33 protein-coding genes and 2 pseudogenes are annotated in these 45,747 nt (G+C 61.2%); 24 read left to right on the forward strand and 11 right to left on the reverse strand.

Annotated elements, in window-relative coordinates; translation table 11 throughout:
* The 9 genes and pseudogenes from PMN64_RS19320 to PMN64_RS19360 all read left to right on the forward strand — a co-directional run.
* Window positions 1–709, forward strand: a pseudogene (locus PMN64_RS19320) (hypothetical protein); the annotation flags it as partial.
* Window positions 710–1,086: 377 nt separating this feature from the next.
* Window positions 1,087–1,167 (forward strand): annotated as a pseudogene (locus PMN64_RS19325) (tripartite tricarboxylate transporter TctB family protein); the annotation flags it as partial.
* Between the two features lie 478 nt (window positions 1,168–1,645).
* Window positions 1,646–3,199 (forward strand): lipopolysaccharide biosynthesis protein, encoded by a 1,554-nt coding sequence (locus PMN64_RS19330; protein ID WP_411781768.1) that lies wholly within the window; start codon window positions 1,646–1,648, stop codon window positions 3,197–3,199.
* 2 nt (window positions 3,200–3,201) lie between these two features.
* Entirely contained in the window at window positions 3,202–5,040 is a 1,839-nt protein-coding gene (asnB, locus tag PMN64_RS19335; protein ID WP_411781769.1) for an asparagine synthase (glutamine-hydrolyzing), read from the forward strand.
* A 144-nt stretch (window positions 5,041–5,184) separates the two neighbouring features.
* The gene (locus PMN64_RS19340; protein ID WP_411781770.1) at window positions 5,185–6,132 is read left to right on the forward strand and encodes a glycosyltransferase; all 948 of its coding nucleotides are present in this window, start codon (window positions 5,185–5,187) and stop codon (window positions 6,130–6,132) included.
* Window positions 6,133–6,140: 8 nt separating this feature from the next.
* On the forward strand, window positions 6,141–6,995 hold the full coding sequence (locus PMN64_RS19345; protein ID WP_411781771.1) for a methyltransferase domain-containing protein: 855 nt from the start codon (window positions 6,141–6,143) through the stop codon (window positions 6,993–6,995).
* On the forward strand, window positions 6,992–7,555 hold the full coding sequence (locus PMN64_RS19350) for an acyltransferase (protein ID WP_016847963.1): 564 nt from the start codon (window positions 6,992–6,994) through the stop codon (window positions 7,553–7,555). The genes PMN64_RS19345 and PMN64_RS19350 overlap by 4 nt, the downstream gene beginning before the upstream one ends.
* 18 nt (window positions 7,556–7,573) lie before the next feature.
* The gene (locus PMN64_RS19355; RefSeq protein WP_028338362.1) at window positions 7,574–8,503 is read left to right on the forward strand and encodes an NAD-dependent epimerase/dehydratase family protein; all 930 of its coding nucleotides are present in this window, start codon (window positions 7,574–7,576) and stop codon (window positions 8,501–8,503) included.
* Window positions 8,500–9,660: a glycosyltransferase family 4 protein gene (locus PMN64_RS19360; RefSeq protein WP_411781772.1), complete on the forward strand. Its 1,161-nt coding sequence runs from the start codon at window positions 8,500–8,502 to the stop codon at window positions 9,658–9,660. The genes PMN64_RS19355 and PMN64_RS19360 overlap by 4 nt, the downstream gene beginning before the upstream one ends.
* A gap of 1,907 nt (window positions 9,661–11,567) precedes the next feature.
* Here the strand turns inward: PMN64_RS19360 and PMN64_RS19365 are convergent.
* A complete protein-coding gene (locus tag PMN64_RS19365; RefSeq protein ID WP_225644410.1) occupies window positions 11,568–12,899 on the reverse strand; it encodes a hypothetical protein in 1,332 nt (443 codons plus the stop codon).
* A 704-nt stretch (window positions 12,900–13,603) separates the two neighbouring features.
* Window positions 13,604–14,788, reverse strand: coding sequence for a glycosyltransferase family 4 protein (locus PMN64_RS19370; RefSeq protein ID WP_411781773.1), 1,185 nt, complete (start codon window positions 14,786–14,788; stop codon window positions 13,604–13,606).
* A 712-nt stretch (window positions 14,789–15,500) separates the two neighbouring features.
* Between PMN64_RS19370 and PMN64_RS19375 the strand changes: the two genes are divergently transcribed.
* The 9 genes from PMN64_RS19375 (at window position 15,501) to PMN64_RS19415 (ending at window position 27,299) form a co-directional block, all read left to right on the forward strand.
* Window positions 15,501–16,142: a winged helix-turn-helix transcriptional regulator gene (locus PMN64_RS19375; RefSeq protein WP_411781774.1), complete on the forward strand. Its 642-nt coding sequence runs from the start codon at window positions 15,501–15,503 to the stop codon at window positions 16,140–16,142.
* A gap of 84 nt (window positions 16,143–16,226) precedes the next feature.
* Window positions 16,227–18,170, forward strand: coding sequence for an asparagine synthase (glutamine-hydrolyzing) (asnB, locus tag PMN64_RS19380; RefSeq protein WP_411781775.1), 1,944 nt, complete (start codon window positions 16,227–16,229; stop codon window positions 18,168–18,170).
* The gene (locus tag PMN64_RS19385; RefSeq protein WP_028338356.1) at window positions 18,167–18,967 is read left to right on the forward strand and encodes an ABC transporter permease; all 801 of its coding nucleotides are present in this window, start codon (window positions 18,167–18,169) and stop codon (window positions 18,965–18,967) included. Before asnB (PMN64_RS19380) ends, PMN64_RS19385 begins: the two co-directional genes overlap by 4 nt.
* The gene (locus tag PMN64_RS19390; protein WP_411781776.1) at window positions 18,964–20,307 is read left to right on the forward strand and encodes an ABC transporter ATP-binding protein; all 1,344 of its coding nucleotides are present in this window, start codon (window positions 18,964–18,966) and stop codon (window positions 20,305–20,307) included. Before PMN64_RS19385 ends, PMN64_RS19390 begins: the two co-directional genes overlap by 4 nt.
* An 8-nt stretch (window positions 20,308–20,315) precedes the next feature.
* Window positions 20,316–21,179 (forward strand): TylF/MycF/NovP-related O-methyltransferase, encoded by an 864-nt coding sequence (locus PMN64_RS19395; protein ID WP_229158729.1) that lies wholly within the window; start codon window positions 20,316–20,318, stop codon window positions 21,177–21,179.
* A gap of 43 nt (window positions 21,180–21,222) precedes the next feature.
* A complete protein-coding gene (locus tag PMN64_RS19400; RefSeq protein ID WP_411781777.1) occupies window positions 21,223–23,388 on the forward strand; it encodes a methyltransferase domain-containing protein in 2,166 nt (721 codons plus the stop codon).
* A gap of 122 nt (window positions 23,389–23,510) precedes the next feature.
* Entirely contained in the window at window positions 23,511–25,184 is a 1,674-nt protein-coding gene (locus PMN64_RS19405) for a glycosyltransferase (RefSeq protein WP_411781778.1), read from the forward strand.
* Window positions 25,185–25,206: 22 nt separating this feature from the next.
* Window positions 25,207–26,016, forward strand: coding sequence for a class I SAM-dependent methyltransferase (locus tag PMN64_RS19410; protein WP_016847978.1), 810 nt, complete (start codon window positions 25,207–25,209; stop codon window positions 26,014–26,016).
* Between the two features lie 107 nt (window positions 26,017–26,123).
* Complete coding sequence (locus PMN64_RS19415) at window positions 26,124–27,299, forward strand: glycosyltransferase (RefSeq protein ID WP_253607799.1); 1,176 nt, start codon at window positions 26,124–26,126, stop codon at window positions 27,297–27,299.
* A gap of 1 nt (window position 27,300) precedes the next feature.
* On the opposite strand, the gene asnB (PMN64_RS19420) is transcribed toward PMN64_RS19415, so the two are convergent.
* Entirely contained in the window at window positions 27,301–29,235 is a 1,935-nt protein-coding gene (gene asnB / locus PMN64_RS19420) for an asparagine synthase (glutamine-hydrolyzing) (RefSeq protein WP_253607800.1), read from the reverse strand.
* Window positions 29,236–29,677: 442 nt separating this feature from the next.
* On the opposite strand from asnB (PMN64_RS19420), the gene PMN64_RS19425 reads away from it, so the two are divergent.
* The 5 genes from PMN64_RS19425 to PMN64_RS19445 all read left to right on the forward strand — a co-directional run bounded on the left by PMN64_RS19425 (window position 29,678) and on the right by PMN64_RS19445 (window position 34,873).
* Window positions 29,678–30,967 carry a nucleotide sugar dehydrogenase gene (locus tag PMN64_RS19425; RefSeq protein WP_028338351.1) on the forward strand — a complete coding sequence of 430 codons (1,290 nt, stop codon included), beginning with the start codon at window positions 29,678–29,680 and terminating at the stop codon, window positions 30,965–30,967.
* Between the two features lie 19 nt (window positions 30,968–30,986).
* Window positions 30,987–32,003 (forward strand): NAD-dependent epimerase, encoded by a 1,017-nt coding sequence (locus tag PMN64_RS19430; RefSeq protein ID WP_028338350.1) that lies wholly within the window; start codon window positions 30,987–30,989, stop codon window positions 32,001–32,003.
* A 228-nt stretch (window positions 32,004–32,231) separates the two neighbouring features.
* Complete coding sequence (locus tag PMN64_RS19435) at window positions 32,232–33,293, forward strand: Gfo/Idh/MocA family protein (RefSeq protein ID WP_229158739.1); 1,062 nt, start codon at window positions 32,232–32,234, stop codon at window positions 33,291–33,293.
* Window positions 33,290–33,757: an acyltransferase gene (locus PMN64_RS19440; protein WP_411781779.1), complete on the forward strand. Its 468-nt coding sequence runs from the start codon at window positions 33,290–33,292 to the stop codon at window positions 33,755–33,757. The genes PMN64_RS19435 and PMN64_RS19440 overlap by 4 nt, the downstream gene beginning before the upstream one ends.
* Window positions 33,758–33,775: 18 nt before the next feature.
* The gene (locus tag PMN64_RS19445; RefSeq protein ID WP_411781780.1) at window positions 33,776–34,873 is read left to right on the forward strand and encodes a DegT/DnrJ/EryC1/StrS family aminotransferase; all 1,098 of its coding nucleotides are present in this window, start codon (window positions 33,776–33,778) and stop codon (window positions 34,871–34,873) included.
* Window positions 34,874–34,908: 35 nt separating this feature from the next.
* Here the strand turns inward: PMN64_RS19445 and PMN64_RS19450 are convergent, their stop codons facing one another.
* Both PMN64_RS19450 and PMN64_RS19455 read right to left on the reverse strand, forming a co-directional pair.
* Window positions 34,909–35,439, reverse strand: coding sequence for an HAD family hydrolase (locus PMN64_RS19450; protein WP_411781781.1), 531 nt, complete (start codon window positions 35,437–35,439; stop codon window positions 34,909–34,911).
* Window positions 35,440–35,543: 104 nt separating this feature from the next.
* Window positions 35,544–36,767 carry a phenylacetate--CoA ligase family protein gene (locus tag PMN64_RS19455; protein WP_411781782.1) on the reverse strand — a complete coding sequence of 408 codons (1,224 nt, stop codon included), beginning with the start codon at window positions 36,765–36,767 and terminating at the stop codon, window positions 35,544–35,546.
* 95 nt (window positions 36,768–36,862) lie between these two features.
* Between PMN64_RS19455 and PMN64_RS19460 the strand changes: the two genes are divergently transcribed.
* The gene (locus PMN64_RS19460) at window positions 36,863–38,014 is read left to right on the forward strand and encodes an AGE family epimerase/isomerase (RefSeq protein ID WP_411781783.1); all 1,152 of its coding nucleotides are present in this window, start codon (window positions 36,863–36,865) and stop codon (window positions 38,012–38,014) included.
* A 64-nt stretch (window positions 38,015–38,078) separates the two neighbouring features.
* Here PMN64_RS19460 and PMN64_RS19465 read toward each other — a convergent pair whose 3' ends face one another.
* The 6 genes from PMN64_RS19465 to PMN64_RS19490 form a co-directional block, all read right to left on the reverse strand.
* Window positions 38,079–38,918, reverse strand: coding sequence for an ABC transporter ATP-binding protein (locus tag PMN64_RS19465; RefSeq protein WP_411781784.1), 840 nt, complete (start codon window positions 38,916–38,918; stop codon window positions 38,079–38,081).
* Between the two features lie 130 nt (window positions 38,919–39,048).
* A complete protein-coding gene (locus tag PMN64_RS19470; protein WP_411781785.1) occupies window positions 39,049–40,332 on the reverse strand; it encodes an ABC transporter substrate-binding protein in 1,284 nt (427 codons plus the stop codon).
* Between the two features lie 60 nt (window positions 40,333–40,392).
* A complete protein-coding gene (locus PMN64_RS19475; RefSeq protein ID WP_411781786.1) occupies window positions 40,393–41,466 on the reverse strand; it encodes a branched-chain amino acid ABC transporter permease in 1,074 nt (357 codons plus the stop codon).
* Window positions 41,467–41,469: 3 nt separating this feature from the next.
* Window positions 41,470–42,363 (reverse strand): branched-chain amino acid ABC transporter permease, encoded by an 894-nt coding sequence (locus PMN64_RS19480; protein ID WP_028343071.1) that lies wholly within the window; start codon window positions 42,361–42,363, stop codon window positions 41,470–41,472.
* A 217-nt stretch (window positions 42,364–42,580) separates the two neighbouring features.
* Window positions 42,581–44,509 carry a long-chain fatty acid--CoA ligase gene (locus PMN64_RS19485; protein ID WP_411781787.1) on the reverse strand — a complete coding sequence of 643 codons (1,929 nt, stop codon included), beginning with the start codon at window positions 44,507–44,509 and terminating at the stop codon, window positions 42,581–42,583.
* Window positions 44,506–45,327: an ABC transporter ATP-binding protein gene (locus PMN64_RS19490; protein WP_411781788.1), complete on the reverse strand. Its 822-nt coding sequence runs from the start codon at window positions 45,325–45,327 to the stop codon at window positions 44,506–44,508. Before PMN64_RS19490 ends, PMN64_RS19485 begins: the two co-directional genes overlap by 4 nt.
* Window positions 45,328–45,747 lie beyond the last annotated feature (420 nt).

A 45,747-nucleotide genomic window follows, 5' to 3' on the forward strand; every position in this document is an offset into this window, starting at 1 on the left:
CGGCATACCTGCGGCGAGCGTAACCGTGGTCGAAGCCGCCGGCTCGACCAAACTGGACCAGATCGGCAGCTACTATTCTCTCGATGCCGTCAGCGGCGGTACGGGCCCATCAGTCAAACATGCCGGGACGCCTTTTGCTGCATCCACTCAGGTCGGAGCCTGGACGCCGACCGGGGCGGAGCAGACGGCAAACGGATATGAAATTGCTTGGAAAGTTTCGGGCGCCGATCGGCATACCGTTTGGAACACGGACAGCAGCGGCAACGCCATCTCGGATACTATTGGTGTGGTGTCCGGAAGTAGCGCCGCGCTGGAACACTTGGAGCCAAATGTCCAACAGCACTTGGATGGCAACGGAGTGATTGGCATTTCCACGCTTATGATTGCTGTAACCGGCCAGACATCGGTGACTCCATGTCCTGCATCGCAAGGGGCCTGGATCGCAGCTAGCAATGATAGTTTCGTATTTCACCGGGACATCGATGGGGGCGGTGTAGTGAATGCCGGAAGCGCGGAAATTGTCGCACCTGATGGATTTTCTTTGGTTACTACCTGTAAACAGCTGATGGAGCTCTTGCACGAAACGCCGAGCGATCAATCCCACGCCATGTCCGAGTTAGGGAGCGATTTTCATGATGCCGTCATGGGGCGGGATACAACCAACGTACGTATGGCCGACCTGAACACGGGCTACTTCATTGTCCATTAGGCCGTGTGGACAGTTGCCTTAGCCAGAGCGGAGCGGTAGCGATCGTTAAGATGGCGAAGTAATGTCGGGCGGTTTTTCGTAGCGCGTTGCGACGCGCCTGAACCGCTGCAGTTTTGAGAAGCAGCGTTCGATCACGTGACGCTCGGCATGGAGAGGCTTGTTGAACGGATGTTTGATTGCCCATGAGGGGGCGCGATGGCTTGTGTGCCTTTTTCGCCGATGGCGGATCGCAACGCATCCGAATCGTAGGTCGCATCGCCGTCAGCACATTGGCTGAGAGCCCCTCGATGAGCGGTTGGGCTTGAGGCGCTTCGCCAGCTTGACCTGCCGTTAGGCCGATGGCCGTTCTGCTGCGCGCGCTCGCGTCAGCGCGCGGCTACGACAATTGGCGTACAGGCGCGTCCTGGGATGCGACCGGGCTCGAACCCGGTCACTTCTCGTTCTATCTCTGCATCATCCGGCAGCCTCTACGGCCTCACGGCGGTCCTTGCGCGGCGGCCGAGAGACCTTCGTCACGCGCGCAGGCCCGCCGCGTGATGACGGTGCTCGAGCTGGCGCACGCAGTGAGCCCGGAACGTGCCTGGGTCAGATCGAGCATGCCGAAGCCCGACAGGGCTCGGGATGTGGCGGAAAGGGCATTTAGATACCTCTTGTTTGAACGGGCGGCTTTGGGTCTGTGCTTATCTGCTTTAGAATTTAGACAGGCCTTTCCAATTGTTGCTTGAACGACAAGCCAGGCCGCAAGCAACCAGCCATGGTTCCGTGGAGATCGGCTCGTGCCTTTGCTGCGGCCCTGGCCTGGTCCCACGGCTCCCCGCCGTCTGCCAACCCTCGACAATCACCGCGCCGGCTGCTAGCCCGTCGTCATGCCGAATGGGTTTTGCCCTTACGGAAGAGGCACTTGAGGCGTATCGGAGCGATGGACCGAAAGCGGGCATGGCGGTGAAAAAGGGTCCATCCCATCTGCTCGGTAACTCGGCATGGAACGCGACCGCCTTCGCGGTTGCGGTGCTGCTGAACCTCGCGATCCTGCCGTTCGTGATTTTCCGGCTCGGTCTCGCCGCGTTCGGCGTTGCGGGTCTGGTGACGGCCTGTGTGGCGCCGGCGCTGATGTTCAGCAATGCGCTCGGCCTTTCGACGGCGCGGGAACTCGCGCAAAGGCTGGAACCGTCCGACTACGACCAGGCGCGGCGATTTTTCGCGACCGCTCTCGCGCTTGCCATCGTCCTTGGCGGCCTGATCGCGGCGTTGCTTGCCTTTGCCGGCGCGCCGCTCGCACGGCTGGGATTCCACCTCGGCGGCCCGGCCGCCGACGACCTCGGGCTCGCCTTCGCATTGGCGGGCGCCGGTTGGCTGTTCCAGTGCCTGTTCGCCGTCTTCCTCTCGCTGTTCACGGCGCGTCAGGACTATCGGCGGATCGCGTCGATCAGCATCACGGGCACGGTGGTGACGACGATGTCGATGCTGCTGCTGATCCCGCACGCACCGCGCGCCTCGACCTTCATCGGCTGTCAGGCCTTGGGCTTCGCAACCAATCTCCTGATGGTCGTCGCCTGGTCGCGACGCGCAATCAGTGACTGGCTGGCACGGCCGGCGCTCGATCGCGGCGCGTTGCGTGCACTGGTGAAGCTTGGCGGCTGGCAGGTCGCGGCGCAAAGCGGCGCGCTGTTCGCAGGCCAGGCGGACCGTTATCTGCTCGGCGCGCTGCTGCAACCGCAATTCGTCGGCTTCTACAGCGTCGCGCAGCGGCTGGAGGAGGCTGTCTATATCGGTGTGCTGAAGATCGGCGAGATCTTGTTCCCGTTCTTCAGCACCCTGCAGAGAGAGGATGACGATCGCAAGGTCGACCTCCTGCTTCGCTCGTCCTGGATTCTCAATGTGCTTGCCGCGAGCGCGCTGGGTGGCCTGATCCCGGTCGCAGGCGCATTGCTGCATCGATGGACCGGCGCCGAGGTCGCCGCCGAGGCCCAGCTAGTGCTGGTGGTGCTTGCGATCAGCGGAATATTGGGGTCCAGCGCCAATGTGTTTGCGTTCTATCTGCTGTCGCAGGGGCGCTCCAGTTCCAACGCGCTGATCTCGCTCGTCACGGGCATCTTCACGCTGGCGACCAGCGCCATTGCGCTGCCGTATTTCGGCTGGCAGGCGGCCGGCTGGAGTTCCTGTGTCGGGATGGTTGCGCAGATGGTGATCACGGTGCTGCTGTTGCGGCGTACCTTCAGGCTTTCGGGGATGTGGTCACGGATGCTGCATTTCGTCCTGATCCCGCTCGGGACGGGGATCGCCGTTGCGCTGGCGCTGCGCTCGCAGCTCGGCCATGTGTCATTCGACCAGGCGCCGTCATGGTGGTATGTGGTGTCGCTGTACGGTATGTCGGCGGCGGCGATCTTTGTTGCCGCCGTTGCCGTGTCGCAACTGGGTCCCTACCGCGCCGTCTGCTGGCGCGATCTCCACGTAATCATTACTCGCTTCTTGCCCTTCAAGGCCGTCTAGACATGTGCGGTATCGCAGGCATCGTCAATCTGCGCGGCGCTCCCGTGGAGCCGGCTGACATCTCGCGGCTCACCAATTTGATCGCGCATCGCGGTCCGTTCGGCGAGGGCACCTGGTTCAATGCCAAGCGAAACGTCGCCTTCGGCCATCGCCGGCTCGCCATCATCGATCCAGGCGAGGGTGGCTATCAGCCGATGGCATCAGGCGACGGCCGCCATGTGATCGTCTACAATGGCGAGATCTACAACTTCCTCGAATTGCGCCGCGAACTCGAGGCGAAGGGCGCAGCCTTTCGCAGCCAGTCCGATACCGAAGTGATCCTCGCCGCCTGGCAGGCGTGGGGCGAGGACATGCTGCTGCGCTTCAACGGCATGTGGGCGCTGGCGATCTACGACACGGCCACGGATGATTTGTTCCTGGCGCGCGATCGCTTCGGCATCAAGCCGATGCTGTATGCGTTTTCATCCGAGCGGTTCGTGTTCGCGTCCGAGCAGCGCGCGCTGGCGCGGAGTGGGCTGGTTGAGACGTCGCTCGATGTCGACGTGGCGCGGCGGCTGTTGCTTGACCCGTTCGGGATCGAAGGCAGCGAGCGGACGCTGTTCGCGCAACTGCGCCGCCTGCAGGGCGGCCACTGCATGTGGTTGCGCCAGGGGCGTGTGCAGGTGCGCCGCTGGTGGCGAACCGTGGACCATCTGCCGGCAATCCCGGACACCGAGACCGCGCGCGTCGAGCGCTTTCGCGACCTGTTTCAGGATTCCGTCGCGCTGCGGATGCGCAGCGACGTTCCGATCGGGACCTGCCTGTCCGGCGGCTTCGATTCGTCCGCGGTGATCTGCGCCATGGCGACCCATGAGAAAGCCGGCATGGGGCCGCGTGACTCGACCGCCTGGCGGCACGCCTTTGTCGCGACCTTTCCCGGCGCCAGCAATGACGAGCGGCCGATGGCGGAGGAAGCGGCCGCGTGGGCCGAGGTGGCACCGAGCTTCCTCGAGATCGGGCGCTCCGACGCGCTCACCGACCTTGACCGCATCCTCGACGACAATGACGACGTCTATATCGGGCTGCCGAGCGCGCCGTGGTTGATCTATCGCGAACTCCGGCGCCAGAACGTCACCGTTTCACTCGACGGCCACGGCGCGGACGAATTGATGGGCGCCTACCTGCAGGAGGGACAGTCGGTCGCATTCCGGATCCGGAACGCAGCAGCCGCGCTCACCTCACGATCGCAGCTGGCGCAACGCGGCATCGACTTCCTGCGCGCGCAGATGATCAGGCGCGAGGGGCACTACTTCCTGCGCGGAGGCGCTACGGCCGCGCCCGCGCCGCTGCCGCTGGTCGCCGAGGATGACGAATTGCCTGATACATGGGGTGCGTTGAACCGGCGCCTCTACCGCATGTTCCATTCGACCACGCTGCCCACCATCCTGCGCAATTTCGACCGGCTCTCGATGGCGCACGGGATCGAGGTCCGCATGCCGTTCATGGACTGGCGGCTGGTCACCTACACGATGGCGCTGCCGGAAACGAGCAAGTCGGCAGACGGCCTGACCAAGGTGGTGGCGCGGCAGGCGATGGCGAATCTGATGCCCGAAAGCATCCGCACCGCGCGCCGCAAGGTAGGCTTCAACTCGCCGATGCCGGAATGGCTGAACGGGCCATTGGCGGGCTGGACAGCAGAGCTGCTCGAGCGGAATGTTCCGGCATTTGCCGAGTTCGTCGACGAAACGCCCCTTCGAAAGGCGGTCGGCCGCTTGACGGCGTCGCAGAGCTGGGATTGGAAGAGTGTCGGCCGGATCTGGCCTTATCTGAACATGAAATGGATGTTGGCAAGGTCCGCGTAACCAATGCGTCTGTTCCAGAATAGCGGTCTCTATCCGTCCTATTTGCCGAGGCTGAACCAGCTCGCGGCAAAGGCGTCAAGTTTCGACGCGCGCCGCGACGTGTTTCTGCACGATCGGTTTGGCGCCGCGCATTTTCTCAAGCCCGTGCTCGACGGCGCAGCTGAAGCCTTCTTCACGAATGGCGACGATGAAGTGCTGCAGCGCCAGTGGGCGCGTGAGCAGGGCATGAAGGAATCGCCGACGCTCGAGGCCATTCTGCTCGCGCAGATCGAGCATCATAGAACCGAGGTGTTCTACAATCTCGATCCGGTGCGCCATCCGAGTGCGTTTGTCGCCAAGCTTCCCGGCTGCGTGAAGAAGACGCTGTGCTGGCGCGCCGCGCCTTCCGGAAATGCTGATCTCACCGCCTATGGCGCGGTGCTTGGAAACTTCCCCTCGATCCTCGAGGCGTGGCGCAGCAAGGGGTGCCGGGCGGAGCTCTTCTTTCCCGCGATCGACCCCGTCATGGAGCAGTACGGCAACGGCGAACGGCCGATCGACGTGGCGTTTGTCGGTGGATATTCGCGGCATCATAGCGCGCGGGGCAGAACCCTCGAACAGGTTGCGGCCCTCGCTGGTGACCGCAACGTCGTGTTCTGCCTCGATGCGTCGCGGCTGACGCGGCTTGCCGAAAGCGCGGTCGGCCGCTTGCTGCCGTTGCACAAGCACCGGCGGCCCGACGCCATCGCGCGCATCGCAAGGCTGCCGCTGTTCGGCCGGGACCTCTACGAGCTGTTCGGATCAGCGAAGATCGTGCTCAACGGCGCAATCGACATGGCCGGCAAGGATCGCGGCAATATGCGCTGCTTCGAGGCGATGGGGTGCGGGGCGCTGCTCGTGTCGGATGCGGGCAACTATCCGGAGGGAATGGATCCAGGGCAGACGATTGTGACCTACGAGGCGGGCAATGACTGCCTCGCCCAGATCGAGAATAGCCTGCGGAACTGGGATGACATGAAGGCCAAAGCCGAGCGGGGGCGGCGAGCGGTGGGAGATTTGTATAGCAAAGAGCGCCAGTGGGTTCTATTTGAAAACCTCTTGGAGCGCATCTAGGAGCAGGCATGCACGTTGACGGTCTCGTTTTCAAAATCAAGGAGATGGCTGACGCGCTTGCATTGCCTGTCTACTTTGCGAGAGGCGGTCGGCCCTGGTCGGTCGGCTATTTTACGCGCAAGAAGAACGCCATTCAGACTGCAATCGACACGGCCGCCGTCCGATCGGGTCGCCCGCTGCCCGAGACATTTGGCATCGGCATCGATGAACGAGTCGTCGAATATCCATGGCTGTTCGACCGGTTGCGCCGCGATGGTGTCCCATTGGGACGAATGCTTGATGCGGGATCGACGCTGAATCACGAATACATTCTCGGCCGCGATCCGTTGCGCAAGGCGGATCTCACGATCATGACGCTGGCACCGGAGAAGCGGTGCTACTGGTATCAGGGCTACTCCTACGTCTTCGGAGATTTTCGCAAGACGAGGTTCGAGGATAGTGCCTTCGACACCATTATCAGCATATCCACGCTGGAGCATGTCGGGCTGGACAACACCATGCTCTACACTGATGATCCGGCCAAATCCGAAACCAACAAGCATGGCTTTGCCGATGCGATGCGTGAGTTTCGACGGATCATGGCTCCCGGCGGACGCTGCCTGATCACGGTGCCATACGGGCGATATGAGAATTTCGAGTGGTTTCAGGTCTTCGACCGGGCGATGATCCAGGCCTTGATCGACGCCTTTGCGCCTTCGTCCCACGAGCTCGAATTCTTCGGCTATGACAGGAGGGGCTGGCGTCGGGCAACGGAGGCCGATGTTGCGAATGCGACTGCATTTGACCCGCATAGCGGACGCGGTCGGCTCGACGACAGGGCGGGCTGTGCGCGTGCTATTGCCTGCATCGAGTTGATCAGATGAATCTCGATTACTGGCTGCAGCGGATACTGGGGCGCGCGACCTGTCGCCTTGGGTCGCATGCCAGGCTGATGCCGACTGCACGCATCCGCAATATTCGCGGTGACAGCGACTGCATCGTCATCGGTTCGAACAGCATTATCCGGGGCGAGCTCTTGACGTTCGCCCATGGCGGGCTGATTGAAATCGGATCATGGTGCTATGTCGGGGAGAATTCGCGGATATGGTCCGCTGGATCGATCCGTATTGGAGACCGGGTGCTGATCGCGCACGACGTCAACGTCTTCGACAATCTGACCCATCCCGTGGACCATGTGGCGCGGCACCGGCAGATTCAGGAGATGTTTACTAGGGGCCATCCGCGTCAACTGGATCTCGATGAGCGCCCTGTCGTGATCGACGACGATGCCTGGATCGGGGCAGGCGTATTCCTGATGCGGGGTGTTCGGATCGGTGCCCGCGCGATTGTGGCGGCCGGTTCGGTCGTCACCGCAGACGTTGCCGAGGACACGGTCGTCGCCGGCAACCCGGCGCGTGTTGTAAGATCAGTCCTTGAAACTTAGTTTGGCTGGGTCAAACGCATGATCGTCTGGATTACAGGCGCAAACGGGTTCATCGGCCGCCATCTCGTGCACGAGTTGGCGGGGGCGGGCCATGCGGTGCATGGCATCGGACACGGAGCGCTTGACGCAACGGAAGCCCGGCGGCTCGGTTTGCGAAGCTGGATCAACGGTGAAATCGATGCGGCCAATCTCGATGCGCTGGCGGCGGCGCACGGGCTGCCGACGCATCTCGTTCATCTCGCCGGCGGATCGTCGGTAGGCATCTCGATCGAGCGGCCGTTCGAGGATTTCTCGCGCACCGTCGCGAGCACCGCGCGGCTGCTGGAATGGCTGCGCGGATCCGCGCGGGACTGCGCCGTGATCGCGGCGTCGAGTGCGGCCGTCTACGGGGCCGATCATTTCGGCCCGATCGCTGAAAGCGCCATCGCAACTCCGGTGTCGCCCTATGGGCAGCACAAGTTCATGATGGAGCAATTGTGCCGGAGCTACGCGCAGTCATTCGGTATCCACTGCACGATCGTGCGGCTGTTCTCTGTCTATGGACCCAATTTGCGTAAACAGCTGCTCTGGGACATCTGCTCGCGGCTGCAGGCCAAGGAGCAGGCGCTCACGCTTGGCGGGACCGGCAACGAGATTCGTGACTGGACCGACGTTCGCGATGTCGCGAGGCTGCTTGTCGGTGTGGCGGAACCGCCGCCGCAGGAGACCTTCCGGGTCATCAATGGCGGTTCGGGCCGCGGGACAAGCGTTGCCGACATCGCAGCCGGCCTCGTCCGCCAGTGGGGCAGCAGCACCGTCGTGCGACACTCCGGCGTAAGCCGGCCCGGTGATCCCGTGAGCCTGTTGGCCGACGATGCAATGCTGCGCCAGATCGGGTTCGATTGGTGCATTCCGCTCGATCAGGGCCTTGCCGATTACGTGGCTTGGTTCAAGGGGCAGGCTTCGTGACGCCGCGCCCATTGCGGTTCGCGTTCAGTCACATTTCGCGACGGCTTTGGGCCGGCGGCTACAATTATCAGCGCAATCTGTTCGCGGCGCTCGCTCAGTTTCTGCCGGGCGAATTCGTTCCGGTCGTTTTTGCCGGGACGGGCGCCGCCGAGAATGAACTCTCGGAGCTTGCCGCAGTACCGGCGGTCGAAGTCGTCCGATCGGAAGCATTCGATGGGCAGCCCGGTTTGGCTGCCGCGCTCGCGCTTGGTCTGGATCGCGCAGCGGCGGCAGCATTTCACTCAGCGCGCGTCGATGTGGTTGTTGAAGCAGCACGCTTCTTCGGCTGGCGGCTGCCTGTCCCGACGGTAGCGTGGATTCCGGATCTGCAACACCGTTCGCTACCTCAACTGTTTCCAACGACGGCGCGCTGGCGCCGCGAGATCGGCTTTCGCGTTCAGATCGCGTCCGGGCGGACCATCATGCTGAGCAGCGAAAGCGCGTTGCGCGATTTCAAGGCCTACTATCCAGGCGCAAGAAACAAGGTCTGCGTCGTTCGCTTCGCGACCCAGCCACCGGCCGCGTTCCTGAACACCGACCCGTCGGACGTAATCGCGGAATATAATCTGCCGGCGAACTATTTCTACCTGCCCAATCAGTTCTATCGCCACAAGAACCACCAGCTCGTCGTCGACGCCTTGACGATCCTGAAGGGGCGGGCGATCGACGTGGTGATCTGTGCATCCGGCAGCAAGGAAGACCGGCGCGAGCCGGGCTACTATGATCTGGTAAACTCCGAGATCCAAAAGCGCGGCCTTGAAGCGCAGTTTCGCCACCTTGGCGTTATCCCGCTGCCGCATGTCTACGCGCTGCTGCGCGCTTCAACAGCCCTGATCAACCCATCGCGCTTCGAGGGCTGGAGCACGACCGTCGAGGAGGCGAAGTCGTTTGGCGTTCCAGTGATCCTGTCGGATATCGACGTGCACCGCGAGCAGACTGCAGGCGCCGCCCGCTATTTCGGCGTCGATGACCCGGTCTCGCTGGCGGATCATCTGATGCAGATTTCGGAGATGAATAGCCCTCCGACGGTACGAAACATTGTCCCGCATCAGGACGACAATGTCCGTGCGTTCGCGCGAAGCTTTTCGGACGCCATCCGGCAAACCGCCGTGAGTTGAAGGCCAGCTTCCTGGGGGCGGCAAGACGTGACCCCACGCTACCTCATAAGCGACCACCATGATCGCCGAGCCGGCCATCGACGCTGCTAAGCTTCGCAATTCAGGAAGATAGCTTGCCCTTCATCGATTGATATTTGAATTGCGCTCGGCAGCAATCCTTGCTGCCTGCTAGCCCTCCACGATTTTCCAGGCGCGCCGGCAGAGTCACCAAGCGCTCCGTCACCTGGTTAGCCAATGTGGTTCTTGGGTTTCAGATTGCACCAGTGTTTCTGTAGGTTTCTGGCGGGCCAAATCTGCAACGGTGAATAGCTCAATTGAGCTATTCACGCTCTCACCGTTTGAAAATAATGTGTTCAAGCACAAGAAGCGTCTTGCGTCTCATGCGGGTGCAGTACGGAGCTTAAGAGCGCCCTCAACAAAGAGCGTCGCCGCCGATGAACTGGCTGAGGACCCTGCCGAGGCTCAGAAGGCCGACCCTGCTGCGGACCGTCGTCGCAATCTTGCTGGTGGCCGTCTCTGCTTCGCAGCTTCTGCCTAGGCAATCGCGAGGCAGGCAAGTTGGTGCACCCGGATACGACTATGTGAGCGGGCGCACACTTAGCGGGATTCCGGACTCCGAACTCATCCGACGTCCTTCTGAGACCGACGATGTCGCCTACGCGAACCGGATCGCGCTCGCGGTGCACTACACCAGCTACAACTGCGAACCGGGCGACTTCTCGTTGACACCGATTGAGCGTGTTCTTTCTGCAACTCTTGCTCAGATAGCACTAATCGACGCGAGCCTAATTTGGAGCGAGGGCCTTCTTCAGAAACGTACGCTGATATGCGGCTTCTGTGGCCAGCGCGCAGTGATCACTTCCGAGATTCTTCGCAAAAATGGAATTCAGCGTGGGCGTTCGATGTCGGTGGCCGTGTGCTCGTAAAGTTTGCCGCCGGTGGGCACGACTACCTGGTTGATCCAGACTATGGGATTTCGGCTTACAGGTACGACGTGCGGCGCGGCGTCTTGCGAGCGGAGATAGCCGCGAAGTACACAAAAGCAGGTTGGGCGAACGCCAACGAGATCTACCGCTACGTATCGAGTCGATCCGACAATGAGGACTATTTGAATCCCGAGTACGTTTTGCACATTGAGAACATGCAGGACGTCGTTTTCCACTATGCCAATGCAATCGCAATAGGATTGATCTTGCTGGCTCCGTGCGCTGCTTTTGGTGTCCGGTCAAAGATCGCTCGATCCGCTTCTTGGTCACCTCGTGTTCTGACCGCTCGTGAATATCTGCTTCCAGATGCAAAACGCGCAAGCTGGAGGGGCGAGAGGTTCAGTGATCGAACCTCGATGGGAATAGCCGGCTCAACAAACTTGGACGATGAGGAATTCGGAGCGAAACGAAGGGGTCCTTCGCGTCTGGATCAATGACTCGGTAGGCTCGCCCGTTTGTATTCGGGTCGCTGTTGTCGCTCGTCGAGAAAATCAAGGACGACTGCCAATGAGAGTATCGTCCGTTTCCTTTCTCGGCGATATCGACGTGCGTCGTATGAGCTGGTCCGAGAGCGTGACGGTCTTCTGTCACTTCAAGCCGAGACCGACTGGGTGCCTCATTGCTGTCCGAGACGGCGCCTGGGATAAGTGTCAGATATTGCCAAGCGTTGCCGCCAAAATGTTTGAATGGCGGGCGGATGAGGCCCGGGTCCGGCTCACGCCAAGGCGGAAGCGTATCGAGGTAGAGCCCGAGCGGAATGTATAAGATCGCTCCAAAAATGGTCGCGAGAACGAGCCTCCGCTGAAATCGCTTCGACATGTCGTGTCCAGTTTGCAGATCAGGATGCGGCGTAGATCAGGGCAAAATGCAGTGTTGGCTCGCACCAAATGCGATCGCTAACCAACATCGACCGCTTGATGGTCATGCGAGGTGCTCTTCAAGCTTCCTCTCGACGGCGACAGACCCACTCTGCGATGCAAAGACTGAGCGCGGCGTCAGATACCATAGCAGAAAAAGTACGGCGGCGCCGTGAGAGAGGAGGGTTGTCGTGAATGGCACGTTCAAGAGGATCTGAGGAAGGATTGCACCAGATACAAGGACGAAGCGAGGAGGAAGGCCCGAGGAAAATCGATTGACGAGAGCGACTACAAGTCCGCATGCCAAAACCGGGATCGGCGCCAGGAGAACGCCGACCGAAGCGATCCCTTCGGTCGCGAAAAGGGAGGCATTGAAATTACCGAGCCGGTAGGCCTGCTGCATCACTTCTCCCAACTGAACCGGATAGGGACAAGAGACGAGGGTTTTGACAAATGTAATCTGGCAGAAGGATGTGAGAGGGTGGTTGAAGAAGAAGTCGTTGTAGATATCCATCGCATTTGACGGCGTAGCAATCATTCGAAGATTGACGATATCGAGATAGCGCGTGTCGCTGATGCCGAGGATGGCGTACAAGACGACGCCGATAATCAGCGGTACGAATAGCGAGAGCACAACTGCAATTCGGCAATCGAGCAGGCGCGTCAGTACAGCCATGGCCAGAAGCCACATTGGTGTGAAGAACGCGATCTTGTTGAGCGTGATTGGGTAGACAAGCAGCAATAGGACAAGCGTCAGTCCAGCTCGCCAGTAATTCCGCCGCTCCACAAAGCAAGCAAAGGTGAAGGGCAACAGGGCGTTCGAAACGACGCCAATGCAGTAGACGAGCGGGGAGGGCATGTTGATCTTGTCGCGGAAGTCGTACATCTGCCCGAGCGAGACCATTTTGAAGCTATAGCTTGCGGCTATCAGGATCGTGGCCACGCCGACTGCCAAGATAATTGTCAATGCGCGGTAGAAGGTTGTTTCGCTAATCGTGAACACTCGTCGGATCGGAGATGTCACGAGGAGTGATGGCGCCATGAATGCTATCATGGACGCGACGGCAGAGGCTCCGCTGAGCCAGTGATTGTACTCGAAGCGGGAGAAACAATTTAGCCAGAGGTATCCAAGGATCATGGTGTAAAAATAAAAGCTGAGAAAATAACCAAAGCTGAATGGAACGAGGAGGAAAAGGTAGGAGAGAGCAGCAAACGCGGCGATCGTTGCGATCGCCCCGTTGAGCAGTTCGGCATCATAAAAAATATGGAAGTTGCCGTAGCTGCGGCTGAGATAGCCGAGCGAGATGCAGCAGGCGACGATATGGAAGCTGATCAATACGCCCAAGCTCACGCGCGTTGAAATCTTGCCCGCTACCGCGATCTCGTTCGTATTCATGCTGCCAGTCCCGTTGCAGGTCATACGCGGCCGGTGAGTGTGGCTGGCGGCCTGCGGATTCGAAGATTCGAGAACTTAACCTGCTTGGTGCCAAGAGTAAGCCTCTGTTATCTCAACGAAGCAACAATTGCCAACAATTGCCGTGATGACGTTCGTCATCTTTCGCGGATGCGGAGCCTTGCGAACGTGGCGCAGCGTATCTTGAGTTCGGCCGGCGCCGCTGCGCGGCTGGGCCGGATCAACGAACCGCGCCGCAATTCCGCGGCGACGCCGTGCTTGCTTCGTTCGCTTGGGCTCTCCCGGTCATCACAGGTATGGCTGGTCCCGGGACCGAAGGCATCCAAGATTTCGAGTGAGCCGAGTTGCTTCCATGGGCGGAAATCTCTGGTCGTGCTGGACGATTGCGTTGTCCTGTAAACACCAGGAAGCAGGTTGACAAGTCGCCAATTGTCGAACGAGCAGCAAAGCAATTCAGCCAGCCTCCGCTTGCGCGGGCGTTTCTGTGGACGAGTCCCATGGAGGAGTTCATGAGATTTCCTTGGCAACTGCCGCATTCACAGGCCGGCCGCCGGCGCAGGAGCCCGGAGAATAGTGGTGATATCAAGCACGGCACGACACGTTGGCCGCAGCCTGTGAGGGACATCGCTTTGACGCCGGCTGTGTCAGTTCGCTTGTTCAGTGGGCCGCGATCGGCGAGGTCGCGGTTATCGATCGGTTCGGGCGTTCGAAGCAGTCAGTGGTGCCTCACTGCGCGCCAATATGTCACCGTAGAGCTGAGTGATCGTGTAGCCGATGATCCTTGCAGAGAATCGCTCCGACACGCGTCGTCTCGCCGCAGCACCGAACCTCGCCCGCAACTCAGGCGCTTCAGCAAGCCGCAGAATTGCGCTTGCCAGGGCTATTGGGTCCTCGAGTGGTACCAAGAGGCCGGTTTGATCAGCAAGCACAATCTCGCGGCAGCCAGGCGTGTCCGTCGCAATCAGGGGCCTGCCGCAGGCGGCTGCTTCCATCAACGCTCCCGGAAGCCCTTCACGATACGAAGGCAATGCCGCGATGTGTGAAGCGCGCCACAGCGAGGCGATGTTGTCGATGTGCCCGAGCCACGTGATGCCCGGTCGTGCGATCCAGGCTTCGATCTCTTCGTGTGACACGGACGATGGATTCGCCGGGTCAGGATTTCCTGCGATGATAAGGTTGATATCGTGTCCTTGATCGCGCAGTAGACCGTGGGCGCGAACCAGAGTGCGGATGCCTTTGTCGACCAGCAGCCGCCCCGCGAATCCGATCGTGATCGGGCCTGCCGGCTCAGGTAGCGGCTGCAATGATTCATCATCAACGCCAGATCCCGGAATCAACGTCATGCGGTCGGGCTTGGCACCGAGCGCCATCAGCGCCTCGCGGTCGTCGGGATTTTGCACGATTGTGTAGCTGCGATTTCGATTGAGCAGCCAAGGCAGCAGTCGGGTCAGGACGCGCTTCAGCAGACGTGACTGCGAACTCGATGACGTGAAGATATAGCCGAGCCCGGTGATCGCATTGACGACGGGGAATCTCCGGTCGAGCGCAGCCAGCGAACCAAAGACGCAGCATTGCACCCCGGAATGGTGCACGATGCTTGGCTTGATCGCGCGCTCCACCTCCCGGATAGCTTTCAGCGCCGCAGCAGCCGTGAGCATCGCCCGTTGACCACGTTGGAAGGGGATCTGGTGAAGTACAAAGTCCTCCGCCCTGATGGAGGCGGCGCCGCTGCTCACATTGGTCGCCACATGAACCTCAAGGCCGGCGTCACGCGCTGCCCGCGCCATTGGCAGGCGATTGAGCAAGAACGCCCAGTCCTCGTTAGCGATGTAGAGGATGCGACCCTTCAGCTTGATTTCTAGGGGATTCATTGATCAGTCGAAGCAGGATTGTCGGAAGCCCGGATGTCATGGGTAATCGGGAGCATGAAAAATCTGTGTCGTCTCGAGGGGACCGGCAGGACCGCAAGTAGGCCATCAGCATCGTCGCCAACGTCACGAAGGGCCGCAGTCATACCACGGGATGACGCACGTCCACCAGCAGTGCGGCGGCCTGCCGCATGGTTCGGGTGCGACATCATCAGATTTGGTGGGTACGAAGTTCGAGCGATGCGCTGCTTGTGCCGCCTGGGTCTATCACAGCGCCGGCTGCTGCTGCGCGGACGCTTCGACGCGGTTGCTCTTGATTTGCGCCAGCTCCAACCGCCCAGTACAGGCGCTTATCGGATGTGGTGACCGCTCATTCCGAGGCGTCGTTGTTCGTCGACATTGCGGTCAGCGCACTCTGGAATGTTATTCATCGAACGCAACTACTGGGGGCAGGGGTGGGGTCAGTCCATTTGGCGGCGTTCGAACGCGGCCGGTGGCAGCGCCGAGCGAATACTATCGGTACGCCGTAGTGAGTGGGCATTTGCGTCCAGGCTAAGAAAAGGCGCCCGTCCGAACATGCCAATTTGCTGGCTCAATTAGCTAGCCATAAAATTCTTCAACAAATTCAATTGATTGAATTGTTCACATCGTGAACGTTCGACTTGACGTTCACGGCATGAACGGACTATCTGTCGCCGACGGAGGGGGAGTCTCAATGGACCACACGTTGCCGGATTCTAGCGGGGAGGATGAACGGATCGTCCTTAATTTGCTGAATTCCGTCGATGATGGCGCGCAATCGCAGCGCCGCATCGCGGAGGAGCTTGGTATCGCGCTTGGCCTCGTTAACGCCTACCTCAAGCGATGCATCAAGAAGGGCTTTGTCAAAGTCAGCCAGGCGCCGGCGCGTCGCTACGCCTATTACCTGACGCCAAAGGGCTTCGCTGAGAAATCGCGCCTGACCGTGGAATATCTGTCGTCCTCTTTCTCGTTTTTTCGTCAGGCCAAGGCCGATTGTGCGCAGGTCCTTCAATTGGCGAAGGCGCAGCATTTCCAGAATCTGGTGCTTTGTGGAAGGTCGGACTTGGCCGAGATTGCCATGCTGTCGGCTGTCGATTGCGGTGTCTCGATCGTCGCAATTGTTGATGAAAATGCAGGCGACACGCGTTTCGTCGGGGTCCAGGTCGTTGCTGGCTACGATCGTGTTGCCATTCCATTTGATGCTGTGATGATCACCGATGTAGCCAATCCCAGTCGGGCTTTCGATGAAGCGGTACGCCTCTATGGACCAGGCCGTGTACTGGCTCCAAGCTTGCTGGGCTTGAATCACCAGGAGCATCAGGATGCAGCGCAATGATTGCGTCAAATACACGTTCCTTGCTGCTCTGCTTTTTTCAGTGATCTGAACAGTGTCTACGGCCAGGGGGAGAGGGGCGCAGTAATGTGCGGCATTGCGGGTTTCATGCGACTTCGGCCAGGCGGCCGCGGGCCTCTATCGCAGCGGGTCCTCGACGAAATGACCGATAGCCTCGCATATCGTGGGCCGGATTCGCGCGGCACTTGGCTCGACAGCGAACGAGGTGTGGGCTTCGGTCACCGACGTCTGGCGATCCGTGATTTGACCCCCACGGGCGCTCAACCGATGACGTCGGGATGTGGGCGGTTCGTCATTGTCTACAATGGTGAAGTTTACTCCCATAACGAGATTGCGGCCGATCTTGAGCGGACCAATCGTCGGCTCAAAGGTCACTCGGATACTGAAATTATCCTCGAGGCCTGCGCGGAATGGGGCATCGAAAACGTGGTGCCGCGCCTGATCGGCATGTTCGCCATCGCGCTCTATGACAAGCAGACTGGCGACCTGACTCTTGTGCGCGACCGCCTTGGAATCAAGCCGCTTTACTGGAGCGTAATTGACGGGGTGCTGACCTTCGGCTCGGAATTGAAAGCGCTGCGCGCTGTTCCGGGCTGGGCGCCAGCCCTGGATCGCAACGCGATGGCTTCGTTCATGCGCCACAACTATATCCCGGCGCCTTTTACGATCTATAAGGATACCTACAAGCTTGAACCGGGCACCATGCTCAAGACCAAGCTTGGCGGCGAAGTTTCGACTGAGTGTTTCTGGAATCTCAGAGGCCTCGTTGAGACGTCGGTAGGCGGCAAATCGAAAATCGACGAGGGCGAGGCGATCAATCGCCTTGATGCTCTGCTGTCCGATGCAGTGAGGCGCCGGCTGGTTGCCGACGTGCCGATTGGTTCGCTGTTGTCGGGAGGGATAGACTCTTCGCTCGTGACTGCGCTGATGGCAGAGACCGCAGATCGAAAGATCAATACATTCTCGATCGGTTTTGCGGAGAAGGGATTTGACGAGGCGCCCTTTGCGCGCGAGGTCGCGCGCCATCTCGGAACTGACCACACCGAATTGTATGCTGATGCCTCGCATGCCTTGGATATGGTTGAGCATCTCCCGCAATGGTACGACGAACCGTTCGCCGACTCCTCTCAACTGCCGACCGCCTTGGTGTGCGAGCTGACCCGTCAGCATGTTAAGGTCGTGCTTTCGGGAGATGGTGGCGATGAATTGTTCGCGGGCTACTCCCGCTATGCCTACGCGCTGGATATGCGAAAGGTCGCCAGCCCCGCCCCAGGGGCTTTGCGCAATGTGCTGGCTCGAGGTCTCCGTGCTGTTCCGAGGCGTGCCTTGGATCAGATCGGCGAGGTGCTGCCGGGCCGCTGGCGGATAAACGGTCTTGGTTCGAAGGTTGAACGGTACGCCCCGGCCATTCTCGAGGGTGATCCCGACACGCTCTATCGCGGGATGCTGAGCCATTGGCACACACCGAACGATCTGGTGATCGGAGCTTCCGAGACCAAGGGGGTGCTTTGGGATACGCATCTCCCGACCGGCGTTCCGAATTTTCTCGACCGGATGATGCTTATCGACACTCTCACCTATCTGCCTGACGACATTCTGACGAAGGTCGATCGCTCCAGCATGATCGTCGGCCTCGAAGCGCGGGTTCCGCTACTGGATCACCGGGTCGTGGAATTCTCCTGGACCCTTCCAAGGCATATGAAGTATCGCGATGGCGTTGCCAAATGGGCGTTGCGCGAGGTGCTCTATCGCCGTGTCCCGCGTGCACTGCTTGACCGTCCAAAGATGGGATTTGGCGTGCCGCTGGCGGAGTGGCTGAGGGGACCGCTGAGGGACTGGGCGGAAGAATTGTTGGCTGAGAAAAGATTGAAGGACCAGGAATTGTTCACTCCCGCACCGATCCGAGAGCGATGGCAAGCGCATCTGGCTGGCGCGAACTGGGCCTATCCGCTGTGGAATGTCTTGATGGCGCAAGCGTGGCTGTCGGCTAATCCGGAGGTCTCGCTGTGATCGCGGCGCAGTCACTTCTTGGCTCGGTGTACGGACACCGCGAGCTCGTTGCTGAGCTCGTGAAGCGTGAGTTGCGTGATCGTCACACCGGACAGCTGCTGGGCGCGCTGTGGGCTTATGGCCATCCGCTGCTGCTCATGCTGATGTACTCGCTCCTGTTCGCCTACGTATTCCCGACCCGCGTCGGTAGCAGCGGCGGGCATCCCGATTTTGCCGTCAATGTCTTGATCGGAATAGTCTCGTGGCTGGCGTTTCAGGATTTGCTGGCGCGCTCCACCACGATATTGACCGCTCATGCAAGCCTCGTGAAGCAGATCATTTTTCCGGTCGTGGTATTGCCGATCAAGACTGCGATCGCTTCGGCGCTTCCATACTCAATCGCGCTTCTGTTCACGATCGGCTACGCTGCGGTCAGCGGAACCCTGACTTTCATGGTTCTGACCGTCCCGTTCCTGATTGCGATCCAACTCATTGCGATGACCGGTGTTGCTCTCATGCTATCGGCCCTCGGCATCTTCTTTCGCGATTTGCGCGACATCGTGACGATCTTCTGTGCGGTCAACCTGTTCGCACAGCCCATCTTGTTCAACCCGTATGTGACGCCGAGCTGGATGAATTGGGTTTTTCATTTCAATCCGTTCAGCTACCAGGTTTGGTGCTGGCAGGACGCGCTCTATTTCGGAGCCTTTCAACATCCGGCGGCTTGGATTGTTTTTCCCCTTGGGGCGGTCTCCTGCCTGGCAATCGGCTACGCGGTATTCTCTCGCCTGCAGCACGGCTTTGGTGACGCGCTATGACCGGATCCGAAATCGCCATCCGTGCGCGCGGGCTGCGAAAGGCGTACCGCGTCTATGAGCATGCAATCGATCCGCTGGTGGAAGTTATTCGCCGCGTTCCGCGCCACACCGAGCGCGTGGCCCTTCAGGCCGTCGATCTCGATCTCAAGCGTGGAGAGATCGTCGGAATTCTTGGGCGCAATGGGGCCGGAAAATCGACGCTGCTCAAGATCATCGCCGGAACACTCGAGCGCTCGTCGGGTGATTTGGACGTCAACGGCCGGATCACCGCCATCCTCGAACTGGGAACCGGCTTTCACCCGGACTACACCGGCCGAGAGAACATTTTCATGGGTGGGCTGTGCCTCGGCATGCCCAAAGCGGAAATCGAACGCAAGCTCGATTCGATCATCGAATTTAGCGAGTTGCGGGACGTCATCGACCAGCCATTCAAGACCTATTCGACCGGGATGCAGGCGCGTCTCACGTTCGCCACGGCGATCAGCGTCGAGCCTGATATCTTGATCGTTGACGAAGCTCTATCGGTTGGCGACGCGCGGTTTCAAATGAAGTGCTTCGGCTGGATCCAGCGGCTGAAGCAGAAGAACGCGACGATCTTGCTCGTGTCCCATGATACCAACACGATTACGACTTTCTGCGATCGCGCCCTGATTCTGGAAGGCGGACGAGTCTTCGCGGAAGGCGAGGCCGGGCCGATATCGGTGGTCTATCACAATCTGCTGTTTGGCAAATCGGAAGCGAGCACGGCGGCCGCGGCCGAAGAGGCGTCGTCGCCGGGGCTGGAGAACGCGATCAGTCAAAGAACCGTCGAGAATGCCGACGATTCCGAGCTGCCGGCGGAGGAAATCGCGCCGAAGGTTCGATATGGATCGGGTGAGGGGCGTTTGCTCGATTGGGGGGTGTTCGATGAGCACGGACGGCGCGCAACGCTCCTTCAGAGTGGAAGTAACTATCGCTTTTCGATGCGGTTTCGGTGCGATGCGGACATTCCGGCACTGTCCTGTGGTTTTGCAATCAAGGACCGCAGGGGAACTGTCGTATGGGGGGCAACCAACCTGACCAGCCATGGCGTGGCGTGGCAAGCCCGTGCCGGTGATGTTCTGACGATAGCGTGCGATTGCACGATGTGGTTGGCGGCGGGCGACTTCTTTCTAACGCTCGGCGCCGCGCATCTCCACGATGGTGCAAAAATCGATTTCGTCGAGGATGCCATTCAATTCCGGGTTGTTGGCACAAAAGGGGCTTTCACGACAGCCTTGGTCAATCTGGAGAGTGAAATCGTGATCTCCTCTGAACAAGAGGATGTCGCCCGGGTAAGCGGAGCTGTCGGAGGATGTTGAAGCGAATAATGGCGCCGTTGCTGGGACCGCGCGCGAAGACCGAGAGCGCGGCCCCGGTGCAACCCGCTCCGGCCCCGGTCTACAGTTCTGATGCTGCGCGGCTGGCGGCGGAGATCGAGAGCCTTGCGCCGGACAAGGCTGTTCAGCTTCTTACGCTCTTGAAGCGTGGGCTGGAGTTTCAATCCTCCGAATTCGAACGCTATCTTTCGGCGGAGGCGCTGACGACAGCCATCTATCCGAAGTTCAAATTCTCCGAATTTGCTCGGATATTCCTCGAGGATGAAGCATTCCTTGCCTACTACATGAGGTTCATGGATGTAGGGAACTGGCATTCGCTTGATCGCAAATATGCGATGAACGAGTTGCTGAAGCTCGTGCTTCATCTCGAAGGCGATGCCGCCGAATGCGGCACGTACAGGGGCGCTACGGCCTACTTGCTGTGCCAGGCCTTCAGGAAGATACCGATGTCGATTCATCTCTTCGACAGTTTCGAGGGGTTGTCCGAGCCGGCTTCCGTCGATGGCACGTACTGGCGAAAGGGCTCTCTGACCGCGGCCGAAGATGAGTTGACGCAGAGCTTGCGAGAGTTCGACAACTATCGGATTTACAAGGGCTGGATTCCCACGCGATTTGCCGAAGCGGCCGACTGCAGGTTTCGCTTTGTGCACGTCGATGTCGATCTCTACCAGCCCACGCTCGACTCGCTTCAGTTCTTCTATCCTCGCATGGTTGCGGGTGGCATTATCCTGCTTGATGACCACGGGTTCAAATCATGCCCAGGTGCGAAACAAGCAGCTGACGAATTCTTCGAATCGAAGGCCGAGAATCTCGCGCTTTTGCCAACGGGGCAGGCCTTCACGATCAAGCAGTAGGATGGGGCTTAGCTGCTTCGTACAATGGTGAGAAAGCTCTGACATGGCTGCGGAACGCTTGAAGTGGACCCCCGAACTGGTCAACCGGTTCTGGGACAATGTGGGGCAAACCCGGCTGACCGAACTCAGTTTCGCGAAGCTTGGCGGCCGTAGTGTCATTACGGCTATTGATCACATACTTCCAAAGCACGGACGCATTCTCGATTTCGGTGCCGGCGATGGCCACCTTCTTCGCTTCATGGCCCAGCGGGGCCTGACCGTGGCGGGATACGAGCCGTCGAAAGGACGCGCGGCAAATCTGCAGCGTGCGCTGGAGAATTTCGATGGATTCCTGGGCGTCGTGGGCGACGACTCGACGGAGACCTTTGATGTCGTAATCATGTCCGAGGTCATCGAGCATGTTCTGGACGAGGTCATGGACGTCACGCTCGATCGTCTGGCGCGCTTTGTGCGGCCCGGGGGCGTGTTGGTCATCACGACGCCCAACAACGAAGATCTCGATTTGGACATGGCGTACTGCCCGGTCAGCAATTTGCTGTTCCATCGCTGGCAGCACGTTCGCTCACTCGATCAATCGTCACTGAAAGCGCTTCTCTCCCGGTTCGGCTTCGATGAGGTGGTGACGCATCAGGTGGGGTTCGACGACAACATCTTTGTCCCGAACGATGCCTTCTGGAGCGGAAAGCCGCTCGTTGATCCTCTGCCGGATTGGCTTGAGAACATGCGCCAGAACAAGCCAACTCAGGCTGGGGCGGGGAATCGACTTCTGTACATTGGGCAGAAGGGGCGAGCGACCGACTATCAGGAGCAATTAACGGCCTTTCAGGCCCTTGCTGCGCAGGCGATGTCGAGCGCGTCGGCAAAGGCGTCGCCGCATCGCAGTGGAATCCTGATGATCATTGGTTCGTTGGGCCCGGGTGGCGCCGAACGGCAAATGGTCGCCTTGGTCGAACAGATCGTATCGAGAGGGATTGATTCAGTTACTGTGGCGCTCGTCCATCCGCCGGCGACGGAACGGGAGAATTTCTTCAGAGCCAGGCTGCAGAAGGCGGGCGTCAAAATCATCGACGGCTTCTCTGCCGCCAAATCTCCGACCGGATCCGGGAAGACGGCGGATCCCGATCCATTTGAAGTGTTGTCGCCGGAGCTCGCTGACGTAAGGGCCTACTACGACGTTCTCTCGGATGTAAATCCCGAGACGGTGTATCTCTGGATGGACGAAGTGTGCATCAAAGGAGGCATTGCAGCGACCGTACTGCAGATCCCCCGAACATTGCTCTGCTTTCGCAATATGCCATCCTACAATTTCCCTTACTATCACGGGTACCATCGTGATTGTTATCGGTTCTTGGCAGAGCAACCGAACCTGCAGATGCTAAATAACAGCCATGCTGGTGCGCGCGCGTATGCCGCGTGGCTGGAGCTCCCAGAGGGAGCGATCAAGGTCGTGCACAACGGAATTGACCTCGACAATGATGCTGCACCCAAGGTCCTGAGAAAACAATACCGAGCCGCGTTGGGCATCGATGAGAAGATGCTGATTGTTGGCGGTGTCTTCAGGATGATGACGGAGAAACGTCCGTTCCTCTGGCTCGATGTCGCTGCGATGATACGTGAGAAGATGCCGAATGTGCGCTTCCTGCTGGTGGGCAATGGCGCGCGGTTCGATGATGTTCGCGCTCGCGCCGAGCAGCTTGGGTTGACCGGCGCATTGATATTTGCCGATCTGGAACTGCGCCCGGCCGCGGCAATCGCAGCAATGGACCTGTTCTTTCTGGCGTCTCGTATCGAGGGTCTTCCAAACGTCATTCTCGAAGCTCAGGCCCTTGGGGTTCCCGTCGCTACGACCTCCGCTGGAGGCGCTCCCGAGGCTGTGCTGGATGGCAAGACGGGGCAGATATTCAAGCCCGATGCGACAGCGCGGGTTATGGCTGATACTATCGTTGACTTGCTAGGCAACTTGCGCTGGAGAGAAAAAGCTGCGCAACTGGCCCCGCGACAGGTCAAGACTTCTTTTAATATAGAGCTCATGGCCGACGGGATGCTGGCCGCCCGCGATGAAATTGCGGTCGGTTCGGCAGTTGATAGCGAGGTTGTTGAGGCGGGTCCGTCGGCTGATCCTGTTGTGGAGAAGGCAGATCAACCGCAACGACCTTGGGCGCTGCGGTGGTTTGCAGCCAAGCTCCCGTCCTGGATCTATCGATCGTGAGCGGGCGACTGGGCCGAAGGTAGTGCCGAACCCATCGTGCGTATTAAGCAGGATCGAGCAAACCCATGACCGCAAGATTTGAACGGGGGCCGGCCAGGCCATTTGTCTAGGGGGCGAAGAACGTGGGCAAGGAGGAACAAGCGACATCGAAGGGCAATGCTGCATGGCGGCCGCCGGCGCGGACCGTTTCTTCCATGTTTGCAATAGGTCCAAAATTCGTGGCGAGGGCATTCGCCGTGGCGGTCCGTCGCAATCTGCCGCACCGCACGATTGCATTTATTCGGCAGTACCGGCCGCGTCGACCTCCAACCGTCACGTTCAAAGATGCGTATTTGTTCGCCTGGTCGAAGATGGCTCGTATTCGGCAGTACCGGCCGCGTCGACCTCCAACCGTCACGTTCAAAGATGCGTATTTGTTAGCTTGGTCGAAGATGGCTCGCTGTCGTCCCTTGTTGGCGCGCGATCCGGCAGAACTCAGCATGGTGGAGCGGGTCGAGCGTGGAATTCTCAAGCTCGTCCTGGCGATGCCTGATCGACGACATCGTCGCGCGCTCAGGCAGTTCGGTATCCAGCTGGAGAGGCAAGGTGTCTCGGCCGCGAGGAGATCGATTGCGCAGCAGCACGGTGTGACGATGATGATCGGCACGCTTGGCCCAGGCGGTGCAGAGCGCCAATTGGTGGTCACGGCGCGGGGGCTTCGCGAAGGCCGGAAGCCAAGCATCCGCGTGGCATGCGTCAATCTATCCTCCCCAGTCAGCAGGTTTTTTCTGCCGGAGCTGGAGTCCAGGGATATTGCAGCCAGCGTCATCGGCACTGAGGTGGACAGTAACCTCGAACCGGCGCGGCGGGCCGTCGTCGATGCCTTGCCGCCGGAACTGCGGGACGACGTGGCCCTCTATGCCAAGACATTGGCGGCGCAGAACCCCGAGATTGCCCATCTGTGGCTCGACGAAGTCAACATCAAAGGGGGTATCGCGGCGGTGCTGACCGGCGTGCCAAAGATCATCATCTCGCAACGTAGTTTGCCGCCGATCAATTTCGTTTTTCATCAGCCATACATGCGTGAAAGCTACCGCTGGCTCGCGCGTCAGCCGGGTGTCAAGATGATCAACAACAGTGCGGCTGGCGCGAGGGCTTACGAGGCGTGGCTTGGATTGGCCAAGGACTCGATTGGCGTTGTCCGCAATGGTTATGCCTTTGATGAGTCCGAGCTGGCGGGGTACAAGGCGGATTGCGCCAAGCTCCGACAGCGCGTCGGAATTGAACCCGGCGCGCAGGTTGTGGGGACCGTGATGCGCTTCACCGAGGAAAAGTGCCCCATGCTGTGGCTGGAGATCGCAGCGCTCATCCGCCGGGAACTGCCTGATGTGCGTTTTCTGATCGTTGGAGATGGACCTTTGCGCGCGGTCATGGAGGCTCGCGCGGCTGCTGACGATTTGGCAGGAGACGTGTTTTTCGCGGGCCATCTGAAGGAGTCGATGGCCGCTATTGCCAGCATGGACCTGATGCTTCTGACCTCCCGTGCGGAGGGGCTTCCGAACGTTTTGGTCGAAGCGCAGTTCCTGGGGGTGCCCGCCGTGACGACGCCCGCCGGCGGCGCGCCAGAGGCTGTCAATCACGGCAAGTCAGGGTGGGTTCTCCAAGGCTGGGACGCGGCATCGAGTGCTTGCCAAATCGTGCGCCTTTTGCGAGACGGCCACTGGCGAGAAGCCGCGGCGAAAGATGGTCCTGAGTTCGCGTTCAAGCGCTTCGGGGTTCAGCGTGCGATCGATGAAACGCTCGCGGTGTATGGTTAAACGGATTCCAGAGGACAATTTGATGGACCAGGTAGAAGAGAAGCGCTTCGAGTTCGGAAAGAATTGGCATGACTTCATTCAGAAGAATTTCGACGCGGAGAAGGTTCAGACTTCGAAGCGTCATATCCTTCAGTTCATGGGGCGTTCCGATCTCAATGGCCTGACGGTTATCGATATTGGCTGTGGCAGCGGGCTGCATTCGATTGCCATGCTCGATGCAGGCGCCGCCCGGGTGGACGGCTTCGACTATGATCCGGATTCGGTCCGGGCCAGCAAATTTGTCCAGTCGCAAGCGGGCAACCCTGCCAATTGGACCGCGGAGCAGGGGTCGGTTCTCGACGATGCCTACGTCGCCAAATTGCCGCTCTACGATCTGGTCTATTCGTGGGGTGTGCTGCATCACACGGGCGAGGTCTGGCATGCGATTCAAAATGCAGCCAGCCGAGTGAAGCCGGGAGGACTGTTCTACATCGCACTCTACTCGGCCGACGTACAGAAAGACCCGACTCCGGAGTTCTGGCTTGATGTGAAGCGCCGATACGTTGCTTCCGGTTGGCTGCGGCGCAGGCTCATGGACGGTTGGTACGTCTGGCGTTTCGAGATGTACCGAGATCCGCGCAATTTGCCCGCGTTCCTGCGGCGGGTGCGGGAATACAAGAAAATGCGCGGCATGAACAAGTTTACCGACATCCGCGATTGGCTCGGCGGCTGGCCCATGGAGTTCGTCTACGACAAGGACGCCATCGATTTTGTCGAGAAGATGGGCTTCAAGCTCGAGAAGATCGCAACCGGCGAAGCAAATTCCGAATTCCTGTTTGTTCGGAATGCGTAGAGGAACGATGCTATGTGCTCTGCCGCATGGGATCGCGACAAGGCGTTCGCGGTCGCGGCGAGGATGTCATTGATTTTCAGACAATGAGCCCACTCCCGATCATATACGTGATCGGCTCCCTCGATGTCGGGGGAGCCGAGCGGCATCTGGCACAGATCATCCCGAGACTTGATCGCGGCCGATGGAAGCCGGTCGTTTGTTGCATGACCGAAAGAGGCAAGCTCGCAGATGGTCTGGAGGCGGCCGGCTTCGAGGTGATAGCCCGTCCGGTCGCGCGGCGTTCCGGCGGCGCGTCTCGGATACGAAGCTTCGTGCGTCTCGCTGAGACGGTTCTCTGGCTTTGCCGGGTCATGCGCCGATTTCGTCCGGCAATCGCTCATTTCTTTTTGCCTGGGGCATACATCCTGGGGGCTCCGGCGTCGATTCTGGCTCGCGTTCCCGTTCGGATCATGAGCCGACGAAGCCTCAATTACTATCAGCGCAACATTCGCTTTAGTCCTGCGATCGAAGGCTGGCTGCATCCCCATATGACGGCCATTCTCGGCAATTCAAACAGCGTGGTGCGCCAACTGCATGATGACGAAAACGTCCAGGCAGATCGGCTCGGCCTGATCTACAACGGCATCGATTTCGCAAAGTATCAAAAGTCTTCGATGGTGCGGCAGGGCGTGCGTGCCTCCCTCGAAATCGATCAAGACGCGCTTGTTTTCATTATGGTGGCAAACCTCATCCCTTACAAAGGACATCAGGATTTGCTCGTGGCCTTTTCGATGGCTTGCCCTCATTTGCCCGCCGGCTGGAGGCTCTTAGTGGTGGGGCGCGACGACGGAATCGGCGGGGCGCTGCGTGAGCAAGCGACGAATCTCAAAATAGCCGACAACGTGCTCTTTCTCGATTCAAGAAGCGACGTGCCTGATCTCCTGTGTGGCGCGGACATCGGTGTTCTGTCCTCGCACGAGGAGGGGTTCTCGAACGCGGTGCTCGAGAGCATGGCGGCCGGACTTCCGGTGATCGCAACCGACGTGGGAGGAAATCCCGAGGCGAATATCAACGGAGAAACCGGGTTCATCGTGCCGCCGCGTGATCCCAAAGCGATGAGCAAGGCAATACTTCTTCTCTCCGCGGACGGGGCATTGCGCGCCAGAATGGGCATGAAGGCGGCAGACCGGGCTGAAAAGACCTTCAGTCTGGATGCTTGTGTGTCGCGCTATGAGGATCTTTATCGCGGCTTGCTGGAGGGCAAGATTCCGAATGATATCCCGAGCATCCGGCTTTCGAAGTAATCTATCCCCACCGTTCACGCCAGGCTTCGAACATCAAGACGTCCCAGAGCGCGTATTGCCAGTTGCGCTTGCGCGACAGATGCTCGGTCCAGTGCCGGCGAATGAGCGCGACGTCGAAGAAATCCGTCTCCCGCAACCGCTTCTCGGAAAGCAGATTTTCCGCCCACTGCCGCAACGGCCCGCGCAGCCATTCGTCGAGTGGAACAGAAAAGCCCATCTTTGGACGCTCGACGAGATTTCTCGGGACGTGACGGTACAGAACCTGACGTAACAGCCATTTGCTGACGCCGCGCCGGATCTTGACGGAGTGCGGGAGCCGCCAGGCCATTTCGACAACGCGGTGATCGAGCAGCGGCACTCTCGCTTCAAGAGCGACCGCCATGCTCGCACGATCGACCTTCGTCAGGATATCGTCGGGAAGATAGGTCACCGAGTCGAGGAATTGCATTCGATCGAGCAAGTTCGGAAAGTCGGTCCGTACGGAATTGTCCCACAAGACCCCACGGGCTTCCGCCACGCCGGGCGCAATGCTATCCGGGTCCCAATGGCTGATCAGCTTTCTGTACAGCTCATCGGCATCGTTCAACCCGAGCACGTTCGCGAATTTATGAATCTTGTCGCCCGGCAGTCGTGGATAGCTGTGCTCCGGAAGGTAGTCGAAAATCGCGTTCCATCGCTCCGAGCTTACCGAAGTCAGGCCCGCTGCGAGTGCCTTTCGCGCGGGGGTCGGCACCAGCGAAAGCATCCTCCAGGAACGCCGGGTCAGCTGATATCGATTGTAGCCCGAGAAGAGTTCGTCGCCGCCATCGCCCGAAAGTGCGACGGTGACGTGCTTGCGTGTCATCGCCGAAACCAGGTAGGTCGGAATCTGTGACGAGTCAGCGAACGGCTCGTCGAAGATTTCGGAAAGCTTCGGTACGACCTCGAGCGCTTGCTGCGAGGTTGCGATGAGTTCGGTGTGCTCGGTTCCGAGATGCTTGGCGATCGCAGCGGCGTGAGGTGCCTCGTTAAAGGCCTTTTGCTCAAAGCCGATCGAGAACGTCTTTACCGGTCCGACGTTTGCGGCCTTCATCAACGCGACGACGGTCGATGAATCGATTCCGCCGGAAAGGAATGCGCCGAGCGGCACGTCCGCCATCGTTCGCTTGCGGATGGCATCGACAAGAAGCGTCTCGAGTTGTTCGACCAGCGACGCCTCGTCTCCGGAGAGCGGGTTGCTCAGGCCGTCGAGAGCCACCTGCCGGGCATCCCAGAACTTATCAATTTGTTGTTCGCGGCCGAATTCCAGGGTCAGAATAGTCCCCGGCTCGAGTTTGTAGACATCCCGATAGATGGTGTGCGGAGCCGGAATATAGTTGTGTCGCATGAACGAGGCGACCGCCGCCGGTTCGATCCGCGGCGTCCATCCCGGATGCCGGCGCAGCGCCTTGAGCTCCGAGCCGAACATGAACAGCCCGCCGACCTTGGCCCAATAGATCGGTTTGATGCCGAGTCGATCGCGAATGAGCTTCAGGGTTCGCTCTTGCCTGTCCCAGATCGCGATCGCAAACATGCCGATCAGTCGGTCAGCCGTGGCGCGGATTCCGTATCGCGCGAACGATTCGAGCAGGACCTCGGTGTCCGAGTGTCCGCGAAAACGGTGGCCGGTCGCTTCGATCTCGGCTCGGATTGGAAGGTGGCTGTAGACCTCGCCATTGTAGACCATCACGAAGCGGCCATCGGCCGAGTGCATGGGCTGGTGTCCGGCGGGCGAAAGATCCACGATCGACAGGCGGCGGTGAACGAGGGCAACACCAGCTTCGGCATCGACCCATATGCCGTGGTCGTCGGGACCGCGATGTTCCAGGCTGACGTCCATGGCGTCGGCGATGGATTTAAGCTGTTCGACCGATGTCCGACTGCTGGGGTCCGCGAGAAATCCGGCGATTCCGCACATCGTGCCCTACTGGAAGGCTTGCAAATCGGTCAGCGGGCAGGGGCCGAGCCAGGGAGATTGCCCGTCCAGCAGAATTAGCTCATATCGCATCTAAACCACGACAATAAGACGGCATCCACGGTTGATGACCTGGCTCAGGCGCGAACCAATAGGCGCGAAGGTTATCCCGAGGGAACCGGATAAGGCAAAGTTGGCGACGCCGGTATTGGGTCGACGAAGCTCAGAGCCGACGCATTTTGGCCGTGTCGCAGGTGTCTCAAAGGATGCAAGAGGGGTCGAAGAGGTTAATACGCCTTCGTATTCTCTTTAGGTCGCCCTGGCAATAGCGCTCATTTTTTGCGGCAGAATCCTTGGTATCTTAAGGACTTTCGCTCTTGCGACGTCGGCTGTATGGCGGCTAAACAACCGGCCTCGATGGTACGCCTGAGCCGGAACTTCCTTTATGTCACATTTCCGAAAGATTGCAGTTATTGGGTTGGGCTATGTCGGCCTTCCCGTTGCGGTTGCCTTCGCCCGCAAAAGAATACCCGTCGTTGGTTTTGACGTGGACCGCAGCCGTGTTGCCGAGCTCAGCAAGGGATATGACCGTACGCGTGAAGTCGACGCCGAAGATCTTCGCCATCCGTCGCTGACGTTCTCCGTGGATTCGGTGGCGATCCGGGACTCGGATTTCTTCATCGTCACTGTGCCGACGCCAATCGACGATGCGCACCGGCCGGATTTGGGGGCAATGATTGCCGCATCGCGCACGGTCGGCGGTGCGCTCAAGAAGGGTGACATCGTCGTCTACGAATCGACGGTTTATCCGGGCGCGATCGAGGAGGAATGTATCCCCATCCTGGCCGAGGTCTCCCATTTGAAGCCGGGCGTGGACTTCACGGTCGGGTACTCTCCCGAGCGGATCAATCCCGGTGACAAACTGCACCGTTTCGAGACCATCATGAAGGTCGTCTCTGCTCAGGATCCGAAAACGCTCGACATCGTTGCTAATGTCTATGGGTCCGTCGTAACGGCCGGCATCCATCGCGCACCTTCCATCAAGGTGGCCGAGGCTGCCAAGGTCATCGAGAACACGCAGCGCGATCTGAACATCGCGTTTATGAACGAGCTATCGCTGATCTTTCAGGTGCTGAATATCGACACTGGCGACGTTTTGGCGGCCGCGGGCACAAAATGGAATTTTCTGCCGTTTCAGCCCGGCCTCGTTGGCGGCCACTGCATCGGCGTCGACCCCTACTATCTGACTTTTCGTGCCGAGCGAGCGGGCTACCATCCGGAGGTGATTCTGGCCGGTCGCCGGATCAATGACGGCATGGGTCAGCGCATTGCGCGTGAATGTGTTCGAATGCTGCTTCGCGGGAAGGGCAAGGGGGGCAAAAGCACCGTCACGGTACTTGGCCTGACCTTCAAGGAAAATGTCCCGGATACGCGCAACTCCCGTGTGGTCGACATCATTCGTGAGCTTGAGACATTTGGTATTCACGTTCAGGTGCACGATCCTCTCGCGAATGCGGAGGATGCAAGCCATGAATATGGGCTGACGCTGACTGATCTCGATGACCTGCGCCCGGCGGATGCGGTTATCCTGGCCGTCGCGCATGATAGCTATCTCGCCGGTGGCTGGCCGCTCTTTCAGCGCCTATTGGATGGCGGCACGGGCCTCATTCTGGATGTCAAAGCGAAGCTCGACCGTAGCGTAGCTCCCGCCGGCATCGAGCTCTGGCGGCTATAGAACAATGGCTGAGAAAGCGATGTCGCACGATACACCACTGGTCACTGGAGCTGCCGGGTTCATTGGCTTTCATGTTGCCCAGCGCCTCTTGGCGGCGGGCCGCAAGGTCGTCGGCCTGGACATCGTCAACGACTATTACGATCCTCAACTGAAGGAAGCACGTCTCGAGATCCTGAAGCGCGACCCGAACTTCACTTTTGTGAAGCTCGATTTGACTGATCGCGCGGGTATCAAGTCGCTCTTTGCCGCGTATCGTTTTCCTGTCGTTGTCCATCTCGCCGCCCAAGCCGGCGTGCGCTACTCGCTGGAGCATCCACATGCCTATGTGGATGCAAACCTGGAAGGCTTCATCAATATTCTTGAAGGATGTCGCCACAACGGGTGCGGACACTTGCTGTTTGCATCATCGTCATCGGTCTACGGCAGCAATACAAAACTGCCCTTCTCGGTGCATGACAATGTCGACCATCCGATCAGCCTGTACGCCGCGTCAAAGAAGGCCAATGAGTTGATGGCGCACTCGTACAGCCATCTGTACGGCATCCCTGCTACCGGCCTGCGGTTCTTCACGGTCTATGGTCCGTGGGGCCGCCCGGACATGGCCATGTTCATTTTCGCGAAAGCGATTTTGAGTGAAACGCCGATCAAATTGTTCAACAACGGTGATATGCGCCGTGACTTCACTTTTGTTGACGATATCGCCGAAGCGATCATCCGCCTCATGGCGCGGCCACCTCAGGGGCAATCAATCCCCCCCACAGCCGCGCCCGATCCTTCGAGCAGCAGGGCGCCCTGGAAGATCTACAATATCGGCAACAATAACCCCGAGGAGCTCTTGCACGTCGTCTCTCTGCTGGAGAAGGAGCTCGGCCGGAAAGCAATCAGGGAACTGCTTCCGATGCAGCCCGGCGATGTGCCGGCGACCTATGCAGACATTGAAGATCTGGCGCGGGACATCGGATTTCGGCCTGCGACCAGCATCGAGGATGGGATCGCGCGATTTATCAAGTGGTACCGCGAGTACCACAAGGTTTGACAGCGAGCCGACATTCGGGCGTCGGCGCGGATCGGGCTTGCTCCCCACTGCCCGGCGACGAACATGGCGGAATCGGCGTGCCGTCCGCCACCTGATCGGCGCATGGCCTTGCTTTATCCCGGGTTTTCTGGGTAATGGAACGCTACCGTGCGGCTCGCAAGGCCGCTTGTTCCCTCGGCTCTTCGGCTGGTTGACTGGCCAGCCACGAGACAAGACAGGGCCTGTTGCATGATCAGATTTGGCCTGCTCGGGTGCGGGCGTATCGCCAAGCGTCACTCGGATCTCCTGGGTGGCAATCACATCGAAGGAGCGAGCCTGGTCGCGGTCTGCGATCCGATCCGCGCGCGCGCCGATGCGGTTGCCGGGAAGTTCGGCGTTGCGGCCCATTACGACATGGACGAATTCCTGGCGCGGAAGGACATCGATGCCATCGCCGTGCTGACGCCGAGCGGTCAGCACCCCGCGCATGTGATCGCCTGCGCGAGGGCCGGCAAGCACGTCGTGGTCGAGAAGCCGATGGCGCTGCGTCTGCAGGACGCCGACGACATGATCCGGGCCTGCGACCAGGCCGGCGTCAAGATGTTCATCGTCAAGCAGAACCGCTTCAACGTGCCGGTAGTCAAGGCGCGCGAGGCGCTCGACGCCGGCCGCTTCGGCAAGCTCATCCTGGGGACGGTCAGGGTGCGCTGGTGCCGCGACCAGGCCTATTACGACCAGGACGATTGGCGCGGCACCTGGGCCTATGACGGCGGCGTGCTGACCAATCAGGCGAGCCACCATGTCGACATGCTGGAGTGGTTCTTCGGCGACGTCGTGAGCGTGCATGCGCGCGCGGCAACGGCGCTGGCCAATATCGAAACCGAGGATACAGCCGTCGCAACGCTGAAGTTCCGCAACGGCGCGCTCGGGATCATCGAGGCGACCACCGCAGCGCGCCCGACGGATCTCGAGGGCTCGCTCTCGATCCTGGGCGAAAAGGGCACGGTCGAGATTTCGGGCTTTGCGGTCAACCAGATCCGGCACTGGCGCTTTGTCGACGAGCTGCCGTCCGACAAGGACGTCGTGGAGAAGTTCTCGGTCAACCCGCCCAACGTCTACGGCTTCGGCCATCAGGCCTATTATCACCATGTGGTCGATTGCCTCGAGAACCAGCGCGCCGCGCTGGTCGACGGGCTCGAGGGCCGCAAGAGCCTGGAGCTGATCTCGGCCCTCTACGAGTCGATCGAGACCGGCGAGGAAGTCGCGCTGCGCTTCACGCCACGGCTAAGCCGGCTGGGCGTCGCTTCGTGAACCGGCCGGACGTGCATCAGGCCAGCGTGCGCGATGTCGCGTTCGGCGAACGCGTCAAGATCGTCGAGCCCTGCAACCTCTATGGCTGCAAGCTCGGCGACGACTGCTTCGTTGGCCCCTTCACCGAAATCCAGAAGGGCGTGATCGTCGGGGCGCGCACCCGCGTGCAATCGCATGCCTTCGTCTGCGAGCTCGTCTCCATCGGCGAGGATTGTTTCATCGGTCACGGTGTGGTGTTCGTCAACGACACGTTCTCCACCGGCGGCCCGGCGCGTGGACGCAAGGAGCTGTGGCGCGAGACGGTGATCGGCAACCGGGTGTCGATCGGCTCCAATGCGACGATCATGCCGGTCAGGATCGTCGACGACGTCGTCATCGGCGCCGGATCGGTGGTGACCAAGGACATCACGACGCCAGGCACCTATGCTGGCAATCCGGCGCGCCGGCTGCTGACGAGCCAATAGGGCAACAGGGGAATTTCGATGGCGGTGCCGTATGCCGACCTGCAACTGCAATACCAGTCCATCAAGGGCGAAATCGACGCTGCGATCGCCGGCGTGATCCGCGACAACGCCTTCATCCGCGGCAGCTATGTCGACGCCTTCGAGCGCGAATTTGCAGCGGCGGCCGAGGTCGCTCATTGCGTGTCCTGCGCCAACGGCACCGACGCGCTTTACCTTGCCATGCGGGCGCTGAAGGTGAAGCCGGGCGACGAGGTGATCACGACGGCGCATTCATGGATCTCGACCGCGGCGATGATCACCCATTCCGGTGCCACCGTCGTCTTCTGCGACACCGACGAGGCGACGTTCACGATCGATCCGGCGGCCATCGAGGCTGCGATCACGCCGCGCACGGTCGGCATCATCCCGGTGCATCTGTACGGCCAGCCCGCGGATATGGACGCGATCATGGCGATCGCGCAGAAGCACAAGCTGTGGGTGATCGAGGATTGCGCCCAGGCCCATCTCGCGCGCTACAAGGGCCGCATGGTCGGCACCTTCGGCGAGGCCGCGACCTATTCATTCTATCCCGGCAAGAATCTCGGCGCGATGGGCGATGCCGGCGCGGTCGTCACCAACGACGCGGCGCTCGCCGGGCAGATGGCGATGCTGGCGCGCCATGGTGGACTGGTGAAGCACCAGCACCACATCGAAGGCATCAACAGCCGGCTCGACGGCATGCAGGCGGCGATCCTCTCGGCCAAGCTGCCGCATCTTGCCGCCTGGACCGAGGCCCGGCAGGCCGCGGCCGAGGTCTACGATGCCGGCCTCAACCAGATCGAGGATGTCGTGGTGCCCGAGGTCGCGCCGGCACGCAGCCACGTCTATCACCTCTACACGATCAGGCATCCGCGCCGTGACGCGCTCGCCGCCCATCTCAACGCCAACGGCGTGCAGACCGCCATCAACTATCCCACCGCGCTGCCGTTGCTGCCGGCTTATGCGCGGTTCGAGCATCGGCCGGAGCAGTTCCCCAACGCGCATCGCGATCAGGGCCGGATTCTCTCGCTGCCGATGTTCGCCGAGATCACGCGCCAGCAGCAGGACGAGGTGATCGAGCTGATCCGGAAGTTCTGATCGGGATCGCGGCCTCGTGCCTGACGCTGTGGTCGTCAGCTCCCGAGCAGCAGAGGCCTCAGGAATTTTTCCAGATTGGAGCCTGAGAACAGGTAGCCCTTCAGCCCGGCCGCACGTGCCGCCTCGAGATCCGTCGGCTGATCGCCGACCAGGAAGCTGCGTTCGACGTCGACCGGAAAGCGTTCCAGCAGATCATTGATCATGCCCGGCGATGGTTTGCGGCGGTGGCTGACCTGCCGATATCGTTCAACCGTCCCTTCAGGATGGAACGGGCAGTATTCAAAGGCGTCGATATGCGCGCCGATCCTGCCGAGCTCATCGGCCATCCAGTCGTGAAGCTGCCGGACGTGTGTCTCCTCGTAGAGACCTCTTGCGACGCCGGACTGGTTGGTCACGACGAACGCAAAATACCCCATGTCGTTGACCGCCTTGACCGCCTCGCGCGCGCCGTCGATCCAGACCAGCCTGTGGCTTTCGAACAGGTAACCGATGTCCTGGTTCAGGACGCCGTCCCGATCGAAGAAGACGGCCGGCCTTCGCGGCTGATCTCCGGAAGCACTGCTCATGAGGTGATGATCCGTCCGTCTCCACGGGGCACGAGCCGGCTCAATAGTTCACAACGCCGCGCGCGACAAATGCGGACTGATCGAACGCCGGGTGATCTCAAGGCCTAACGCTCGTCTGCAATCACCTTGCCGTCGTTCGGTAGCGAGCCGGTGCCGACCAGCTCGACGGTGCCGCCGAGCTTTGTCACGGCACGCAGCGTTGCCGCGATGTCGCTCTGCAGGGCATCCGCCGCCGAGGCACATTCGGCCCTCAGCGTCATGGCGTCGGCCTCGCCGGCGCGCGTGACGACAAGGCGCAGCCGTCCAAGCTCGGGATGGCGCTTGCCGATCTCCGCGATCTGCTCGGGTCGCACGAACATCCCCTTCACTTTGGTGGTCTGGTCGGCGCGGCCCATCCAGCCCTTGATGCGCATGTTGGTGCGTCCGCAGCGGCTTGCGCCGGGCAGGGCGGCGGTCAGATCGCCGAGCGCGAGGCGGATCCACGGATGATGCGGATCGAGCGAGGTCACCACGATCTCGCCGACGTCCCCCGGCGCAACCGGATCGCCGGTGCCGGGCTTGAGGATCTCCAGGATCAAATCCTCATTGACCGTCATTCCCTCGCGCGCTGCCGTCTCGAACGCGATCAGGCCGAGATCGGCGGTGCCGAAGGCCTGGTAAGCCTCGACGCCGCGCGACTTCATCTCCTCCTGCAGCGATTTCGGAAATGCCGCGCCTGAGACCAGCGCGCGCTTGATCGAGGATACGTCGCGGCCGGCGGTGGCGGCGGCGTCGAGCAGGATCTTCAGGAAATCCGGGGTGCCGCTATAGCCGACCGGGCGATAGGCCTCGATCAGCTCGAATTGCTGCTCGGTGTTGCCGGGGCCCGCCGGGATCACCGCACAGCCGAGCGCCCGCGCCGAGGCGTCGAAGATGAAGCCTCCGGGGGTGAGGTGATAGCTGAAGGTGTTCAGCACCACATCCCCCTCACGGAAGCCCGCCGCAAACAGCGCCCGGGCGCCGCGCCAGGGATCCGCCTGGCGGCCCTCCGGCTCGAAGATCGGTCCCGGCGAGGTGAACAGCCGGGCGAACGAGCCGGGCGTGTCGGCCACGAAGCCGCCGAATGGCGGGGCGGCTGTGTGCAGGGCCGGCAGTTCCGACTTACGGAGCACCGGCAGCCCCGCCAGCGCCTCCCGGCTGGTGATGGAGGCGGGGTCGGTGCCCCTCAGCAAATTGGCATAGGCGGGCGCTGCCATCGCCTTGCGCAGCACCTCGGGCAGCCGGGCGAACAACGCGGCCTCGCGCTCGGCCGGATCGCGCGTTTCAAGGGCGTCGTAATGGTCGGTCATGGCAGGTCCTTGAGAGGATGTGCGCGGGTTGCGTGCCAGTCCGCCCGTGCTATCAGACGGTGACCGCTGACATTGGGACGGTTCCAGGGAGCACGATGGCTGAGGCAGAAAGCGTTGCGGCGGACGGGGCCGCCGACGTCGTAGCGAGGCTGAAGCGCCGCGTCGTCGACCAGGCCCTGCCGCTGTGGTCGACCGCAGGCTGGGACAGCATCGCCGGCGGCTTTGTCGACCGGCTGCACCAGGACGGGACAGCCGACCGCACCGCCCCGCGCCGGATTATGGTGCAGGCCCGCCAGATCTATTGCTACGCCAAGGCGGCCCAGCTGGGCTGGTATCCGGAAGGGCGCGCGGTCGCGCTGAAGGGGCTGGACTACCTGCTGGCCAAGGCCAAGGCGCCGGACGGCCGGCCCGGCTTCGTCTACAGTCTGACGGCCGAGGGCGGCGTGCACGATCCGCTGCGCGACACCTACGGCCACGCCTTCGTGCTGCTTGCGCTCGCGACCGCCTACGGCCTCGACCAGGACGCCCAGATCCGCGCCGAGATCGACGCGCTGCTGTCGTTCCTCGATACCCAGCTGCGCTCGCCCCATGGCGGCTTCCACGAGGGGCTGCCGCCCTCGATGCCGCGCCGGCAGAACCCGCAGATGCATCTGTTCGAGGCGATGATCGCCTGCTTCGACGCGACCCACGATTTGTCGTTCCAGAACCGCGCCGGCGATTTCTTCGCACTGTTCCTCGCCAACCTCTACGACAAGCAGACGCGCACCCTCGGCGAATATTTCGAGGAGGACTGGTCGAAGATCCCGCCGGTCAGCGTCGAGCCCGGCCACCTCGCGGAATGGGTCTGGCTGCTGAAGGGATTCGAGCGGATCACCGGCTGCCCGACCGGGCGCCCGCGCGGCGAGCTGCTGGCTTCGGCGCTGCGCTATCGCGACGCGGCCACCGGCTGCTTGGTCGACGAGGGCGACGCCGAGGGCAACATCCGCCGCCACACACGGCGGCTGTGGCCCCAGAGCGAGCTGGCGAAGGCGTGGATCGCGCAGGCCGAGTCGGGCGAAGCCGGCGCGGCGGACGAGGCGCGTGCGGCGCTGGTGCTGCTCGAGCGGCACTATCTCGGCCATGCCGTGGCCGGCGGCTGGTACGACCAGTTCGACCGCGACGGCAATTCGCTGGTCGACACGATCCCGGCGTCGTCGTTCTATCATGTGCTCTGCGCGGTCACTGAAGCCGAGCAGGTGCTCGGATAGAACCGCCTTCCTGGTCTGACGCGTTTTCTGCACACGCAACTCCGCCCGAAAACGCTCGCTATCCTCACAGCCAGCGCTTGCGCCGCTTGAAGCTCTTCAGGTTCTTGAAGCTCTTGCGCTGGTCGCCGGCGCCGCCGAGGTAGAATTCCTTGACGTCCTCGTTGTCGCGCAGCTCGTCGGCGGAGCCGTCGAGCACGACCTTGCCCTGTTCCATGATGTAGCCGTGGCTCGCGACCGAGAGCGCGGCGCGCGCATTCTGCTCGACCAGGAGGATCGTGACGCCGAGATCGCGGTTGATCTCCTTGATGATCGCGAACACTTCCTTGACGAGCAGCGGCGACAGCCCCATCGACGGCTCGTCCATCAGGATCATCTTCGGACGGGCCATCAGCGCGCGGCCGATCGCGAGCATCTGCTGTTCGCCGCCGGAGAGATAGCCGGCGAGGCCGGTGCGCTCCTTCAGGCGCGGGAAATACTTGAACACCATGTCGATGTCATCGGAGACCTCGCCGTCGCGCCGGGTGAAGGCGCCGAGCCGCAGGTTCTCCAGCGACGTCATGTCGGCGACGATGCGGCGGCCTTCCATCACCTGGAAGATGCCGCGGCGGACGATCTTGTCCGGATCGATGCCGTTGATGCGCTGGCCCTCGAACAGGATCTCGCCGCGGGTGACCTCGCCGTCCTCGGTCTTGAGCAGGCCGGAGATCGCCTTCAGCGTGGTCGACTTGCCGGCGCCGTTGGCGCCGAGCAGCGCCACGATCGCGCCCTTCGGCACCTCGAGGCTGAGGCCGCGCAGCACCAGGATGACGTCGTCATAGACGACCTCGATGTTGTTGGCGCTGAGCAGCGGCGGCGGCGGGATTGCCGTCGGCCCCGGGCGGGTGGCTTCGAGGGTTTCGTTCATGGTCTGTGTTACCCTTCGACGTCATTGCCGGGCTTGACCCGGCAATCCATCGATCGGAATACGTCTTCGCTTGATGGATGCGCGGGTCGAGCCCGCGCATGACGATGTGTGGACGTGATCGGCTGCCGCCTCACCACCCGAACCATTCCGGCTTGCGCGGCAGGTCGACGGTCTTCACCTTCTCGAGCTTGATCGTGCCCTTGCCCATCAGGTCGTTGATGTCGCCATCGGTCGCGCCCGAGACCTTCGAGCGATACAGGTCGACCTTCGTGGTCGGGCGGTGATCCTTCTCGGTCCAGGTCGACGGATTGCAGACGCCGTCCATGCCGGCCGGCACCCAATCCTTCTTCTGGTAGAAGCCCTTGGCGACGTTCTCGCCGGTGGCGCCGCCGTTCTTGGCGGCCCAGTCGAGCGCTTCCTTCAGATAGAGCGCGCTGCAGACCGCGGCGATGTAGTGCACCGGCCGATAGACCTTGCCGGACGGGTCGGACATCTTGGAGATTTCCATCACCGTCTTCATGCCGGGGGCGTTGCCGCCCCAGCTCACCGCCGTGCGGAGCGGGAAAATCACGCCGTCGGCTGCATCGCCGGCGGTCTTGGCCGCGTTCTCGTCCATGCCCCAGACATTGCCGAGGAACTGGACGTCGACGCCGGCGGTCTTGCAGGCCTTCAGCACCGAGATGTTGGAGGCCGCCGTGTTGCCGAGATAGGCATAGTTCGCGCCGGAGCTTTTCAGGCTCAGACACTGCGCCGAGTAGTCGCCGGGGGAGAGCGCGAATACCAGCGGCGGCAACACTTCGAAGCCGAGCTCGGTCGCCAGCGCTTCACCGGCCGCCTTCGGCGCGTTCGGATACGGATGGTTGGCGCCCATGTGGACGAATTTCGGCTTGCCGGGCTTGCCCTTGGCCTTCCAGTCCTCGGCGGCCCAGGTCAGCATCGCGCGCATCGAGTCCGAATAGCTCGGGCCGTAGAAGAAATTGTACGGCGCGGGCTTGGCCTTGCCGCTGGTGCCTTCCGGATCGGTCAGCGCGGCGGCGTAGGAGCCGGAGATGTCCGGGATCTTGTCCTGCGCCAGGAAGCCGGTGAGGGCCTCGGTATCCGCCGTGCCCCAGCCCATGATCGCCGCGACCTTGCCATCGGGCGCCGACCACTTCTTGTAGAGCGCGATGGCGCGCGGCACCTGGTAGCCATAGTCGTTGCTGTCGACATTGAGCTGCTTGCCGCCGACGCCGCCGTTCTTGTTGACCCAGGCGAAGGTGTCGGCGACGCCCTGGCCATAGGGGGTGCCGACGTCGGACGTGCCGCCCGAGAGGTCCTGCAGATGGCCGATGGCGATCTGCGCCTGCGCGGTGGCGGCCGCGCTGCTGATCAGCAGCGCAACGGAGACCGAGCTCAAAAGGGATCTAATCGTCATTTTTGCTTTCCTCCTGCTTATTCGTTGAACCGAATTTTGAGTTGCGTTCCGTGCCTTGCGTCAATGCGAGAACGGGTAGAGCTTCCAGTAGGCCTTGATCTGCCTCCAGCGATGCGCGAGGCCGTCCGGCTCGAACATCAAGAAGCCGATGATGATCAGGCCGATCGCGATCTCGCGCAGGAAGGTGATGTTGTTGTTGAGCTGCAGCGCCTTGTCGATGGCGCCGCCCTTCAGCCACGCGCTCAGCCATTCCATCGATTCCGGCAGCAGCACCACGAAGGCCGTGCCCATCAGCGTGCCCATCACCGAGCCGGTGCCGCCGATGATGACCATGGCGAGGAACAGCACCGAGCGCTCGATGCCAAAACCTTCCTGCGAAACCACGAGCTGATAGTGCGCGTAGAGCGCGCCGGCGATGCCGGCAAAGAAGGCGGCAAGCCCGAACGACAGCGTCCGGTACTTGGTGAGGTTGATACCCATGATCTCGGCGGAGAGATAGTGATCGCGGATCGCGACCAGCGCGCGGCCGTCGCGGGTGCGCATCAGATTGGTGACGAGCAGGTAGCTGATCACCACGTAGGCGAGCACGACGTAGAAATACTGCCGGTCGCCGCGCAGGGTGTAGCCGAAGATCGAGAACGGGTTGGCGCTGGCGGGCACCGAGCCGCCCGAGAACCATTCGGCGCGCGAGAAGAAGTCGAGCAGGATGTACTGCGCGGCGAGCGTTGCGATCACGAGATAGAGTCCCTTCAGCCGCGCCGCCGGCACGCCGAAGATCAGCCCGACCAGTGCCGTGACGACGCCGGCGAGGGGAATGGCGAAGAACACCGGGATCGACGCGTTGTTGGAGATGTAGGCCGAGGTAAACGCGCCGAACAGGAAGAACGCGGCGTGGCCGATCGAGATCTGGCCGGTGAAGCCGACCAGCACGTTGAGGCCGAGGGCCGCGATCGCGAAGATGCCGATCTGGATCGCGATCGAGAGCAGGTAGTTGGACAGCAGCATCGGCGCGAAGCAGGCGAGCACAATGCCGAGGATCGCGAAATTGCGGCTGGTTGCGGTCGGGAAGACCGTGGTGTCGGCCGCATAGCTGGTGCGGAAATCGCCCGAGGGGATGAGTGTGCTTGTCGCCATTGATCAGACCCGCTCAATATCCTTGGTGCCGAACAGGCCGTACGGCTTGATCATCAGGATGATGATCAGGACGTAGAACGGCGCGATCTCGTAGAGATTGCCCCAGTGCAGGTACTGGCTGTCGACATACTGGGCGACGTTTTCCAGCAGCCCGATGATGATGCCGCCGAGCACGGCGCCGCCGACCGAGTCGAGCCCGCCCAGGATCGCGGCCGGAAACACCTTGATGCCGTAGGCGGAGAGGCCGGACGACACGCCGTTGACCACGGCGACCACGACACCGGCGACCGCCGAGACGGTGGCCGAGATCGCCCACGCCATCGCGAACACGTTCTTGACGGAAATGCCGAGCGACTGCGCGACCTGCTGGTTGAAGGCGGTGGCGCGCATCGCAAGGCCGTATTTGGAGGCGCGGAAGAACCAGGCCATGCCGACCATCATGGCGAGCGAGACCACGAGGCTCATGACATAGACGGTCTGGATCTGCAGTCCGAACAGGCTGACCGACTGGCTCTGGAACACGCGCGGAAACGGCTGCGGGTTGACGCCGAAGATCCACTTCAGCGCGGCCTGGAACACCGTCGACAGGCCGATCGTCACCATGATCACGGAGATGATGGGCTCGCCGATCATCGGACGCAGGATCACGACCTGGATCGCGATGCCGAAGATGAACATGAAGACCAGCGTGATCGGCATGCCGACCCAGAACGGCACCTGATACTTCGTCAGCAGCGCCCAGCACACCCAGGCGCCGACCAGCAGCAATTCGCCCTGCGCGAAGTTCACGACCTGCGTCGCCTTGTAGATCAGCACGAACGACATCGCGACCACGCCGTAAAGCGTGCCGACCACGAGGCCGTTGACGATCAACTGGATCAGGAACTGGGTGTTCATGGGGTACGGTCGCTCCGGACTGCGGCGCCAGCACCCTCTCCCCTTGCGGGAGAGGGTGGCTTCGCAAAGCGAAGCCGGGTGAGGGGTTGTCTCCGCATCGGGATCGTGGAGAGGGTACCCCTCACCCAAGCGAGTTCGTGTCGACTAACGGTGTAGCCCTCTCCCACAAGGGGAGAGGGCACATTCATGAGCACCGCGTTCTGGTCGCGCAACACAGTCATTCCGCGGCCTCCGCGATCACGGCGCGGCCGAGGTCGACGACCTCGAGCGTGGTGCGGACGCGCTGGATCGAGCCGTCCTGGAAGCGGATCACGGTGTCGACGGGGATGGTGGCCTTGCCGCGGTAGATCGCATCGATGATGTCGGCGTATTTCTCGTTGATCACGCCGCGGCGGACTTTTCGGGTCCGGGTCAGCTCGCCGTCATCGGCATCGAGCTCCTTGTAGAGCAGCAAAAAGCGCGAGATGCGTTGCGCCGGCGGCAGGGTGGCATTGACGGTCTCGACCTCATTCTTGAGCAGCGCATAGACTTCGGGCCGCGAGGACAGGTCGGTGTAGGTCGTGAACGAGATCCGGTTCTTCTCCGCCCATTTCGAGATGATCGAGTAGCGGATGCAAATCATCGCCGCGAGCGCGTCGCGGCCGGCGCCGAGCACCACCGCCTCGGCGACATAGGGCGAAAACTTCAGCTTGTTCTCGATATATTGCGGCGAGAAGCGTTCGCCGCGCGAGGTCTCGGCGAGATCCTTGATGCGGTCGATCACGACAAGCTGCCGGTTGTCGTTGTAGTAGCCGGCATCGCCCGAATGCATCCAGCCGTCCTTGATGTCGGCGACCGATGCTTCGGGGTTCTTGTAATAGCCGTGGAACATGTTCGGATGCCGCACCACGATCTCGCCGACGCCGTTGACGTCGGCATTGTCGATGCGGATCTCGATGCTGTCGGCCATCGGCACGCCGGTGGTGTCGGGATCGACCTTGCCTTCGGGATGCAGCGTGTAGGCGCCGAGCAGCTCGGTCTGGCCGTATAGCGTGCGCAGCGGCACGCCCATCGCCTGGAAGAACTTGAAGGTATCCGGCCCGAGCGCCGCGCCGCCGGTCGCCGCCGAGCGCAGCCGCGTGAAGCCGAGCCGGTCGCGCAGCGCACGGAACAAGAGCTGGTCGGCGAACACAGAACGCTTGCCCTCGGCGAGCGCCGCAAGGCCGGTCCTCATACCGAGGTCATAGAGCCGCTGCTTGAACGGCGAGGCGTCCATCACCCCGGCACGGACGTCGGCCGCGATCGATTCCCAGACTCGCGGCGCGAACAGCACGAAGGTCGGCGCGATCTCGCGGAAGTCGTGCATCATGGTGTCGGGCTCTTCGACGAAGTTGACCTTCATCCGGGAGAGCAGCCCTTTGCCCAGCGCGTAGATCTGTTCCATGATCCAGGGCAGCGGCAGCACCGATACATATTCGTCGTCGGGCCCCTTCGGATCGAAGGCGAGATAGGTCGCGCAGTGCCGCAGCACGCGCCCGGCAGAGAGCATCGCAAGCTTCGGGTTGGCCGTCGTGCCCGAGGTGGTGCAGAGGATCGCGACGTCCTCGCCCTTCGTAGCGTCGACCAGTCGCTCGTACAGTCCAGGCTCGCGCGCGGCGCGGTCGCGGCCCAGCGCAACGAGCTTGCTCGCCTCCATCAATCGCGGATCGTCGTATTTGCGCATGCCGCGCGGGTCGGAATAGACGATGTGCTTGAGGTGGGGCACGCGATCGGCCAGGCCGAGCAGCTTGTCGACCTGTTCCTCGTCCTCGGCGAAGACCAGCTTGGCCTCGCCATAGGTCAGGAGATAGGCGGCTTCCTCGTCGAGCACGTCGCGATAAAGACCGAGGCTCATCGCGCCAATCGCGTGGGCCGCGATCTCGGCGGCGACCCAGTCCGGCCGGTTGTCGCCGATAATGCCGATCACGTCGCCGCGGCCAAGCCCGAGCTCGACCATGCCGAGCGCGAAATCATGGGTGCGGGTCTGGTAGTCGTTCCAGGTGAATTCGCGCCACAACCCGAAATCCTTCTCGCGCAGCGCGATCTCCTGGCCGTGTTCCTTCGCGTTCAGGCGCAGCATCTTGGGAAAGGTGTCGGCCTGCGCGGCGCGACCGGCATAGTCCATCATGCGGCGCTCTCCCGCACCGCCGGCTTGTCGTCGGGATCGACCAGCGCCTCGTCCTCTTCGCCGAGATAGGCGCGCTTGACATGGGGATCGGCGAGCACGGTGGCCGGATCGCCCTCGGCGATCTTGCGGCCGAAGTCGAGCACCATGACGCGGTGGGAGATGTCCATCACGACGCCCATGTCGTGCTCGATCATCATCACCGTCATGCCGAACTCTTCGTTGAGATCGACGATGTAGCGCGCCATGTCTTCCTTCTCTTCGAAGTTCATGCCGGCCATCGGCTCGTCGAGCAGGATCAGTTGCGGCTCGAGCGCCATCGCCCGGGCTAGCTCGACGCGCTTGCGCAGGCCGTAGGGCAGAGTGCCGGCGGTCGCCTTGCGCACCGATTGCAGATCGAGGAAGTCGATGATCTCCTCGACCCTGCGGCGGTGCTCCAGCTCCTCGCGGCGCGCGCCGGTCAGCCAGTACAGCGATCCCGTGATGAAGTTGTTCTTCAGGAGGTGATGGCGGCCGACCATAATGTTGTCGAGCACGCTCATGTGGTGGAACAGCGCGAGATTCTGGAAGGTCCGGCCGATGCCGAGCCGGGGCCGCGCGTTCGGGTTGAGGCCGGTAATGTCCTGGCCGCGATAGAACAGCTGGCCTTCGGTCGGCCGGTAGCGGCCGGAGATACAGTTGACGATCGAGGTCTTGCCGGCGCCGTTCGGGCCGATGATGGAGAACAGCTCGCCCTCGTTGACGCCGAAGCTCACTTCGGTCAGCGCGCGGACGCCGCCAAAGCGCAATGAGACTCCGCGCACCTCGAGACTATTAGCCACCCTGTTCCCTCCAGATACGGGCGCTTTGGCGCGCTCTTTATCTTCGCTTCGATCTTACTCTTCGATCTTACATGGGCCGCCGAAGGGAGACCATCCGACTAATGATGCCTGCGTTCGGGAGCATCGCTTGACCCGATCGCCTGCGTCATGCGCGGTAACGCCGCACCCGCCTGCAAGCCCGTCTCTCGCGTCGTCCGCCTTCAGCGATCCATCAAGGAGCTGCGCGACGTTACGCGAGGTGGCTCTGAATACGAGAAAGCGATAGGTTGAATTGTCATGTGCCCGACATTTAGTCAGGAATTTTCGCTGGCATTCCAGGCCTCGGGTCCCTGGCTTCGCGCACGGCGTTGCTGCGGTGCAATATCGTTGCAGTATCTTGGGGAGGACGCCGTCGCTAGCATGATAGCTGCTGATTACCTG

It is taken from the genome of Bradyrhizobium sp. UFLA01-814, assembly GCF_046718885.1.
GTDB lineage: Bacteria > Pseudomonadota > Alphaproteobacteria > Rhizobiales > Xanthobacteraceae > Bradyrhizobium > Bradyrhizobium elkanii.

What these genes read in the sequence shown, in the direction of transcription:
- PMN64_RS19330 (WP_411781768.1), top strand. Translation starts at nt 1,646, where the DNA reads ATGGCGGTGAAAAAGGGTCCATCCCATCTGCTCGGTAACTCGGCATGG.
- asnB (WP_411781769.1), top strand. Translation starts at nt 3,202, where the DNA reads ATGTGCGGTATCGCAGGCATCGTCAATCTGCGCGGCGCTCCCGTGGAG.
- PMN64_RS19345 (WP_411781771.1), top strand. Translation starts at nt 6,141, where the DNA reads ATGCACGTTGACGGTCTCGTTTTCAAAATCAAGGAGATGGCTGACGCG.
- PMN64_RS19350 (WP_016847963.1), top strand. Translation starts at nt 6,992, where the DNA reads ATGAATCTCGATTACTGGCTGCAGCGGATACTGGGGCGCGCGACCTGT.
- PMN64_RS19355 (WP_028338362.1), top strand. Translation starts at nt 7,574, where the DNA reads ATGATCGTCTGGATTACAGGCGCAAACGGGTTCATCGGCCGCCATCTC.
- PMN64_RS19365 (WP_225644410.1), bottom strand. Translation starts at nt 12,899, where the DNA reads ATGAATACGAACGAGATCGCGGTAGCGGGCAAGATTTCAACGCGCGTG.
- PMN64_RS19370 (WP_411781773.1), bottom strand. Translation starts at nt 14,788, where the DNA reads ATGAATCCCCTAGAAATCAAGCTGAAGGGTCGCATCCTCTACATCGCT.
- PMN64_RS19375 (WP_411781774.1), top strand. Translation starts at nt 15,501, where the DNA reads ATGGACCACACGTTGCCGGATTCTAGCGGGGAGGATGAACGGATCGTC.
- asnB (WP_411781775.1), top strand. Translation starts at nt 16,227, where the DNA reads ATGTGCGGCATTGCGGGTTTCATGCGACTTCGGCCAGGCGGCCGCGGG.
- PMN64_RS19390 (WP_411781776.1), top strand. Translation starts at nt 18,964, where the DNA reads ATGACCGGATCCGAAATCGCCATCCGTGCGCGCGGGCTGCGAAAGGCG.
- PMN64_RS19395 (WP_229158729.1), top strand. Translation starts at nt 20,316, where the DNA reads ATGGCGCCGTTGCTGGGACCGCGCGCGAAGACCGAGAGCGCGGCCCCG.
- PMN64_RS19400 (WP_411781777.1), top strand. Translation starts at nt 21,223, where the DNA reads ATGGCTGCGGAACGCTTGAAGTGGACCCCCGAACTGGTCAACCGGTTC.
- PMN64_RS19410 (WP_016847978.1), top strand. Translation starts at nt 25,207, where the DNA reads ATGGACCAGGTAGAAGAGAAGCGCTTCGAGTTCGGAAAGAATTGGCAT.
- asnB (WP_253607800.1), bottom strand. Translation starts at nt 29,235, where the DNA reads ATGTGCGGAATCGCCGGATTTCTCGCGGACCCCAGCAGTCGGACATCG.
- PMN64_RS19425 (WP_028338351.1), top strand. Translation starts at nt 29,678, where the DNA reads ATGTCACATTTCCGAAAGATTGCAGTTATTGGGTTGGGCTATGTCGGC.
- PMN64_RS19430 (WP_028338350.1), top strand. Translation starts at nt 30,987, where the DNA reads ATGTCGCACGATACACCACTGGTCACTGGAGCTGCCGGGTTCATTGGC.
- PMN64_RS19435 (WP_229158739.1), top strand. Translation starts at nt 32,232, where the DNA reads ATGATCAGATTTGGCCTGCTCGGGTGCGGGCGTATCGCCAAGCGTCAC.
- PMN64_RS19445 (WP_411781780.1), top strand. Translation starts at nt 33,776, where the DNA reads ATGGCGGTGCCGTATGCCGACCTGCAACTGCAATACCAGTCCATCAAG.
- PMN64_RS19450 (WP_411781781.1), bottom strand. Translation starts at nt 35,439, where the DNA reads ATGAGCAGTGCTTCCGGAGATCAGCCGCGAAGGCCGGCCGTCTTCTTC.
- PMN64_RS19455 (WP_411781782.1), bottom strand. Translation starts at nt 36,767, where the DNA reads ATGACCGACCATTACGACGCCCTTGAAACGCGCGATCCGGCCGAGCGC.
- PMN64_RS19460 (WP_411781783.1), top strand. Translation starts at nt 36,863, where the DNA reads ATGGCTGAGGCAGAAAGCGTTGCGGCGGACGGGGCCGCCGACGTCGTA.
- PMN64_RS19465 (WP_411781784.1), bottom strand. Translation starts at nt 38,918, where the DNA reads ATGAACGAAACCCTCGAAGCCACCCGCCCGGGGCCGACGGCAATCCCG.
- PMN64_RS19470 (WP_411781785.1), bottom strand. Translation starts at nt 40,332, where the DNA reads ATGACGATTAGATCCCTTTTGAGCTCGGTCTCCGTTGCGCTGCTGATC.
- PMN64_RS19475 (WP_411781786.1), bottom strand. Translation starts at nt 41,466, where the DNA reads ATGGCGACAAGCACACTCATCCCCTCGGGCGATTTCCGCACCAGCTAT.
- PMN64_RS19480 (WP_028343071.1), bottom strand. Translation starts at nt 42,363, where the DNA reads ATGAACACCCAGTTCCTGATCCAGTTGATCGTCAACGGCCTCGTGGTC.
- PMN64_RS19485 (WP_411781787.1), bottom strand. Translation starts at nt 44,509, where the DNA reads ATGATGGACTATGCCGGTCGCGCCGCGCAGGCCGACACCTTTCCCAAG.